The sequence below is a fragment of the Agilicoccus flavus genome, from assembly GCF_014857905.1.
Lineage (GTDB): Bacteria > Actinomycetota > Actinomycetes > Actinomycetales > Dermatophilaceae > Agilicoccus > Agilicoccus flavus.
In genome coordinates this window covers 737621-792221 of record NZ_JACYXE010000001.1, presented here as the reverse complement: position 1 = coordinate 792221, position 54601 = coordinate 737621, and the positions used below count along the sequence as shown (strand labels likewise).

The 54601-nt window shown below is 72.1% G+C and carries 55 protein-coding genes and 3 pseudogenes (2 of these 58 cut by a window edge); 41 read left to right on the top strand and 17 right to left on the bottom strand.

The window, feature by feature from the left end; all coding sequences use genetic code 11:
* Nucleotides 1-762, bottom strand: the 5' portion of a protein-coding gene (locus ICW24_RS03610; protein ID WP_226344310.1) for a PI-PLC domain-containing protein. 105 nt of this gene lie to the left of the window's left edge; only the first 762 of its 867 coding nucleotides appear in the window; it begins with the start codon at nt 760-762; the stop codon falls past the left edge of the window.
* Between the two features lie 325 nt (nt 763-1087).
* On the opposite strand from ICW24_RS03610, the gene ICW24_RS03605 reads away from it, so the two are divergent.
* From ICW24_RS03605 to ICW24_RS03590, 4 genes and pseudogenes are all read left to right on the top strand, one after another.
* Complete coding sequence (locus ICW24_RS03605; RefSeq protein ID WP_226344309.1) at nt 1088-2503, top strand: sugar porter family MFS transporter; 1416 nt, start codon at nt 1088-1090, stop codon at nt 2501-2503.
* Between the two features lie 20 nt (nt 2504-2523).
* Nucleotides 2524-3873, top strand: a pseudogene (locus tag ICW24_RS03600) (ABC transporter substrate-binding protein).
* Nucleotides 3874-3884: 11 nt separating this feature from the next.
* Nucleotides 3885-5297 carry a purine-cytosine permease family protein gene (locus ICW24_RS03595; protein WP_226344308.1) on the top strand — a complete coding sequence of 471 codons (1413 nt, stop codon included), beginning with the start codon at nt 3885-3887 and terminating at the stop codon, nt 5295-5297.
* Between the two features lie 30 nt (nt 5298-5327).
* Nucleotides 5328-5660, top strand: a complete 333-nt coding sequence (locus ICW24_RS03590) for a hypothetical protein (protein WP_226344307.1) — start codon at nt 5328-5330, stop codon at nt 5658-5660.
* A 282-nt stretch (nt 5661-5942) separates the two neighbouring features.
* Here ICW24_RS03590 and ICW24_RS03585 read toward each other — a convergent pair whose 3' ends face one another.
* Entirely contained in the window at nt 5943-6920 is a 978-nt protein-coding gene (locus tag ICW24_RS03585; RefSeq protein ID WP_226344306.1) for a sugar-binding transcriptional regulator, read from the bottom strand.
* A 148-nt stretch (nt 6921-7068) separates the two neighbouring features.
* Between ICW24_RS03585 and ICW24_RS03580 the strand changes: the two genes are divergently transcribed.
* The 7 genes and pseudogenes from ICW24_RS03580 to ICW24_RS03550 all read left to right on the top strand — a co-directional run bounded on the left by ICW24_RS03580 (nt 7069) and on the right by ICW24_RS03550 (nt 13635).
* On the top strand, nt 7069-8469 hold the full coding sequence (locus ICW24_RS03580; RefSeq protein WP_226344305.1) for a sugar ABC transporter ATP-binding protein: 1401 nt from the start codon (nt 7069-7071) through the stop codon (nt 8467-8469).
* Between the two features lie 97 nt (nt 8470-8566).
* A complete protein-coding gene (locus ICW24_RS03575) occupies nt 8567-9868 on the top strand; it encodes an ISL3 family transposase (protein WP_226344304.1) in 1302 nt (433 codons plus the stop codon).
* Between the two features lie 16 nt (nt 9869-9884).
* On the top strand, nt 9885-10115 hold the full coding sequence (locus ICW24_RS03570; RefSeq protein WP_226344303.1) for a hypothetical protein: 231 nt from the start codon (nt 9885-9887) through the stop codon (nt 10113-10115).
* Nucleotides 10112-10477, top strand: a pseudogene (locus ICW24_RS19595) (ABC transporter permease subunit); the annotation flags it as partial. The gene ICW24_RS03570 and the pseudogene ICW24_RS19595, both read left to right, overlap by 4 nt.
* Nucleotides 10478-10511: 34 nt before the next feature.
* The gene (locus tag ICW24_RS03560; RefSeq protein WP_226344302.1) at nt 10512-11924 is read left to right on the top strand and encodes a xylulokinase; all 1413 of its coding nucleotides are present in this window, start codon (nt 10512-10514) and stop codon (nt 11922-11924) included.
* The gene (locus ICW24_RS03555) at nt 11921-12955 is read left to right on the top strand and encodes a zinc-dependent alcohol dehydrogenase (RefSeq protein ID WP_226344301.1); all 1035 of its coding nucleotides are present in this window, start codon (nt 11921-11923) and stop codon (nt 12953-12955) included. Before ICW24_RS03560 ends, ICW24_RS03555 begins: the two co-directional genes overlap by 4 nt.
* Nucleotides 12952-13635 (top strand): class II aldolase/adducin family protein, encoded by a 684-nt coding sequence (locus tag ICW24_RS03550; protein WP_226344300.1) that lies wholly within the window; start codon nt 12952-12954, stop codon nt 13633-13635. Before ICW24_RS03555 ends, ICW24_RS03550 begins: the two co-directional genes overlap by 4 nt.
* Before the next feature lie 70 nt (nt 13636-13705).
* Here ICW24_RS03550 and ICW24_RS03545 read toward each other — a convergent pair whose 3' ends face one another.
* Nucleotides 13706-14263, bottom strand: coding sequence for a DUF4396 domain-containing protein (locus ICW24_RS03545; RefSeq protein ID WP_226344299.1), 558 nt, complete (start codon nt 14261-14263; stop codon nt 13706-13708).
* A 133-nt stretch (nt 14264-14396) separates the two neighbouring features.
* On the opposite strand from ICW24_RS03545, the gene ICW24_RS03540 reads away from it, so the two are divergent.
* Both ICW24_RS03540 and fmdA read left to right on the top strand, forming a co-directional pair.
* On the top strand, nt 14397-14684 hold the full coding sequence (locus tag ICW24_RS03540; protein WP_226344298.1) for an FmdB family zinc ribbon protein: 288 nt from the start codon (nt 14397-14399) through the stop codon (nt 14682-14684).
* Nucleotides 14685-14706: 22 nt separating this feature from the next.
* Nucleotides 14707-15960: a formamidase gene (gene fmdA / locus ICW24_RS03535; protein ID WP_226344297.1), complete on the top strand. Its 1254-nt coding sequence runs from the start codon at nt 14707-14709 to the stop codon at nt 15958-15960.
* A gap of 161 nt (nt 15961-16121) precedes the next feature.
* Here the strand turns inward: fmdA and ICW24_RS03530 are convergent, their stop codons facing one another.
* Nucleotides 16122-17144, bottom strand: a complete 1023-nt coding sequence (locus ICW24_RS03530; RefSeq protein ID WP_226344296.1) for a hypothetical protein — start codon at nt 17142-17144, stop codon at nt 16122-16124.
* A 257-nt stretch (nt 17145-17401) separates the two neighbouring features.
* Between ICW24_RS03530 and ICW24_RS03525 the strand changes: the two genes are divergently transcribed.
* Genes ICW24_RS03525 through ICW24_RS03515 form a run of 3 tightly spaced genes read left to right on the top strand, consistent with a single transcriptional unit; the run spans nt 17402 to nt 19787 of the window.
* Nucleotides 17402-18304 carry an ABC transporter ATP-binding protein gene (locus ICW24_RS03525; RefSeq protein ID WP_226344295.1) on the top strand — a complete coding sequence of 301 codons (903 nt, stop codon included), beginning with the start codon at nt 17402-17404 and terminating at the stop codon, nt 18302-18304.
* On the top strand, nt 18301-19032 hold the full coding sequence (locus ICW24_RS03520) for an ABC transporter permease (RefSeq protein ID WP_226344294.1): 732 nt from the start codon (nt 18301-18303) through the stop codon (nt 19030-19032). Before ICW24_RS03525 ends, ICW24_RS03520 begins: the two co-directional genes overlap by 4 nt.
* 2 nt (nt 19033-19034) lie before the next feature.
* Entirely contained in the window at nt 19035-19787 is a 753-nt protein-coding gene (locus tag ICW24_RS03515; RefSeq protein WP_226344293.1) for an ABC transporter permease, read from the top strand.
* Nucleotides 19788-19805: 18 nt separating this feature from the next.
* Here ICW24_RS03515 and ICW24_RS03510 read toward each other — a convergent pair whose 3' ends face one another.
* Together ICW24_RS03510 and ICW24_RS03505 are read right to left on the bottom strand one after the other, a co-directional pair.
* Nucleotides 19806-20591, bottom strand: coding sequence for a cytochrome c oxidase assembly protein (locus ICW24_RS03510; protein ID WP_226344292.1), 786 nt, complete (start codon nt 20589-20591; stop codon nt 19806-19808).
* The gene (locus tag ICW24_RS03505) at nt 20578-21051 is read right to left on the bottom strand and encodes a DUF2243 domain-containing protein (RefSeq protein ID WP_226344291.1); all 474 of its coding nucleotides are present in this window, start codon (nt 21049-21051) and stop codon (nt 20578-20580) included. Before ICW24_RS03505 ends, ICW24_RS03510 begins: the two co-directional genes overlap by 14 nt.
* 237 nt (nt 21052-21288) lie before the next feature.
* Here ICW24_RS03505 and ICW24_RS03500 point away from each other — a divergent pair, with 237 nt between their 5' ends.
* From ICW24_RS03500 to ICW24_RS03470, 7 genes are all read left to right on the top strand, one after another.
* The gene (locus ICW24_RS03500; protein ID WP_226344290.1) at nt 21289-23016 is read left to right on the top strand and encodes a tannase/feruloyl esterase family alpha/beta hydrolase; all 1728 of its coding nucleotides are present in this window, start codon (nt 21289-21291) and stop codon (nt 23014-23016) included.
* 529 nt (nt 23017-23545) lie between these two features.
* Nucleotides 23546-26656 (top strand): DEAD/DEAH box helicase, encoded by a 3111-nt coding sequence (locus ICW24_RS03495; protein WP_372360478.1) that lies wholly within the window; start codon nt 23546-23548, stop codon nt 26654-26656.
* A gap of 302 nt (nt 26657-26958) precedes the next feature.
* The gene (locus ICW24_RS03490) at nt 26959-27684 is read left to right on the top strand and encodes a DUF5058 family protein (protein WP_226344288.1); all 726 of its coding nucleotides are present in this window, start codon (nt 26959-26961) and stop codon (nt 27682-27684) included.
* A gap of 13 nt (nt 27685-27697) precedes the next feature.
* Entirely contained in the window at nt 27698-28444 is a 747-nt protein-coding gene (locus ICW24_RS03485; protein ID WP_226344287.1) for a hypothetical protein, read from the top strand.
* A gap of 32 nt (nt 28445-28476) precedes the next feature.
* Nucleotides 28477-29697 (top strand): amidohydrolase, encoded by a 1221-nt coding sequence (locus ICW24_RS03480; RefSeq protein ID WP_226344286.1) that lies wholly within the window; start codon nt 28477-28479, stop codon nt 29695-29697.
* A 56-nt stretch (nt 29698-29753) separates the two neighbouring features.
* On the top strand, nt 29754-29951 hold the full coding sequence (locus ICW24_RS03475) for a PNPOx family protein (RefSeq protein WP_226344285.1): 198 nt from the start codon (nt 29754-29756) through the stop codon (nt 29949-29951).
* Between the two features lie 31 nt (nt 29952-29982).
* Entirely contained in the window at nt 29983-30534 is a 552-nt protein-coding gene (locus ICW24_RS03470) for an MmcQ/YjbR family DNA-binding protein (RefSeq protein WP_226344284.1), read from the top strand.
* A gap of 131 nt (nt 30535-30665) precedes the next feature.
* Here the strand turns inward: ICW24_RS03470 and ICW24_RS03465 are convergent, their stop codons facing one another.
* Together ICW24_RS03465 and ICW24_RS03460 are read right to left on the bottom strand one after the other, a co-directional pair.
* Nucleotides 30666-31397, bottom strand: a complete 732-nt coding sequence (locus tag ICW24_RS03465; RefSeq protein WP_226344283.1) for a thermonuclease family protein — start codon at nt 31395-31397, stop codon at nt 30666-30668.
* A gap of 101 nt (nt 31398-31498) precedes the next feature.
* Entirely contained in the window at nt 31499-32917 is a 1419-nt protein-coding gene (locus ICW24_RS03460) for a GDSL-type esterase/lipase family protein (protein WP_226344282.1), read from the bottom strand.
* Nucleotides 32918-33186: 269 nt separating this feature from the next.
* Here ICW24_RS03460 and ICW24_RS03455 point away from each other — a divergent pair, with 269 nt between their 5' ends.
* The gene (locus ICW24_RS03455) at nt 33187-33477 is read left to right on the top strand and encodes a helix-turn-helix domain-containing protein (RefSeq protein WP_226344281.1); all 291 of its coding nucleotides are present in this window, start codon (nt 33187-33189) and stop codon (nt 33475-33477) included.
* 151 nt (nt 33478-33628) lie between these two features.
* Here the strand turns inward: ICW24_RS03455 and ICW24_RS03450 are convergent, their stop codons facing one another.
* Genes ICW24_RS03450 through ICW24_RS03440 form a run of 3 tightly spaced genes read right to left on the bottom strand, consistent with a single transcriptional unit; the run spans nt 33629 to nt 35734 of the window.
* Nucleotides 33629-34225 (bottom strand): ClpP family protease, encoded by a 597-nt coding sequence (locus tag ICW24_RS03450; protein WP_226344280.1) that lies wholly within the window; start codon nt 34223-34225, stop codon nt 33629-33631.
* Nucleotides 34222-34830, bottom strand: coding sequence for a ClpP family protease (locus ICW24_RS03445; protein WP_226344279.1), 609 nt, complete (start codon nt 34828-34830; stop codon nt 34222-34224). The genes ICW24_RS03450 and ICW24_RS03445 overlap by 4 nt, the downstream gene beginning before the upstream one ends.
* On the bottom strand, nt 34823-35734 hold the full coding sequence (locus ICW24_RS03440) for an EamA family transporter (RefSeq protein ID WP_226344278.1): 912 nt from the start codon (nt 35732-35734) through the stop codon (nt 34823-34825). Before ICW24_RS03440 ends, ICW24_RS03445 begins: the two co-directional genes overlap by 8 nt.
* A 71-nt stretch (nt 35735-35805) precedes the next feature.
* Between ICW24_RS03440 and ICW24_RS03435 the strand changes: the two genes are divergently transcribed.
* Nucleotides 35806-36654, top strand: a complete 849-nt coding sequence (locus ICW24_RS03435) for a LysR family transcriptional regulator (protein ID WP_226344277.1) — start codon at nt 35806-35808, stop codon at nt 36652-36654.
* A gap of 31 nt (nt 36655-36685) precedes the next feature.
* On the opposite strand, the gene ICW24_RS03430 is transcribed toward ICW24_RS03435, so the two are convergent.
* Nucleotides 36686-37522 (bottom strand): MerR family transcriptional regulator, encoded by an 837-nt coding sequence (locus ICW24_RS03430; RefSeq protein WP_226344350.1) that lies wholly within the window; start codon nt 37520-37522, stop codon nt 36686-36688.
* A 145-nt stretch (nt 37523-37667) separates the two neighbouring features.
* On the opposite strand from ICW24_RS03430, the gene ICW24_RS03425 reads away from it, so the two are divergent.
* From ICW24_RS03425 to ICW24_RS03415, 3 genes are read left to right on the top strand one after another with little or no spacing between them, the layout of a single operon-like run.
* A complete protein-coding gene (locus ICW24_RS03425) occupies nt 37668-38489 on the top strand; it encodes a helix-turn-helix domain-containing protein (protein ID WP_226344276.1) in 822 nt (273 codons plus the stop codon).
* Between the two features lie 10 nt (nt 38490-38499).
* Nucleotides 38500-38994, top strand: a complete 495-nt coding sequence (locus tag ICW24_RS19885) for a VOC family protein (RefSeq protein ID WP_372360476.1) — start codon at nt 38500-38502, stop codon at nt 38992-38994.
* Nucleotides 38930-39490: a cyclodeaminase/cyclohydrolase family protein gene (locus ICW24_RS03415; RefSeq protein WP_226344275.1), complete on the top strand. Its 561-nt coding sequence runs from the start codon at nt 38930-38932 to the stop codon at nt 39488-39490. The genes ICW24_RS19885 and ICW24_RS03415 overlap by 65 nt, the downstream gene beginning before the upstream one ends.
* Before the next feature lie 244 nt (nt 39491-39734).
* Here ICW24_RS03415 and ICW24_RS03410 read toward each other — a convergent pair whose 3' ends face one another.
* The gene (locus ICW24_RS03410; protein WP_264176057.1) at nt 39735-40094 is read right to left on the bottom strand and encodes a type II toxin-antitoxin system VapC family toxin; all 360 of its coding nucleotides are present in this window, start codon (nt 40092-40094) and stop codon (nt 39735-39737) included.
* A gap of 64 nt (nt 40095-40158) precedes the next feature.
* Between ICW24_RS03410 and ICW24_RS03405 the strand changes: the two genes are divergently transcribed.
* The 4 genes from ICW24_RS03405 (at nt 40159) to ICW24_RS03390 (ending at nt 42190) form a co-directional block, all read left to right on the top strand.
* Nucleotides 40159-40950 carry a MerR family transcriptional regulator gene (locus tag ICW24_RS03405; protein ID WP_226344273.1) on the top strand — a complete coding sequence of 264 codons (792 nt, stop codon included), beginning with the start codon at nt 40159-40161 and terminating at the stop codon, nt 40948-40950.
* Nucleotides 40951-41124: 174 nt separating this feature from the next.
* Nucleotides 41125-41316, top strand: coding sequence for a hypothetical protein (locus tag ICW24_RS03400; RefSeq protein ID WP_226344272.1), 192 nt, complete (start codon nt 41125-41127; stop codon nt 41314-41316).
* Nucleotides 41317-41365: 49 nt separating this feature from the next.
* Nucleotides 41366-41698, top strand: a complete 333-nt coding sequence (locus tag ICW24_RS03395) for an ArsR/SmtB family transcription factor (RefSeq protein WP_226344271.1) — start codon at nt 41366-41368, stop codon at nt 41696-41698.
* A 3-nt stretch (nt 41699-41701) separates the two neighbouring features.
* Nucleotides 41702-42190 carry an SRPBCC family protein gene (locus tag ICW24_RS03390; protein ID WP_226344270.1) on the top strand — a complete coding sequence of 163 codons (489 nt, stop codon included), beginning with the start codon at nt 41702-41704 and terminating at the stop codon, nt 42188-42190.
* An 84-nt stretch (nt 42191-42274) separates the two neighbouring features.
* Here the strand turns inward: ICW24_RS03390 and ICW24_RS03385 are convergent, their stop codons facing one another.
* A complete protein-coding gene (locus ICW24_RS03385) occupies nt 42275-42511 on the bottom strand; it encodes a hypothetical protein (protein ID WP_226344269.1) in 237 nt (78 codons plus the stop codon).
* A gap of 372 nt (nt 42512-42883) precedes the next feature.
* Between ICW24_RS03385 and ICW24_RS19880 the strand changes: the two are divergent.
* From ICW24_RS19880 to ICW24_RS03365, 5 genes and pseudogenes are all read left to right on the top strand, one after another.
* Nucleotides 42884-43408, top strand: a pseudogene (locus tag ICW24_RS19880) (LacI family DNA-binding transcriptional regulator); the annotation flags it as partial.
* Nucleotides 43409-43476: 68 nt separating this feature from the next.
* Nucleotides 43477-43908, top strand: a complete 432-nt coding sequence (locus tag ICW24_RS19875; RefSeq protein WP_372360481.1) for a substrate-binding domain-containing protein — start codon at nt 43477-43479, stop codon at nt 43906-43908.
* Complete coding sequence (locus ICW24_RS19870; RefSeq protein WP_226344268.1) at nt 43842-44096, top strand: 3-keto-5-aminohexanoate cleavage protein; 255 nt, start codon at nt 43842-43844, stop codon at nt 44094-44096. Before ICW24_RS19875 ends, ICW24_RS19870 begins: the two co-directional genes overlap by 67 nt.
* 214 nt (nt 44097-44310) lie before the next feature.
* Complete coding sequence (locus tag ICW24_RS03370) at nt 44311-44964, top strand: endonuclease (protein ID WP_226344267.1); 654 nt, start codon at nt 44311-44313, stop codon at nt 44962-44964.
* 118 nt (nt 44965-45082) lie between these two features.
* Nucleotides 45083-45484, top strand: a complete 402-nt coding sequence (locus ICW24_RS03365) for an STAS domain-containing protein (RefSeq protein WP_226344266.1) — start codon at nt 45083-45085, stop codon at nt 45482-45484.
* A gap of 25 nt (nt 45485-45509) precedes the next feature.
* On the opposite strand, the gene ICW24_RS03360 is transcribed toward ICW24_RS03365, so the two are convergent.
* On the bottom strand, nt 45510-47918 hold the full coding sequence (locus ICW24_RS03360) for a glycoside hydrolase family 3 protein (protein WP_226344265.1): 2409 nt from the start codon (nt 47916-47918) through the stop codon (nt 45510-45512).
* 215 nt (nt 47919-48133) lie between these two features.
* On the opposite strand from ICW24_RS03360, the gene ICW24_RS03355 reads away from it, so the two are divergent.
* Entirely contained in the window at nt 48134-49771 is a 1638-nt protein-coding gene (locus tag ICW24_RS03355; protein ID WP_226344264.1) for a carboxylesterase/lipase family protein, read from the top strand.
* A gap of 49 nt (nt 49772-49820) precedes the next feature.
* A complete protein-coding gene (locus ICW24_RS03350) occupies nt 49821-50450 on the top strand; it encodes an ASCH domain-containing protein (RefSeq protein WP_226344349.1) in 630 nt (209 codons plus the stop codon).
* Between the two features lie 162 nt (nt 50451-50612).
* On the opposite strand, the gene fdhA is transcribed toward ICW24_RS03350, so the two are convergent.
* Together fdhA and ICW24_RS03340 are read right to left on the bottom strand one after the other, a co-directional pair.
* Nucleotides 50613-51824 carry a formaldehyde dehydrogenase, glutathione-independent gene (gene fdhA / locus ICW24_RS03345; protein WP_226344263.1) on the bottom strand — a complete coding sequence of 404 codons (1212 nt, stop codon included), beginning with the start codon at nt 51822-51824 and terminating at the stop codon, nt 50613-50615.
* Nucleotides 51825-52051: 227 nt separating this feature from the next.
* Complete coding sequence (locus ICW24_RS03340; protein ID WP_226344262.1) at nt 52052-53056, bottom strand: SDR family NAD(P)-dependent oxidoreductase; 1005 nt, start codon at nt 53054-53056, stop codon at nt 52052-52054.
* Between the two features lie 154 nt (nt 53057-53210).
* On the opposite strand from ICW24_RS03340, the gene ICW24_RS03335 reads away from it, so the two are divergent.
* Nucleotides 53211-54401 (top strand): zinc-dependent alcohol dehydrogenase, encoded by a 1191-nt coding sequence (locus ICW24_RS03335; protein WP_226344261.1) that lies wholly within the window; start codon nt 53211-53213, stop codon nt 54399-54401.
* A gap of 56 nt (nt 54402-54457) precedes the next feature.
* Nucleotides 54458-54601, top strand: the start of a protein-coding gene (locus ICW24_RS03330) for an SDR family oxidoreductase (RefSeq protein WP_226344260.1). Its footprint extends 729 nt past the window's final position; 144 of the gene's 873 nt are visible here — the first part of the coding sequence; it begins with the start codon at nt 54458-54460; its stop codon lies off the right edge, out of view.

Below are 54601 nucleotides of genomic sequence, written 5' to 3'. Positions count from 1 at the left end.
CCACACGTTCGCGCGCGGGGTGCCGGGAGGGTCGGGGGTGGCCCAGAACCGCACCTCGTAGCCCTGCAGGTGGGCGAGCAGGACGGTGCGGCGCAGCCGACGACGCTCCGCGGTGGGCATCGGGCCCACACCCGCCCAGGCGAACTGCTTCGTCCAGTTGTCGCTGATCACGGTCATGAGTTCGGGATCGATGCCGCTCGCGAGGTCGGTCATGCGGCCGTCGTAGGCGGACCAGCGGGTGGTCGCGCTCTCCATCGCGGGCAGGTCCCGATTGCCCGAGATGACGACCTCGACGGCGCGGTCCCGGCGCCGGCCGTTCGTCCACGACGTGACGACGTCGGGATACTCGGCGAGCGCCGCCTCGATGGTCGGCCACGCCTCCTTCTCCGACTTGACGTCGATGTAGAGGCGGAACCGCTCCTTGCTTCCGCGGTACACCCTGCCCTTGTTCTTCCGCACGACCGCTCGCAGCGGCTCCAGGTAGGTGTCCCGCAGGGAGCGGGCGGGGTCGGGGGCGTCGTGCCCGATGAGGAGCCGGCCGTCGACGAGCCACACGTCGGCCTCGACGCTGGTGAAGCCGTGCGACAGGGCGTCGAGCAGTGGGCGATCGTGCTCGTAGTCGTTGTGGGCGTGGGCCCGGCCCAGCGGCTGGACTTTGTCCCGGCCGGGGGGCGACACCGCGGACGAGGAGGGGGCGAGAAACAGGGGGAGGGCGATCAACGCCGTGACGAACGCAACGAGAAGCCGGGCATATCCGCGCATGCCTGAATCGTGTTGTGCCGGCGAGCGATCCGCTCGTCGAGCGGGCGAACATCGGGCGAACGCCGGGGGGTCGGGACGCCTCGTTCTCGGCCGACCGGATGAGTCGGTGCGGCGGCGGACGAGGACGCCGGGCGCCTCGCTCGTCCTGCCTCGCGGTGGCCCGGCGGAGGCGGCAGTGCGGGGTCGGACCCGAGGTGCCGGCCCGGGCCCTGGTGACTTCGTTACCGTTTCGTGTCGAGATCCTCGCCCTCCCGCTAGCGTCGGCCGTCCTAGCGTCCCACCCACGGTGGCTCCGCCATGACGACCGATCAGAGCGAGATTCCCCATGACTCAGACAGCTTCGCCTCCGGAGCGGTTCTACGCCGCCCGAGTGATCCAGCTCGCGACCGTCGCCGCCCTCGGCGGCTTCCTCTTCGGGTTCGACACGGCGGTCATCAACGGCGCCGTGACACCGATGCGCGAGGACTTCGGAATGAGCGCGGGCCTCACCGGGTTCGTCGTCTCGTCGGCGCTGCTCGGGTGCATGCTCGGCGCCTACCTGGCGGGCCGGTTGGCCGACCGCATCGGGCGCATCAAGGTCATGGTGTTCGCGGCCGTGCTCTTCACGATCAGCGCCGTCGGCTCCGGCCTCGCGTTCGGCCCGTGGGACATGATCGTGTGGCGCGTCGTGGGCGGTGTCGGGGTCGGCGCCGCGTCGGTCATCGCCCCCGCCTACATCGCCGAGATCTCACCGGCCTCGATCCGGGGACGGATGGGCTCGCTGCAGCAGCTCGCGATCGTCACGGGCATCTTCCTCGCCCTGCTGTCGGACTACGCGCTCGCCGCGGCCGCCGGCGGGGCCGCCAACGACCTCTGGTTCGGCCTGGCTGCCTGGCGCTGGATGTTCATCGCCGAGGTCCTCCCGGCGATCGCCTACGGCGTGCTGTCGTTGACGATCCCCGAGTCACCCCGCTACCTCGTGGCCAAGGGCGAGACCGAGACGGCGCGCGCGGTCCTCGGGAAGGTGCTCGTCGACGGCGTCAACGACCGCATCGCCGAGATCGCGCGGACGGTGCGCCGCGAGGCGCGCACGTCGTTCGCGGACCTGAAGAAGCCGAGCGGGGGGCTGCTGCCGATCGTCTGGATCGGGATCGCCTTGTCGGTCTTCCAGCAGTTCGTCGGGATCAACGTCATCTTCTACTACTCCGCGACGCTGTGGCAGTCCGTGGGCTTCACCGAGGAGGACGCGCTCACGCAGACGGTGATCACCAGCGTGACCAACATCGTCGTGACCCTCGTCGCCATCGCCCTCATCGACAAGATCGGGCGCCGCAAGCTCCTGATCACGGGGTCCGCCGGCATGTTCGTCAGCCTGGGGGCCATGGCGTGGATCTTCAGCCAGGCCCCGCTCGTCACCAACGCCGACGGCTCGACGTCGCCCGCGCTCAGCGACACGGGCGGAATGGTGGCCCTGGTCGCCGCCAACGCGTTCGTCGTCTTCTTCGGGATGTCCTGGGGCCCCGGCGTCTGGGTGTTGCTCGGAGAGATGTTCAACAACCGCATCCGGTCGACGGCCCTCGGCCTCGCCGCCGCGGCCCAATGGCTCGCGAACTTCGCGATCTCCACCACCTTCCCGAAGATGGCCGAGGTGGGCCTCTGGTTCGCCTACGGCTTCTACACCGTCGCAGCGCTCGCCTCGCTCCTGTTCGTGTTGAAGTTCGTGCCGGAGACGAACGGGCGGCAACTCGAGGACATGGACTGAGTCGTAGACGAGAAGACCTGATGATCGGACGGTCGCGATTCGTCTCCGTCGGGGCGGTGGCCGGCCTGCTCGCCCTCGCCGCTTGCGGCACCGGTGGTCCCGCGGACGACACCGGCCGGCGGCTGACCATCGCGGTGGTCGACAACGGCGACCTGGACCGCCTGCGCGAGGTCAGCACGGCGTTCACCGACGCCCATCCGGGAGTGACCCTGGAGTGGGTGCGCGAGGGCGAGAACGAGCTCCGGGAAACCGTCTCGACGGACGTGGGGACGAGCGGCGGGCGCTTCGACGTCGTGACGATCGGCACCTACGAGGCCGAGGTGTGGTCGGGGCGGAAGCTGTTGACTCCGTTGACGGGGATGCCCGAGGGGTTCTCGCCCGACGCCTTCATCCCCACGGTGCGGGAGGCGCTCTCGCACGAGGCTCAGATGCTCGCCGCGCCGTTCTACGCGGAGTCGTCCTTCACGATGTACCGCACGGACCTCTTCGAGAAGGCCGGCCTCACCATGCCGGAGCGGCCCACGTGGGAGTTCATCAACGGTGCCGCCGCGACCCTCGGCAAACCCGGGGACGTCGACGGGATCTGCCTGCGCGGAAAGCCCGGCTAGGGAGAGAACATGGCCTTCGTCACGGCGATGGCGCACTACGGCGCCCGCTGGTTCGACGAGAATTGGATCGCCCAGTTGAACAGCCCCGAGTGGAAGGCCGCGACGGGAAACAACCTGTCGCTCGCGACGCTCGCGCCGGCGGATGTCGCGTCCAACGGATACCGGGAGAATCTCGCTCTCTTCCAGCAGGGGAAGTGCGCGATCTGGGTCGACGCCACCTCCGCGGCGCCGTTCGTCACCGACCCCGAACGATCTTCCGTCGCCGACGAGGTGGGCTTCGCGTTCGCGCCCGGGACGGGCCGGGGAAAGCCGAGCAACTGGCTCTGGTCATGGGCGTTGGCGGTGCCCGAGAGCGCCGGGAACAAAGGGCTCGCAAAGGAGTTCGTGGCCTGGGCCACCTCCACCCGGTATCGCGATCTCGTGGCCTCCAGGTACGGCTGGGCGAACGTCCCGCCCGGCGCGCGAACCGATCTGTACGACGAACCGCGGTACCGGCAGGCGGCCCCGTTCGCGGGGCTCGTCAAAGAGTCGATCGAGACGGCGGACGTGACGGAGCCGACGACGAAGCCCGTTCCCTACGAGGGGATCCAGTACGTCGCCGTGCCCGCCTTCCGCAGCATCGGCACGGCGGTGGGGCAACAACTGACGCAGGCCATCCGGGGTGAGATCACCCACGAGAAGGCCATCGAGAACTCCCAGTGGGTCTCCGACCGCGTCATCGAGCAGACCCGACTGCTCGCCGACCGAACAGAAGGCAAGTGAGGGAGCCGACCGTGGCCAGGACAACGGACGAGATCGACCGGGAGATCGCGGAGACCGACCCCGAACTGCTCCCGGTGGGCGACCACGAGCGGCACGGGCCGGGCCACTTCGCGGGGCTCTACGCCGCAGAACACGTCGCCGGTACCGAGTTCGTGTTCGGGGCGACCTTCGTGATCCTCGGCGCGGGGATCTACGACATCCTCATCGGGCTGCTCATCGGGAACACGCTGGCGGTGCTCAGCTTCTGGCTCATCACCACTCCCATCGCCCGGCAGGCGCGCGTCAGCCTCTACCGCTACCTGCACCTCATCGGCGGGGACGCCGTCTCCCGGCTCTACAACGCGGCGAACGCGCTCATCTTCGCGGTCATCTCCGCCGCGATGATCACCGTGTCGGCCACCGCGGTCCGCCGCGTCGTGGGTTTCCCGGCCCAGACCGAGGCCTATCCCACCCACGTGGGCTTCATCATCATGGTGGTGCTGTTCAGCCTCGTCGCCGTTCTCGTGGCGGCGTTCGGCTTCAACGCCCTGGCCGAGTTCGCGACGATCTGCGGCCCGTGGCTCATGGTCATGTTCACCGTCGGCGGCATGGTCCTGCTGCCCGCGGTCGCCGAGTCCGTCACCGGTTACACGACCGTGGGCAGCTGGCAGGAGTTCGTCGACATCGCCGGCGCGACGGTCTTCACCGGGGTCACCCCCGATGGAGAGCCCGGTATCGGGGTGTGGGAGGTCGCCGGTTTCGCCTGGGCGGCCAACACGTTCTCCCACTTCGGTCTCATCGACATGGCGATGCTGCGCTACGCGAAGAAGAACTGGTACGGGCTCATGACGAGCACGGGAATGATGTTCGGCCACTACGTCGCCTGGATCTCCGCCGGATTCATGGGGGCCGCCACGGCCGCCATCACGTTGACGAGCATCACCGTTCTCGTGCCGCGCGACGTGGCCTGGTACGCCCTGAGCTGGGCCGGGTACGTCACGGTCATCGTCGGCGGGTGGACGACCGCGAACGCCAATCTCTATCGCGCCGGGCTGGCGGCACAGGGCGTCTTCCTGCGGTTCTCCCGGTCGAGGGTCACGATGCTCGTGGGTGTCGCCGTCATCGTCGCCGCGTGCTTCCCGTTCGTCTACCGCAACTTCCTGCCTCTCGTGACGTACGCGGGGGTGGTCCTGGTCCCGATCGGCGGCATCGTCTTCGCCGAGCACCACCTCTTCCCGCGGCTCGGGCTGACGACGTTCTGGTCCCGTTTCAAGGGCGTCCGCAACACCCCGGCGATCCTCACCTGGGCGATCTCCCTCGCCTTCGCGGGCGGTGTCATCGCCCTCGGCGTCATTCCCTACTACTTCGTGTTCGTGCCGGTATGGGCCGTTTCCATCGGCCTCTACATCCTTCTCGCCAAGCGGTCCGGCGCGGCGGACAAGTAGCCGGAAGAAGAGGCCGACGAGAAGCTCTTCATGGAGCGCGCGCAGGTGTTCAAGGAGCGTGAGGCCCGCACGGCGCCGCATTCCGAGACCAAGGACACGAGCCTGCTCTCACGCGTGCTGCGGGCGGTCTGGATCGTCACCCTCGTCGTCATCGTCGTGGACGCGGGCATCGTGCTGTTCTCCAGCCCCGACATCTTCGCCTACCTCACCCAGCGCGAGACGTTCTACGCCATCGCCACCTGGGGCACCGTCATCTACTTCGCCGCCGCCTACTGGGAACTGCGCCGTGGCAAGGCGCACGCCGCCGCGGAACACGCCGACCCCGACGCGCGCTCGAGGAAGGCGGAACCCGCCACGACGTGACATGGGGGGCGCCTACTCCAGGCTGAGACTGCTGCGCGCCCGCTGGAGGTCCGTTACGCAGATCCGAGCTCAGGGTCGACGCGGTCTGCGCCGAGGGACACTCGGTCGAACATCATGCGCTCGAGGGCCGCGGCGACGGGTCGATGACGGCGTTGCTGAGGCGGCGCAAGGTGCCGTCCACACGCACGTCGATCGGCCCGGCGCGACTCGCAGGGGACGCGGTAGGAACAACGCACGGCCCATCGGTAGCCGGCCATTGGGGTATCGCGTCAACTTGCGGCCTCAGCGCACCAGCAGGGCCTGCGCGACGCTCGTGTCGGTCACCAGGGACGTGACGAGGTTGGCGTGCAACGCGGCCCTGATCGAGTCGGTCTTTTTGGGTCCCCCGGCGATGAGAAGTCGCTCCGGGACGGCTCGAAGTTGCGGCAGGCTCACCCCGAGGACGTGATCGTCGAAGTCGGGGATGTGGCGACCGGTCCGGTCGAAGAGGATTCCGGCGATGTCGGCCTGAACTCCCCGCGCGAGCATCCGGTCCCGTTGGCCCTGAGGCAGGCCGTCGAAGAACCTCGAATCCGGGGGATCCCACGAACCGACGGCGATGAGGGCGATCGTCACTCGGTCAAAGGCGTCGAAGGCGGCGGCGATCGCGGGGTCGGCCTTGAGGGCGCGCGCCGCCTCTGCGGTGGCCACCGTCAGGGGCGCGTAGATGAGCTGAACCCTCCCGTCCGTGCTGCTGACGAGGCGTCGCACCAGCTCGACAGGGTTGTCGCTGAGGTTGCCGCTCATGCCGGTGAGTTGGACGATCTCGCGGGGAGTGAGCCGTCCGGTGCGTCGAGTCGTGGCGTCGATCGTGCGCCCTGAGCTCAGACCCAGCACATCGCCCGTCCCGACGATGTCGTCCAGCAGTCGCGCACCGGCAGCGCCCAAGGCGTCCCGAACGGTCTGCGGCTCGGAGTCGCGCGGCGTCACGACGATCGCGCGGCGCAGGCCGAACGACCGGCGGAGGCGCAGTGAGAGATCGGCGTCCACGGACTCGGGAACCCGGATGTCGATCGTGACGATCCCGGTCCGGAGGGCCATCTCGAGCACGCGGCTCACCTTGAACCGCGACAGACCGAACTCCTCGGCGATCTCGACGCGGGATCGACCGTCGACGTAATGCCGGCGAGCGACGGCCGCCATCTGCATGAGGTCGTCCAGCGCGAGGGTCTCGAGCGCGTCCGGACCGGTGGCGCGCTCCCCGCCCTGCGTCGCGCTCATCCGTGCAGCATAGGCGTTGACCGGTGCTCGGATGGTGACTAGAGTCACACGCCTGCACACATGTGCAGGTGAAGTGCGACATCACGCACATCTGTAGATGGTGTCGCATCTCGGAGTGAGCCCGTCATCGACGACGAAGGAGCCGCTCGTGGGCCCTGGTACTGCCTCGGCGGACGCGACGACCGACATCCTGGAGTGTCAGGACCTGCACAAGTCGTTCGGTGGCGTCCCGGTCCTCAAGGGGGTGACGCTGCGACTGCAGGCCGGCACGGTCACTGCCCTGGCCGGCGAGAACGGCGCCGGGAAGTCGACCCTGATGAAGATCGCCTCGGGTCAGTACCGGGCCGACGAAGGGCAGGTCCTCGTCGAGGGCACCCCGCTGAGCGCCGGCAACATGCAGGTGGCCCACCGGCTCGGCGTCGCGATCGTGCCTCAGGAGCTCGCCTCCATCGACGACATGACCGTCTACGAGAACCTCTTCGTCGGCAAGGAGCTACGGCGGGCCGGTCTGCTCGATCGCCGCGCGATGATCCGCCGGGCCGAGGAGGCCCTCGCGGAGTTCGACGTGAAGATTCCGCCGGACGTCCGGATGGGTTCGCTGTCGGTCGGCAAGCGCCAGATCGTCGAGATCGTCAAGGCGTCTCAGACCGGCGCGCGCATCCTCCTGCTCGACGAGCCGACCTCGGCCATCTCCGAGCGAGAGGTGGAGGGCCTCTATCACGTCGTGCGGCGGCTGCGCGCCCAAGGCGTGGCCATGGTGTACACGACCCACAAGATGGAGGAGATCCGAGCCCTGGCCGACCGGGTCGTCGTGCTCCGCGACGGGAACCTCGTCCTCGACCAGGCGATGACCGAGACCAGCGACGACGACATCGTCACCGCGATGATCGGCCGCGAGCTCGGCACGCTCTTCCCCGAAGCGGGAACTCCCGGTGACGACACCGTCCTCACCGTCAGGGGCCTGCAGGTCGTGGGGGCTTCGGGCCCCGTCGACCTCAGCGTGCGCCGCGGCGAGATCCTCGGGTTGGCGGGTCTGGTCGGGGCGGGTCGCTCCGAACTTCTCGAGGCCGTCTTCGGGGTGCGGCCCTCGACCGCGGGACACATCGAAGTGAGCGGACGCGACGTCCCCCGGGGAAAACCCGCCCGTGCCATCGCGTCGGGGATGGCGTTCGTCCCCGAGGACCGCAAGCACGCCGGGGCGGTCCTCGGCATGACGATCCTCGACAACGCGTCCCTGCCGAGACTCCGCGCGTTCAGCGTGGGCGGATGGTTGCGGGGTCGTCGGCGGATCGACCAGATCGCCGCCGCAATGACATCTGTCCGACTCCGTAGTCGTGGGCTCACCCAAGAGGTGGGCACGCTCTCCGGCGGTAATCAGCAGAAGGTGGTGTTGGCCCGCTGGCTCACCGGCAAGGTCGACGTGCTGCTGCTCGACGAGCCGACCCGGGGTGTCGACGTCGGGGCACGTTCGGAGATCTATCGGATCATCGCCGACCTGGCCGCGGACGGAATGGGGCTCTTCCCAGATGAGGGTGTAGGTCGGGGTTGAGCCCGTTCGGTTGGGGCGGGGGCGCGTCGGTCCCCGGGCAGGTGTCGAGGTCTCCCAAGATGGAAGTTCTCACGCTCACCATCTGGAAGACCTCGACATGCGCGACGCTACCTTCACCGACCCCGACCTGACCACGTTCACCGGCCTGGACGGCCTTGGTCTGCACGTCGTCGCTCAGCGCCTGGACCCGGACAAGGCCGTGCTGGCCTGCCGTGTCGTCGCTGACGACCGCTGGTGTCGACGCTGCGGATGTGAGGGCCGCGTCCGTGACAGTGCCGTGCGCGAGTTGGCCCACGCGCCGCTGGGGTGGCGACCGACGGTCCTGCACGTGCGGCTGCGCCGCTACCGCTGCACCGGGTGCGGGCACGTGTGGCGTCAAGACCTCTCCTGCGCGGCGGCGCCGCGGTGCAAGCTCACCAGGACCGCGCTGGCGTGGGCGTTGGAAGGACTCGTCGTCGCTCACCTGTCCATGACCCGTATCGCCGACGCCCTCGGGGTCGCGTGGGACACCGCGAACACCGCCGTGCTGGAGGAGGGCCGCAGGGTCCTGATCAGCGACAACACCCGATTCGACGGCGTCAAGGTCCTCGGCGTGGACGAGCACGTGTGGCGTCACACCCGCAAGGGTGACAAGTACGTCACCGTCATCATCGACCTCACTCCCGTCCGTGAGGGCACCGGCACGGCGCGACTGTTGGACATGATCGAGGGACGGTCCAAGGCCGCCTTCAAGACCTGGCTCGCCAGCCGCGACCAGACCTGGCGGGACGGCATCGAGGTCGTGGCCATGGACGGCTTCACCGGTTTCAAGACCGCCGCCGTCGAAGAGATCCCGCAGGCGGTGACGGTGATGGACCCCTTCCACGTGGTTCACCTGGGCGCCGACGCCTTGGATGAGTGCCGACGGCGGATCCAGCAGGACATCTTCGGCCGGCGCGGACGCGCCGCTGACCCCTTGTACCAGGCTCGCCGCACCCTGCACACCGGCGCTGACCTGCTCACCGAACGACAGAAGATCCGCTTGGACGGGTTGTTCGCTGACGAGCGCCACGCCGCGGTCGAGGTCACGTGGGGCGCCTACCAGCAGATGATCAACGCCTACCGTGACCCCGACCGCGCCGCCGGGAAGGCCACCATGACCGCCCTGGTCGAGGCCACCGCCACCGGCGTCCCCGCCAGCCTGCCCGAAGTCGCCCGCCTGGGTCGGACCCTGCGCAAACGCGCCGAAGATGTGCTCGCGTTCTTCGACCGGCCCGGCACGTCCAACGGCCCCACCGAGGCGATCAACGGACGCCTCGAACACCTACGCGGCATCGCCCTCGGGTTCCGTAACCTCACCCACTACATCGCCCGAAGCCTCCTCGAGGCCGGCGGGTTCAAACAGCACCTACACCCTTAATTGGGAAGAGCCCGGAATGGCCGTCGTCATGGCCTCCTCCGACATGCCGGAGATCCTCGGGTTGTCGCATCGAGCTCTCGTCATGCGGGGCGGCCGCGTCGTGGGCGAGCTGGACCGCGACGAATTGTCCCGCCCCGATGTGCAGGCCACGATCTTCCACCTGGCAGCGGGTCTGGGCGCCGGCACCGACGACCGCGCCCCCGACCAGTCACCCACCGATCCCGATCCGGAGGATTCCCTCAGATGAAGCTCGCTCGCCCTGGGCAGCCCGCCACGGCCGGCCCGTCCGTCGTGGAGTCCCCGACGACCGGTGAGGCGGTCAACCGGTTCAGTCGGGAGTGGTTCCTCGCCATCGCGTTGCGCTACTCGATGCTGATCGTCGTCCTGCTCGTGATCGCCTACTTCAGCTACCGCAGCGCGCGCTTCTCGACGCCGGACAACATGGTGACGATCCTCATCGCCGCCGCCCCGTTCGCGCTCATCGCTCTGGGGCAGACCCTCGTCATCCTCACCGGAGGGATCGACCTCTCGGTCGGCAGCGTCATCGCGGTGTCGGCCATGAGCGCCGCAGCCGTCGCCAAGGCCAACCCCGGGCAGATCTGGATGACCGTCCTCACGGCCATGGCCGTCGGTCTGATCGCCGGTGCGATCAACGGACGCCCGGGAGTGGGGCCCCGCCGTCGACGCGGCGGTGCGATCGGCCGTCGAGGCCCTGGGCCTGGACGCCCCGGACGCCGTTCGACGGATCACGCACGTCGCGATCTCCCACCAGCGCGAGACGTTCGTCTGCCTGGACGAGGACGCCGAGCCGCTCGGCCCGGCCATCCTGTGGCTCGACGGCAGGGCCGGTGACCAGATCCGTCGATACGGCACCGACCGTGTCGAGCGCCTGTGCGGCAAGCCCGCCGACATCACACCCGCGCTCTACAAGATCGCGTGGCTGTCGGAACATCGCCCCGATCTCATGGCTTCCACCCGGCACCTCGTCGACACCCATGCCTACCTCGCCCACCGGCTCACCGGCCGATGGGTGACGTCGACGAGCTCGGCCGATCCTCTGGCCCTTCTCGACATCGCCGCGGGGGCGTACAGCCCCGAGCTGCTCTCGATCGCGGGGCTGAGCGAGAGCCAATTGCCCGAGCTGCACACCGCCGGCACAGACCTCGGCGCCATCTCGGACGATGTCTGCGCAGCCTGGGGGCTTCCCGCGGGCGTGCGTCTCGTGGCGGGCCTCGGGGACGGCCAGGCGGCCGGCCTGGGCGCGGCCGTCACCACGCCCGGGCAGGGCTACCTCAATCTCGGCACGGCGGTACTCATCGGCACGGAGCGGCAGGGCTACCAGCCGTCGCGGGCCTACCGCTCCCTGTGGTCGGTGACGCCCGGACAGACCACGCTCGAGACGTTCCTGTCCTCGGGCACCTACCTGCCCACCTGGTTCCGCGAGCAGTTCGGGCGCCGCAAGCTGGCGGGCGCCCCCGACCCCGTCCTCGAGGACGCCGCCGGGGCCGTCCCCATCGGCAGCGACGGACTGATGACGCTGCCCTACTGGAACTCGGCGCAGACACCGCACTGGGACGCGCAGGCCCGAGGTGCCGTCGTCGGCTGGCGCGGATCGCACACCAAGGCCCACACCTACCGATCGCTCCTCGAGGGAGTCGCCTTCGAACTGCGGGCGCAGCTCGACGGACTCCAGGAGCAGACCGGTACCCCCATCGACGCACTGCACACGATGGGCGGAGGCAGCCGCAGCGCGTTGTGGACCCGCATCGTCGCCGACGTCCTCGACCGCCCGTTGCGCATCTGTGCGGAGGCCGAGATCAGCGCGTTGGGCGCGGCCATGGTCGCGCACGTCAGCGCCGGCACCCACCCGGATGTGCGAGCGGCGGCCGATGCCATGGCCTCGGTCAGCGGGATGGTCTCGCCGGACCCGGAGCGGGTCGCGCAGTACGAACCGCTGCGGGCTATCTACGCCGAGCTCTATCCCACCCTGCGCGAGACGCTCCACCGCCTCGACTCGCTCGGGACGAGTACACCCCCGATGACAGGAGAAGCATGAAGGCTGCGATGTTCTACGGACCCGGCGATCTGCGGATCGAGGACGTGCCACACCGTGACCCCGGCCCCGGTGAGCTGCTCGTCGACGTGCGAGCGGCCGCCACCTGCGGAACGGACCTGAAGTCCTACCGGCGCGGTCACCCGAAGCTCTTCCCGACCCTCCCCGCCCGCTTCGGCCACGAGTTCTCCGGAGTCGTCACGGCGTGCGGTGACGGTGTGTCGGACTTCGAGGTCGGTCAGCGGGTGGTCGCCGCCAACACTGCACCGTGCGGGCATTGCTGGGCCTGCACGATCAACCGCCCGAGCCTCTGCGAGAACCTCGAGTTCCTCAACGGGGCGTTCGCCGAAGAGGTCGTCGTTGCCGCGAGCATCGTCGCTCGCAACACCTACGCGATCCCCGATTCGCTCTCGTTCGAGGCGGCCGCCCCGCTCGAACCGCTCGCCACCGTGGTGCACGGCATGGAGGAGAGCGGAATCGCCCTCGGCGACACGGTGGTCGTCCACGGATGCGGCCCCATCGGGCAGATGTTCGTGCGCCTGGCCACGTTGCGTGGCGCCTCGGTCGTCGCCGTGGACAGCGCCGGCGGACGGCTGGAGCGGGCCAAGGCGGCGGGGGCCGTCGAGGTCGTGGACCTCACCGGTCTCTCCGGCGACGACGTCGACGCGGCGATCGTGCGGCAGACCCCCGGAGGCCGCGGGGCGGACGTCGGGATCGAGGCCGTCGGGCTGCCGCAGGTCTGGGAGCAGACCGTACGGACCCTCCGCCCCGGGGGCACTGCCGTCCTCTTCGGGGGTACGCCACGCGGGGCGGGATTCACCGTCGACTCGTGCGACATGCACTACGAGGAGTACACGCTCAAGGGGGTGTTCCATCACACGCCCAAGCACGTGAAGATCGCGGTCGACCTGCTCGTCAGCGGACGCTCCGACGGGGAATCGCTCGTCACCGAGAGCCGTCCCCTCGATCAGCTCGTGCCCAGCTTGGAGGACATGGCCGCCGGCCGAGGCTCCAAGTACATCCTCGTTCCGTGACGTCCACCCAGGAGACGAACATGTTGCTGGCAGTCGAAAGAGAAGCCGTCGCTGCGGCCTGCAAGCGTCTGCGCCGAGAGGGGCTCGTCGTCGGTACCGCGGGCAACGTGTCCGTTCGCGTCGACGATCTGGTCGCGATCTCTCCCAGCGGTGTCGACTACGACGACCTGAGCGCCGCCGACGTCGGCGTGCATGATCTCGACGGTGTCGCGGTCGAGGCAGCCCTGGCGCCGAGCAGCGAACTGCCCCTCCATCTGGCCATCTACCGAGGAACGTCACACCGCGCCATCGTGCACACACACGCGCCGGCCTCCACGGCCCTGTCGACGGTGGTGGACGTCATCCCGCCGGCGCACTACTACACGGCGATGTTCGGGGGACCCATCCGGGTGGCGCCATACGCGACCTTCGGTTCGCAGGCCTTGGCCGCGAACGTCGTCGCAGCCTTGGCCGATCGGTCAGCGGCCCTGATGGGCAACCACGGAGCCGTGCTCGTCGGGGCCGATCTCGCGAAGGTCCTCGATCAGACCGCCTACCTGGAGTACCTCTGCCAGATCCAACTCCTCGCCGGTCCCTATCCGTCGACGCAGCGGGTCTTGGATGACGCGGAGATCGCGCGCGTCGCAGAGGGGTTGGCCGGATACGGCCAGACCTCCACGTCGACGCGGCCCGAGGGGTGAGGCGCGCGACGGGCGGTTGAGGGTGACGGTCCGGGTCCGAGCCGTCGACGGAACAGCGCCCGCCCCCCTCTCACAACAGACTGCCCACGGCGGCGGCGAACCCGCCGAGCAGGAAGCCGGCGATGCCGAACGCGAGCGGGCGGTTGTCCATCGGCGCGCCGTGGCCGAGGGCGCCGTGGGTGATGGCGTGGCCCTTCCCGCGGCGCAGGAGGTAGCGGTTGACGGGCAGGGCCGCGAAGAACGCCACGAGCAGCGCGATCGCCATCGAGACCCAGAACAGCGGGTTCGTCAGGCCGGCGTCCATCGCGCCGGGCACGAGCAGCATGACGGCGTTGTCCACCACCTCCATGGTGGCGATCGACAGCGTGTCGGCGGCCAGGACGAGGGAGAGGGCCGAGCCGAGGGCGATGCCGCCCCGCACCAGGGGGAGCGCCGACAGGGAGTAGCCGAAGACGAAGGCCAGGCCGATCGCGAGGGCGGTCGTCGGGAGGGTCGCCCAGCCGAGCGCAGTGCCCACCATGAGCCCGACGATCTCGCCGATCGCGCATCCCGTCAGGCAGTGCAGCGTCGCGCCGACCGCCATCCCGGACATGTCGTGGTGGTCGTGTTCTGCGTGTGTGATACCCATGGGGGGTATAAGGACGCGAGGTGGCACGGCATTCCGGGCGGCGGGTTTCAGGGGTTGCCGCCCCCCGGTCGCCACGGCAGGATCAGGCGCATCGCCACGGGCCCTCTACCTCTCGCGGCGACGGAGGCGAACGATGCCCACCTACCTCTTCCGGTGCGCGACCTGCGGGGACACCGAACGCGTCTTCCCCATGGCGAGTGTCCCCGCCACCCTCGACTGCCCCGCGTGCGGCGCCTCCGCGCGCCGCCGCCCGACCGGCGCGGTCCTCGGAGTGGGGACGAGCCCCGCGATGCGCCTCCTCGACGCGACAGCCCGCTCCGCCTCCGAGCCGGCGGTCGTCCCCTCCGTCCCCGCCGCCGGCGGTCGACGCGTCCGGCCGGTGACGACGAACCCCCTGCACCGCCGCCTGCCCCGCCCGTAGTCCGTCCACGAAGGAGCCCGCCGTGCCCGAACTCGTGTTCCCCCTCGACTCGACCAAGCCGTTCACCGAGCAGGTGCTCGTGGGCCACAACCGTTGGCACCCCGAGATCCCCGCGCAGGTGCACGTCAAGCCGGGGGACGAGTTCCGCGTCCACTGCCGGGAGTGGTTCGACGGCGCGATCCGCAACGACGACTCCGCCGACGACATCCGCGACGCCCCGCTCGACGCCGTCCACCGCCTCTCCGGCCCCATCGCCGTCGAGGGCGCGAAGCCCGGCGACCTGCTCGTCGTCGACATCCTCGACCTCGGGCCGATCCCGCAGGAGGACTCCGGCCCGCTCGCCGGGCAGGGCTGGGGCTACACCGGCATCTTCCCGACGAAGAACGGGGGAGGCTTCCTCACCGAGCAGTTCCCCGACGCCTACAAGGCCGTGTGGGACTTCTCCGGGCAGAGGGCGACGAGCCGGCACGTGCCGCACGTGTCGTTCACCGGCATCACCCACCCCGGGCTCATGGGCACCGCCCCGAGCGCCGAGCTGCTCGGTCGATGGAACACCCGCGAGGCCGCCCTCATCGCGACCGACCCGGAGCGCGTGCCGCCCCTGGCTCTGCCGCCGCTGCGCAAGGACGCGATCCTCGGCTCGTTGGCGGAGGCGGAGTACGACCGCGTCGCCTCCGAGGCCGCCCGCACCGCCCCGCCGCGCGAGAACGGCGGCAACCAGGACATCAAGAACCTCACCCGGGGCACGCGCGTGTTCTATCCCGTGTTCGTCGACGGCGCGAACCTGTCCGTCGGCGACCTGCACTTCTCCCAAGGCGACGGCGAGATCACGTTCTGCGGGGCCATCGAGATGGGCGGCTTCATCGACCTGCGCGTCGACCTCATCAAGGACGGGATGAGCACGTACGGCGTCGGGGAGAACGCGATCTTCATGCCCGGCAACACCGACCCGCAGTACAGCGAGTTCCTCGCGTTCTCGGGCACCTCGGTGACGCTCGAGGGGGAGCAGCGCTACCTCGACTCGCACCTCGCCTACCAGCGGGCCTGCCTGCACGCCATCGACTACCTCACGGCGTTCGGCTACTCCCCGGAGCAGGCGTACCTGCTGCTCGGGGCCGCGCCGATCGAGGGGCGGCTGTCGGGCGTCGTCGACATCCCCAACGCGTGCGCCACCGTGTACCTGCCGACCGCGATGTTCGAGTTCGACGTCCGGCCGGGGCCGGGTGGGCCGACGAGGATCGACCCCGGGCAGGGGGCGCCGCACTCGGCGTTCTGACCGCCCGGCGGCTCCGGCGCGCGCCGCCCCGCACCGCATCGCCGATCCGGTGGCCGATCAGCACCCGTCGGCCCGTCGGGAGGAGTCGTCCGCGGCGTCGAAGAACCATTTGGGCCGGGTCGACCACCCCGCCGAGGCGACCCTCAGGACACATGCGCTGGTCAGCGCGTTGTCGTCCGCGGGCGGTCCGGATCGACCCGGCCCAAATGGTTCATGAAGTCGGGTGGCCGCCAACCGGCGATCTCTCGCGCGCAATCCCTGAGCCACTCGACGTCGCCGGTGGCCATGTCGAACGTGCACGGCGCGATGACCCAGCCGCGGGTCATCGACCCCAGGGTCCGGCGGCACCCCTTGAGGAAGTCGCTCCTGGTTCCGTGGAACTCATACCCGTCGGCCTCGAACGCGATGCCGCGACCCACATCGGCGAGGTCGAACCGCATGGATCCCCCGCCCGGGGGCGTGAACTGCAGATCGAGGCTCAACTCCTCGACCCCGGTCAGGACTGCGCGTAGCGCTGACTCGAAGGGGTTCTCCGCCAGCGCGTTCGCCATGCGGGCCACCGAGCGCGCCTGGGCGACGTTGCGCCCGCGGTAGACGTCGGCCGCCTCCCGCAGCTCGATCGGGCCGACGTCGCCGGCGCGCAGCGCCGAATCCGCGACGGCCAGCGCCTCGCGCACCGGGAGCGCTGCCGCGCAGTCGAGTACGGTCCGCAGCGGGGAAGTGACTCCGTCGCGACGTTCGTCGTCGCTGAGATCCCGCCGGTGGATGGTCGCGAGCGCGGTCCGGTCGTGCCGGACGTGACGGAACGCAGGGACGGCCACCTCGACGCGCTCCGGCTCGCGCAGGATCGGCCAGTCATGTCGGCGTGCGGCGCTGCGCAGAGCGAGCGCCGCGTCGAGGCCGCCGGCGATGGCGGCGTCGCGACGCAGCGACAACAGATGGCCGCGCGGCGGTTCCTCGTCCCACCTGGCCCACGACCTGCCGCCGGCCGTTCCGACCACGCGCGCCCGCATGACCTCGGGGTCCGCGTAGACGCCGCCCCCGACGGCGACGACGACCCCGTCCGCGACGGCCCGGCGCAGCGTGCCGCGAGAGGAGGCGGCCACGAGGTCGGCGGCGTGGGCCACACCGTCGCCGGCGGCGAGCGCACGGGCGAGGTCGGCGAGGCGGTTGCGGTGGGTCACGGCACCAACATGCGACAACCGGCGGATGGGTCCCGGCGGTTGCACACAGGCGCGGGGCATCCGAGCCCGGTCGAACCGTGCCTGTGGACAGAGCCGTCCCGATCGGGAGCCCGTCGCCGCTCGGACTGCGACCGGCTCCGACGGGCGGGGGAGTTCCTCGGCCGTCGTCCCACAAGGCTCATGAGTCCCGCAGGACCACACCGGATTCCGACCAGAGGACGACGACACCCCCTGGCCCGCCGCGCGAGGGTCGAGGCATGGACATCGTCACGACTCACGACCTCCACAAGCGGTACGGCTCGCGCGCCGTCGTGGACGGCCTGGAGCTACGCGTCCCCGAAGGATGCGTCTACGGGTTCCTCGGACCCAACGGCTCGGGCAAGTCCACGACGATGAAGATGCTCCTGTCGCTCGTACGGCCCACGAGCGGCGAGGTGCACGTTCTCGGCCGGCCGATGACCCCCTCGACCCGGCGTGGGCTGCTCGCGCACATCGGCTCGCTCATCGAGTCGCCGCCCGGGTACGGCCACCTCACGGGCGCCGAGAACATGCGGATCGTGCGTCGGTCGCTCGGGCTGAGGGCCGACCAGGTCGACCGGGCGGTCCGCACGGTTCGCCTGCAGGACCAGCTCGGCAAGCGCGTCCGCGACTACTCGCTCGGCATGAAGCAGCGCCTCGGCATCGCGATGGCGCTCGCGCGGGAGCCGAGGCTGCTCATCCTCGACGAGCCGACCAACGGGCTGGACCCCGCCGGCATCGAGGAGATCCGCGCGCTCCTGCACCACCTCGCCGAGGACGGGGTGACCGTCATGGTCTCGAGCCACCTGCTCGGCGAGATCGACAAGACCGCGACCGTGCTCGGCATTCTCTCGTCGGGTCGTCTGATCTTCCAGGGCACCCGGGACGAACTCCTCGCCGCCTCGACCCCCGACGTGCTCATCGAGACGCCGGATCCGCAGACCGGCCTCGAGGCGTTGCGTCACCGCATGCCGGTCGACCTCGAGGACGGGGTGCTGCGGTTGCCCGGCGTCGACGCCGAGGGCACCGCCGCCGCCGTCGCCGAACTCGTCGGCGCGGGAGCCCCCGTCTACGGCGTCCGCCGGGACGAGCAGTCCCTCGAAGACGTCTTCATGGACCTCACGAGCGGAGGTCGGCTGTGACCGCGCGCGCCGTCCGCAACGAATTCGCCAAGCTGCGTCATCTGCACGTCGGTGCGCTCGCGGGGTTGCTCGTACTCGGTGTCGTCGGGCTGACGTCGGTCGGCGTCGCCGCCGGCGGCGTCGACGACCTGTCGTGGGCGACGCTCCTCGCGTCGGCCTCCCTGGCCGTGCCCCTGGCGTCACCGCTGCTCATCGCGGTGCTCGCCAGCCGCAGCGTCGACGTCGAGCACCAGGACGGCGGCTGGTTGCCCGCCGCCACGGCGGGGACGGGCCGCGGCGGTCTGTGCCGGGCGAAGCTGGTCGCGACCGGCGCCGTCCTCGCCGCTGCCACGCTCGCCGCGAGCCTCGCCATCGCCGGGGTCGGACTGCTGGGCGCCGGCGCGCCGGCGCCCGTCGGGCTCTGGGCCGGATACACGGCCTCGGTGCTCGTCATCGACCTGGCGCTGCTCGCGCTGCACGTCCTCCTCGCGGCTCGGGTCGAGAACCAGCTCGTCGGCCTCGGGGTCGGGATCGTCGGCACCGTGTTCGGCGCCATCGCGATCGGGTTCCCGGCGTGGCTCGGGCACCTGACGCCGTGGGGTTACTACGCGCTCGCCGCCGCGGCCGACTACCGCGGCGGACAGGTCGTCACGCTGACCCCCGCGTACGCGAGCGTCGCCGCGCTCGGCGTCGTCACGGCCGCGGCGTTCTGGTTCGTCACCCACCGACTCGATCGACAGGAGGCCTGATCATGGACACCCTCATGGCCGAGATCCACAAGCTCAAGCGCTCGCAGAGCTGGGGCGTCGTCATCGTCCTGCCGCTGGTCGTCGTGGCCGCCGGCACCCTCACCAGCATCCTCTTGGGGCGACCGCTATCGGGGGGTTGGGACACCCTGTGGCAGCGGACCGTCGTCTTCCACGGGCTGGCCCCCCTCGCCCTGGGCGTCGCCGTCCTCGCGTCCCTGACCTGGCGGTCGGAGCACCGGGGTGGCAACTGGAACGCCCTCATGGCAGGTCCGACGTCGTCGGGGCGGATCGTGGTCGCGAAGACCCTCGTCGTCGCCCTGCTCGCCGCGGCGATGCAGGTCGTCCTGGTCGTGGCCGTCGTGCTCGTCGGGAAGCTCGCCTTCGCCCTGCCCGGGTGGCCGCCCACGTCGTACCTCACGGTGAGCGGTCTCGTCGCGCTCGCCGGGCTGCCGCTCGCGGCGCTGCAGTCGGCGCTGTCCATGGTCCTGCGCTCGTTCGCGGCGCCGGTCGCGCTCGCGCTCGTCGGCGCCGGCGCGGGTCTGGTCCTGCTCGTCGCGGGGGTCGACGGCGCGATCTTCGTGCTGCCGCACGCCCTCGCCGCCCGCGCCACGCAGGTCGGTAGCGGCGTCTTCGGCGACGCCGGCGTCCTCGGTGCCGGCCCGATCGGGACCGTCCTCCTTGCGACGGCCCTGCTCACCGCCGTCGTCCTCGCGAGCGCCACCCGAACCCTGGACCGCCGCGACGTGCGGGCGTGAGGGCTGCCGGGCGACGCGCTACGCCGGGTGAGCGGCCGGCGCGGAAGCCCGGGTGGGCGCGGTGCGCCGGTACCAGTCGAGGCAGAACAGCACGAGGAGCGCGACGTCGATGTAGTCGCCGCCGTAGTACATGAGCTGCGCCCCGGCCTGCGCCTGCGCCTCCGGGACGCCGGTCGGGGGATGGGCGTAGAGGTGCTTGGCGAGGATCGCGTGCAGCGTGAGGAAGGCGAGCAGGACGAGCGCGCGCGTGCGGTGCCCGACCGGGTGGGGGTCCGGGTCCACCCGCAGCACCGACGCCGTGAAGAGCCACCCGGCGGCGAGCACGTGCGCGTGGACGAGCAGGTGGAGCCCTGGGTCGTGGTGCATCGCGGCGTAGAGCCCGGTCCCGTAGAGCAGCCACAGGCCGCCGGCGTCGAGGGTCCCGGCGACCGCGGGATGGGTGAGGACGCGGATCGGGCGGCTCGCGAGGAACCGGGACAACCGGCGGGCGCGGGCGGCCGGCAGCGCCCGCAGGGCGAGGGTCACGGGCGCCGCGAGCACGAGCAGGATCGGCGCGAGCATGCCCAACAGCAGGTGGGCCCACATGTGCGCGACGAAGCCGCCCACCGCGGCGACCGGAGCGACGGCCACCGCGGCGACGCCGACACCCGCCTCGGCGCACGCTGTTCGCCAGGCGGGCCACGGGCGCCCCCGACGCCGGGACACCGCGATCGCGGCCAGGTAACCGGCGAGCAGCACCAGGAGGGCGCCGCCGAGGACGGGTCCGGTCAGGTCGACGGGAGCGCCGGCGTCATGCGGGTGCATGGGCTCCGCGCTCGTCGCGGCGGCGCCACCACCACGCGCCTCCGCCGAGGAGGAGAAGAGCGACGACGAGCCAGACGGCGTCGTAGACGAACAGGTCCGGCACGTAGCGGATCTGGTGGATCCGGAAGGCCTTGTGGTTGATCGTGCCGTCGAAGAGCTGGAACCCGCCCGCCCCCATGAGGACGGCTCCCCACCAGGGCGCGATCGAGCGACCGCCGCGGCGCCGCACGTCGGCGAGCAGGAAGAGACCGCCGACCGTGGCGAACCAGCCGAAGGCGTGGAAGAACCCGTCGGAGACCAGGCCGACCGTCGGCGTGGACAGGTCGTAGAAGTGGTGCCAGTGCAGGAGCTGGTGGAAGACGCTCTCGTCGACGAAGGCGGCCACGCCGATCCCGAAGAGGACCCCCGACGTGAGCAGCCGGCGCCGGAGTCCGTGTCGGGATCCGGGCGGGGAGGCCATGGCTCAACCGTAGGCGCGGAGGTGGGGGCGCGGGGCAGACTTCGGTCCCAGTGCTCGTCGGGACCTGCGACGGCGGAGGGGCCGAACCCCTTTCCGTCGCAGAGGATGTGGTCGGTGAGGGGAGGTGGACTTGCACGGCAACGGCGGGCGTGGACAGAAGGCGTCCGTTCCCCGGGGCGGTCGAGTCCGACGGGCCCTACAGTGACTCCATCCATCACCGGAGCGCTGGAGGCGACGATGCCCCGACCGATTCTGCGAGTCCTGTCCGCCGCGGTCTGCGCCGCCCTCGCCGGGACGACGGCGACCGCCACCGCGACCGGCGCGGAGCGGGCCGCGGCGCCGACCGGATCCGATGCGGCGTCCACGCCCGTCTCCCGCTGCGAGACCCTGCGGGGCGTGACGGTTCCGGCCGCGCGTATCGGCCTGCGCACCCGCGGGGCCACGATCACGTCGGTGGCGGAGCTGACGACGCCCGCCACCGGCAACTACTGCCAGGTGACGGGCGAGATCCACCCGGTCGATCGGTCGTCGTCGCCGATCCGTTTCCAGGTCAACCTGCCGGCTCGATGGAACCGTCGGTCGCTGCTCCTCGGGGGTGGCGGCGCGAACGGCACGGTCGTCACCGGGCTGGGCCAAGTACCGGCCGGTCCGTCTGCCGGGCCGACGCCGCTCGCGCAGGGGTACGTCACGTACGGCAGCGACTCCGGGCACCAGGCCGGGCCCGCGACGAGCCGCGACGGGCGGTTCGCCCTCAACGACGAGGCGCTGCGCAACTTCTCCGGCGACGCGCTGAAGAAGACCCACGACGTCGCCATGCGCCTCGTCGCGCAGCGGTACGACCGCGCGCCCCGGTACCGGTATGTCGCCGGTGGGTCGACCGGCGGCCGCGAGGCGCTGCTGGCCGCGAGCCGGTGGCCGCGCGACTTCGACGGCGCGCTCGTGCTCTACCCGGCGTGGAACGCGGTGGCGCTCAACCTCGAGTTCGGCCGGATGACGCGGCAGCTCGCCAAGCCCGGGGCGTACCCGAGCCCGGCGAAGCGGACGGCGCTCTTCGCCGCGGCCGTGCAGACGTGTGACGGCCTGGACGGTGTGCGCGACGGGGTCATCTCGAACCAGAAGCGCTGCGACCAGGTCTTCGACCCGGCGCGGGCTCGGGTCGGCCGGACCCCGCTGCGGTGTGCCGGCGGCAAGGACGCCGGACCGAACTGCCTCTCGGACGAGCAGATCCGCTCGTTCCGCACCCTCGACGCACCGTCGCGGCTGCCCTACCGTCTCGCGAACGGCGAGCGCGGCTACCCGGGGTTCACGACGTGGGGCACCGACTTCGGCCGGGTCTTCGCCCACCCGCTGCAGACGACGGTCGTCTCGCTGAGTCTCGGTCTCGTGCAGCCGGCCTCACCGATGCCGCCGGTGTTGCCGGCGGGCAGCCCGCCGTACGGCTCGACGTTCTGGGACGAGTGGGTGCGCTTCGCCGTCACCCGCGACCCCGGGTTCGATGCGCTGTCGCTCGACCCGGCCCACCCCGGGCGGTGGCGCTCGCGGATCGTCGAGTTGAGCCGCCTCCAGGAGGTCGACCCGCGCGGCCTGCGCACGTTCGCGCGGCGCGGCGGCAAGGTCCTCATGGCCCACGGCGTCCACGACGCCCTCGTGAGCAACCGCGCGACGCGGCAGCTCATGGGCCGGCTCGAGGCCGACCTCGGGCCGCGTCTCACGCGCCGGGCGGTGCGGTATTACGAGATCCCCGGCTACGGCCACGCCGTGAGCACGGTCTTCAACGCCGAATGGGACTCACTCCCGGCGCTGACCCGGTGGGTCGAGCGGGGACGCACCCCGGGCGCGCAGGTCGTCACCGACCGCGTCGGCGTGCCCACCGGCCGCACCCGACCGCTGTGCGAGTACCCGACCTGGCCGCGGTACGTGCGCGGCGACGTCGATTCCGCGCGCAGCTTCCGGTGCGTGCGCTGAGATCCGAGGTCTCCGCCGACCTGTCGGCGGTCCAAGAACCATTTCGGCCGGGTCGATCCGATCGGCCCTTCGCCTGCAACGCTCTGACCTGCGGTTTCTCGAAAGCCGGGTCTCTGGGAGCGCATCGACCCGGCCCGAATGGTTCTTCGACCTATGCACCCTCCGGGTGCACGCCCCAAGGGTGGCCCGGGACGCTGATGTACGGTCTGCGGGAAGGGGTGTGGACTCCTGAGCCAGGGCGTGACAGCCCGCCGCAACCAGGTCTGAACATCGATCGCGTCGACGACGACTCCGCCGTTCGCCCGCATCTCCGCCGACGGAGCGGGAGGCGCCCACGACGTCGTGGCCCTGATCGGCGAGGCAATCCGCCACCGGCCGACCCATCGCGTAGGTGGCCCCGAGGACGACGACGCGCAGGGACTTTCTTGATCACCATTTCGTCCGATCGGTCGGTCGACGCTCCACGCCCGTTGGATCCGGAGTGCGCTCCCACACGCCCCGCGGTTGACGCTCGCCGGCGCCGGGCCGCATGGTGAGAGGCGTGACCAGCGACGACGCACTCGCCGAGGGGTTGCACGAGTCCGTGGTCACGACGGCGCTCCTGCGCCGGCTGGCGCTTCGCCCCGATCTGTCCGCGAGCATCGAGCGCGTCGACCCCGCCGACCAGGCCGACGTGCTGGCCAGCCACCTCGGCCGGACACTGCTCCGCAGTCTGCGTACGCCCGGGGACGCCGACGAGGCGGGTCGGCTCGCGCTCGTGCGGCAGGTGCTCGCACTCCTCGACGCCGAGGACGACACGCCGGAAGAGGGCGTGCGGCGCCTCCTCGCCCTGACCCGGCCGGCCGCCCCCGGCCTGCCGCCCGCCTACCCGGCGGGCGTCCGCCCGAGCACTCCGCTCGCCCACGTCGCCCTGCTGACGAACGCCCACGGCGATCCGAGCCTCGGCAGCGAGATCAAAGCCGAGCTCGACACGTGCGACCGCGTCGACCTCATCTGCGCGTTCGTCAAGTGGCACGGCATGCGCACGTTGGAGGCGCAGCTCGGCCGGCTCCGCGAGCGCGGCGCACCGTTCCGGGTCATCACGACGACCTACCTCGGCAGCACGGACATCAAGGCCCTCGACCGGCTCGCCCGCGACTTCGGCGCCGACATCCGGGTGCAGTACGACCCCCGCCGCACCCGCCTGCACGCCAAGGGCTGGCGGTTCCACCGCGCCACGGGCTTCGACACCGCCTACGTCGGCTCTTCCAACCTCACGGTCAGCGCGCTCCTCGACGGCGCGGAGTGGAACGTCCGGCTCTCCGCCCAGGCGACGCCGACGCTGCTCGAGAAGTTCGCCGCCACCTTCGAGACCTACTGGCACTCCGACGAATACGCGCCGTACGACCCGGACGACGACGCCGACCGCGAGCGCCTCGAACGCGCCCTGCACGCCGCGAAGGGCAGCGGCACCCCGACGAGCCTGCTCGTCTCCGGGCTCGACGTGCGCCCCTACCCGCACCAGCAGCAGATCCTCGAGGCGCTCGACGCCGAACGCACCCTGCACGACCGGCACCGCAACCTCGTCGTCGCCGCGACCGGCACGGGCAAGACCGTCATCGCCGCGCTCGACTACCGGCGGCTGTGCGCGGGTCGGGAGCGGCCGAGCCTGCTCTTCGTCGCCCATCGGCAGGAGATCCTCGACCAGTCACTGCGCACGTACCGGGAGGTGCTCGCCGACGGCACGTTCGGGGAGCTCCTCGTCGGCGGGCATGTGCCGAGCCAGTGGCGGCACGTCTTCGCGAGCGTGCAGTCGCTCGCGACCCGCGTCGACGACATCCCGGCCGACGCCTTCGACGTGGTCGTCGTCGACGAGTTCCACCGCGCGGAGGCGCCGACCTACCGGCGGCTGCTCGAGCACCTGCAGCCGCGCGAGCTGTTCGGGCTCACCGCCACCCCGGAACGCACCGACGGGACCGACGTCCGCGGCTTCTTCAACGGCCGCACCGCCGCCGAGCTGCGCGTCTGGGACGCGATCGGGGCCGACCTGCTCAGCCCGTTCCACTACTTCGGGATCGCCGACGGGACCGACCTGTCGGCCGTCGAGTGGCGCGCCGGCCGCTACGCCGACGCCGCCCTCGAGCGCCTTTACACCGGCAACGACGCCCGCGCCCGGCTCGTCCTGCGCCAGCTCGAGGACAAGATCACCGACCCGGGGCGGATGCGGGCGCTCGGGTTCTGCGCCGGGGTCGCGCACGCCGAGTACATGGCGCGGGTCGTCGCCGGGGCGGGCATCCCGGCGGTCGCGGTGACCGGGCAGACGCCGACGGCGGATCGCATCGGGGCCGTCGCCGACCTGCGCGCCGGCCGGATCGCCGCGATCTTCACCGCCGACCTCTTCAACGAGGGCGTCGACATCCCCGAGGTCGACACCGTGCTCTTCCTGCGCCCCACGGAGAGCCCGACCCTCTTCCTCCAGCAGCTCGGCCGCGGGCTGCGGCTCGCCGAGGGCAAAGCCGTGCTCACCGCGCTCGACTTCGTGGGCCACCACCGGGCGGAGTTCCGCGCCGACCTGCGCTTCCGGGCCCTGACCGGCGCGTCCCGCAAGGACCTGCAGCGCGACATCGAGCACGGGTTCCCGTTCCTGCCGTCGGGCTGCCAGATCGTCCTCGACCGCGTCGTGCAGGAGGAGGTGCTGCGCAACGTGCGCGACCACCTCGCGCTGCGGTGGAAGCACCTCGTCGGGGAGCTGCGCGCGCACCCGACCGACGACCTGCGCACCTTCCTCGACGACACCGGCGTCGAGCTCGCCCAGGTGCTGCGGCCCGACAAGTCGTTCACGACCCTGCGCCGCGACGCCGGGCTGCTCGCGGACGAGGCCTCGCCGCTCGAGGCGAAGCTCGCGCGCCGGGTGCGCGCCCTCGCGCACGTCGACGACCCCGATCGTGCCCGTGCCTACGCCGACCTGCTCACCCTCGGCGTCCGCTACCGCGACCTCGGCGCGTTGGAGCAGCGGCTCGCGCGGATGCTGTTCTTCGCGCTGTGGCCGGACGGGGGCGGATTCGACTCCTACGAGGCGGGTTTCGACGCCCTGGCGGGGGAGGCGGAGACGCGGGACGAGCTGCGGCAGGTCGTCGACCTCGCCTTCGATGCGACCCGGCACGTGACGACGGCCCTGCCGGCCGCGGTGCCCACCTCGCTGCACGTGCACGCCCGCTACACCCGCGAGGAGATCCTCGCCGGCCTCGACTGGGGCTCCCTCGCCCGGAAGCCGGCGCACTTCCAGTCGGGCGTCCTCCACACGAGCATCGACGGCCGGCCCGTCGACGCGTTCCTCATCACCCTGCGCAAGTCCGAGGCGCACTACTCCCCGACGACGCTCTACCGCGACTACCCGCTCAGCCCCACGCTGTTCCACTGGGAGTCGCAGTCGACAACCTCGCTCGACTCGCCGACCGGCCGCCGCTACCTCGACGGCTCGAGCACGATCCTCCTCTTCGTCCGTCAGGAGCGGACCGGCGAGTTCGGCACCGAGCCCTACACCTTCCTCGGGCCGGCCCATTACGTGAGCCACACCGGCGAGCGGCCCATCGCCATCACGTGGCGGCTCGACCACGCGATGCCGGCCGACCTGTACGCCGACGCGGCCGTCGCCCTCTGAGACGCCCGAGCGCCTCGACCGGCCGCCGGGGCGCGGAGCCGGAAGGTGAGGGTGGCCGTGACGACGTGCGCCGCTGCTCTCGCAGAACGGCCGCATCAGGAGGGGCTTGACGACGAGCAGCGAGTTCGATTGACTCGCCGGATCAACGGCGGAGTCGGCGAAAGAGGCCGATCCCGGCCGTTCGTCGACCCGGCCGACGCACCAGTCCTGGTGCAGTTCCGTTCACGGACAGGACACCGCCGGGGTCCGCCACCCGCACAGGCGGTTCCTACCAGAGCCGTTTCCGGTCGAGGAGTCTCTGCGTGAGAGACGTCGCCAGTTACGCCAATTCCCCCTTCCTCTGGGCCTGCGCGCTCGGGGTGTTCGCTGTCATCGTCCTGCAATCGCTCATCTACATGCGGGCCGCGGCGGATGCGGGACCCGACCTCGACTTCAGCCGGGAGGATCTCCGTCGGTCGCTGCGGGCGGGCGGCGTGGCCGCGATCGGCCCCTCGCTGGCGGTCGTCATCGTCGCGATCGCGCTGCTCACGCTCTTGGGCACCCCCGCGGTCCTGGTGCGGATCGGACTCGTCGGGTCGGCCGCCACCGAGACCTCGTCGGCGACCCTCGTCGCGACGACGATGGGGGCCCAGCTCGGCGGACCGACGTGGACGCCGGAGGTGTTCACGGCCGCGTTCTTCGCGATGGGCGCCTCCGGCGGGATGTGGATGGTGTCGGCCCTCGTCCTCACGCCGATCCTCAAGCGCGGCGACGCCCACCTGCGCCACGCGAACCCGGCCCTCATGGCGATCGTCCCGTCCGCGGCGCTGCTCGGCGCCTTCGCCTCCCTCGGGGTCGCGGAACTGCCGAAGTCGAACGTGCACGTCGTCACCGTCGTGGCGTCCGCAGCGGTCATGGCGGTGTGTCTCTGGCTCGCCCGTCGGCTCGACGCCGCGTGGTTGCGAGAGTGGGGCCTCGGCATCGCGATCCTCCTCGCGCTCGGGCTCGCCTACGTCGCCCACCACCACACCGGCCTCGGCCCGGCCTGAGAGGGGCACGAACGTGACCACCGACACCGACTCCGGGGCCGCCGACGCCGCGTACGCGCGCTACGACGCCACCACGTCTCGCTGGGGACGTCTGACGATGCTCGCCGCCCTGCTCCTGTCGTGGCTGGGCCCCCTCTACCTCGTCCTCTTCACCGATCTCGTCGTGAGCTGGGGGCAGCTCCTCACGGCGTTCGCGGCGGTCGCCGCGGTGTTCGGCGTCATCTGGGTCGTCGAGGTCGTCACCTACTACCCGGTGCTCGGTCCGGCCGCGACGTATCAGGCCTTCATGATCGGGAACATCGCCAACAAGCTGCTCCCCTCGGCGATCGTCGCCCAGTCCGCGATCGGGGCCAAGCCGGGCACTCGTCGCGCCGAGCTCGCCGCCGTCATGGCGATCTGCGGAGCCGCGATCGTGCACATCGCCTCGCTGCTCGTCTTCGTCGGATTGCTCGGCACCTTCCTGGTCAGCCTCATGCCGGATTCGGTCACCCAGGTCGCGCGCCTCTACATCTTCCCCGCGATCATCGGAGCGGTGGTCGTGCAGCTGGGCGCGTACGTGCGCTCGACGAAGATCCTCGTCATCGCCCTCGTCGTCGCAGCGGTCGTCCAGCTGCTGCTCGTCCCGGTGCTGGGCAAGATGTTCGGCAACTTCGCGACCGCGGTCGTCGTCATCGCCACCGTCGCGGCCGCGTGGATGCTGCGCGACCGCAACCGCCGTTACGGCGACGAGGCGGTGGGTAGCGGAGACCTCGAGAGCTGATCCGTCCGACGCATCGACGAGAGGTGTTCCCCATGACCGTGGACCTGCCCGACGACCTGCTGAGCTCGCTGCACGACCTGTACACGCACCTGCACGCCCACCCCGAGCTCTCGATGCAGGAGCAGGAGACGGCTGTGCTCATCGAAGAGCGGATGCGCGGCCTCGGGTACGACGTGTTCCGCTGCGGGGGGACCGGGGTCGTCGCGACGCTCGCCAACGGCGACGGGCCCGTCGTCGGCTTCCGCGCCGACACCGACGGGCTGCCCGTGGCGGAGGACACCGGCCTCGAGTACTCCTCCACGGCCCGGGGCACGCTTCCCGACGGCACGGACGTGCCCGTCATGCACGCGTGCGGTCACGACACCCACATCACCGCGGCGATCGGCGCGGCCACCCTCCTCGCGGAGCGCCGGGACGCGTGGGCGGGCACCGTCGTCTTCCTCTTCCAGCCCGGCGAGGAGACGGCGGCCGGGGCGGCGGCGATGGTCGCCGACGGGCTCTGGGACCGCGCGCCGCGGCCCGAGGTCGTGTACGGCCAGCACGTCTGGCCCGGCCTCACCGGCACGATCGACATCACGACGGGCCCGGCGATGTCGTTCTCGGACTCGTTCCTCGTCACGGTCCGCGGCCGCGGCGGGCACGGCTCCCGGCCCGAGGACACCATCGACCCGGTGCTGCTCGCGTGCCACATGGTCGTGCGGTTGCAGAGTCTGATCAGCCGCGAGGTGCCGCCCCAGCAGGCGGCCGTCATCACGGTCGCGACGTTCCACGCCGGCCTGAAGGAGAACATCATCCCGGCGAGCGCGCAGTTCACGATCAACATGCGCAACCTCGACGCCGACGTGCGCGACAAGCTCCTGCGGCGGCTGCGGGAGGTCCTCGACGCGGAGGCCGCGGGCTCGGGGGCGCCGGCGCCCGACGTCGCGGACCTCTCCTCGTTCCCCCGGCTCGTCAACGATCCCGACGAGACGGGACGCGTCGTGGGTGTGTTGCGCGGCGTCCTCGGCAAGGACGCGGTCCGCGAGGCGCCGGCGGTGCTGGGCAGTGAGGACTTCGGGGCGCTGCCCGACGCCATCGGCGTGCCCGGGGTCTACTGGTTCTTCGGCGGGATGCCGGCGGAGCTCGTCGACTCCGGCGAGCCGGTGCCGACCAACCACTCGCCGCACTTCGCGCCCGTCATGGAGCCGACCCTGAGCACCGGGGTCCGCGCCGCGTACGAGGCGATCATGGCGCGCGTGGGCACGGGGTCCTGACGTCCGCGGCGTCGAGGCCTCGTAGCGGCGGCGGGCTCGTGGCTAGCGTGTGGTCCATGAGCGCGAACGACTTCCCTCTCGGCACCTCCGAGGCGGCGGCCGCGGACGTCCGGCGCCGGCTCGACTCGGACGTCATCGGCTGGTTCACGACCGTCCGTGCGGACGGTCGGCCGCACGCGGTTCCGGTGTGGTTCCTCTGGCGAGGCGACCGGGCGATCATCATGAGCGAGTCGGGCACCGTCGATGCCCCTTGACCGGTGACCGAGCGGCCAGGATCGTGGGGTCATGCCCAGGGCGAGCGCGCAGGACGTCGACCGGATCGCCGGCTCCCTGCCCGGGGCGGAGCTCGGGATCTCGTGGGGCGACCGGCCCACGTGGAAGGTCGCCGGCAAGGGATTCCTCGTCTACCGCGCACCCCATCGCACCGCGGTGGACCCGACGACCGGCGAACCGTTCGAGGACCTGCTCGTCGTCATCACCCCCGATCACGAGGCCAAGGCGGTCCTCGTGCAGGGCGACGGCCCGTTCTTCGACATCGACCACTTCCGCGGCCACACCGGCGTGCTCGTCCGGCTCTCCCGGCTCGGCGAGATCAGCCGCGCCGAGCTCACCGAGATCATCACCGAGGCGTGGGCCCACCGCGCCCCCCGCGCCGCGGTCCGCGCACACCTCGGCGAGGAACCCGACCCGCTCGAGGGCCTGGGAGCCCCGGCTCGCCGAGCCCTGCAGAACGCGGGGCTGACCACCCGGTCAGCCCTCGACGCGGCCTCCGACGCCGACCTGCTCGCCCTGCACGGGTTCGGGCCGAAGGGGCTGCGCATCGTCCGGGGCCGGTGATCTCGGCCGCCGGTCGTGACGTGGCGCGCCGCGCGGGGACTGCTCCATGACGTTGCCGCCGGTCATCGTGATCAGCGCCGCGTACCCGCGTGTCGATGGTCTGGCCACGCGTCGGGCTCACACCGTGGACCTCACACCTCGGACGCGCGCCAGCCCGCCTTGCGCGCCTGCAGCTCCGTGCAGAAGTAGCGCTCGCCCTTGCGCGGGTTGATGACCGTGGCGCCGTAGTACGTGGCGCCGGGCACGTGATAGATCTTCTCGCCCCGTGTGCTGATGTTGCCCTTGATCGCGCACCGGCCGCGCACGGCGATCACGCGGGTGAGGCCGCGGCAGCCTCGCCACAGGCCGGCCCTCGCCTTGATGGCGCGGGCCTCGGCGCGTCGGTGGGCGGCCTGGCCCTGGTAGGCCTGGCCGTACGTGAACTCCCACCCGTGCCCTCCGGCGATGAGCAGCGGCGCGACGCTGCGACCGTCGCGCAGGACGACGTGGCGCAGCAGCCGCTGGTAGCGGTCGCGGTTCGGCTGGGTGTGGTCGGCGACCAGACGCACGGACCGGCGCTGCACGAGGGCGGCCATGGCCCGGGTCGCCTCGCGGGCGTGGCACTCGCCGATCTCGGGGGTGTCGAGGCCGATGACACGGACCTTCTCGGTGCGCCGGCCCACCCGCACGTGCAGGGTGTCGCCGTCGACGACCCTCGTCACGGGCGTGAGGGCCGCCGCGCTCACGGTGGTCGGCGCCGCGGCCGCCACCGAGGCGCTCGCCGCCGGACGCGTCGCGGCCGACGCCGCGTCCGTCACGGGCGGGGCGCCGGCCAATGCCGGTAGGAAGGCCAGGACCGCACCGGTCCGGATCGCACGCTTCATCGCACTCCACCTCATTCTTCGCAAAAAGCCTGAGTGGCAGTGTGATTCATCGCAGGGCCCGTAGCTCCGCGGACGTAGGTCACCGATCGGTCACGACGTCCCTACCGGGTCCGCGCCTTGCGGACGAGGTGCGTGAGCTCGTCGAGGTCGACGGCGTTCGCCATCTCGATGAAGCCGGCGCGGCCGGGGTGCAGCTTGTCGCCCGGCCCCCCGGTGGAGGAGTTCGTCGCGAACTCGGGCTTGAGCCGCGAGGGGTCGCGCGGGTCCTCGACGGCCTTCGCGAAGTCGGCGACGTCGTCGAAGGTCCCGCTGTGCCGGATGAAGTCGTTGACGGCACGCCGCTTGGCGTCCGTCGCCGCGGTGCCGTAGCCACCCTCCGCGCCGCCGGAGGGCGTGATCGTCGCCCCGACGACCGGCAGGCCGTGGGCGTGCAGCGTGTTCACCGTCCGCTTCATCCCGGCGATGACGGACTCGGCCGTCGCGTTGCCGCCGCCCAGGTCGTTGATGCCCTCGAGGAGGATGACGGCGCGCACGCCCGGCTGCGAGATGACGTCGCGGTCGAGACGGTCGAAGAGCGGCGGGCCGTCGCACGGGGTGCACTCGCCGGGCGGGCGGCCGACGTCGGTGACCATGTTGCCGCCGATGCCCTGGTTGACGACGGACAGGGTCGGGCCACCGCGGGCCCGCAGGCGGCGTTCGAGCTGGTCGGGCCACCGGTCGTCGCCGTTGACGCTCGAGAAGAAGCCGTCGGTGATCGAGTCGCCGAGGGCGACGACCGTGCCCGCGTGCCGGCTTCGGACGTCGAGCCCGGCCACGTAGAACCACGACGTCGTCGACGCCCCGAATGAGGCGCCGGAGGCCTCTCGGGTGCGATCCCCGGAGCCCGGCTCCGAGACGTAGGACGTGGCGAACGAGGTCGCGTGCCACGTCATCGGCCCGCTCGCGCCCTTGACCGACAGGCTCACCGCCACGTGGTCGTCGCCGCGGCCGCGGACCCGGAACGAGACGGGGTCACTCGCGACCACCTCGCCGGGGGCGACCGTCACGCTGCGTCGCCCGCCGAACGTCACCTGCGTGCGCGTCCGGGGGTCGATGCTCGAGCCGCTGTGCTGATCGGCGAGGGAGACGGCGTCGAACGTGACGGGCCGGGTGCCGAAGGCGTTGCTGAGGCGCAGTCGCCACTCGTCACCGTCGAGCGTCGGCCGCACGATCATGCGCAGCGTCTGGTCGCGCGCCTGATCGCCCGGGAGCGCTGGGATGCGGGTGAGGCCCTTGGCGTCGGTGGCCCCGGGCTGCCCCACCGCATAGCCGACGGGGTAGACCCCCTGCGGCGCCGTCGCCCACGCCGCGACCCAGCGGGCCCGACCGTCGGCATCGGTCTGTGCCGCCACGGGCGAGGCTCCACCCACGTCCCGGGCGACGTCCGCCCTGGCGGGGGCCGTCGGGGCCGCGACCGCGGCGGGCCCCAACAGGAGGGGGGCGATGACGAACGACGAGATGACCGTCAGGGACCGACGCATGGGCTTCCTCGACCTTCACGTAGGGCGAATTCACACGGACGACAACCGGATCGAGCTGGGCGTCATCCTGCCCCCGTCGAGGTCGGTCGGCAAGGGTCGGGCCGCGGCCCCGGGGGTTGGTGCCGGCGTCCTGGTGCGGCATCAGAAGAGCCGACCGCCTGGTCAGGACCGCCGCGACCCGACCGACAGCGGGCGACGGCCCGATCGGGGTCGAGCCGACGAGCGCCCTCCCGGTCGTGGGCGGCGGAGGTCGCGCCTACCGTGGAGCCATGAGCAACGTCGTACGTCTGCCGGTGCGCCCCGCGGCGGAGCCCCTGTGGCGCGTGGCGGTCGGGGACGTCGTGCGCGAGGAGCGACTCGATCGCGGCGAACGCCTCGCGGACGTCGCCGGGCGCGCCGGGGTCGCGCCCCAGTACCTCTCGGAGATCGAGCGGGGCCGCAAGGATCCGTCCTCCGAGGTGTTGGGCGCCGTGGCCGGTGCCCTGGACCTCACGGTGGGCGAGGTCGCACACCGGGCGGCGTCCCTGCTGCGGCGGGGCGCGGTCTGCCTGGCCGCCTGAGCGCCCCGGGAGAGTGCTGAACGATCCGGTCGGCTCGCCCAGCGCCGATCCGGCTGCGTCGTCGACGTCGCCCGCTACGCCGTCCTCCCTCCGCCCGGCCGGATCGACACACCGGCCCGCTCGCTCATCGACGGCCGTGGTCAGCGCCCTCCTAGGGGGTGGGGCGCCGGCGCACGATGTCGTCCACCACCCCGTAGTCCAGCGCCCGGTCGGCCGTGAGGACCAGGTCGCGCTCGGTGTCCTCCCGGATCTGCCGACGTGAGCGACCGGTGTGCACGGCGAGGATCTCCTCGAGCATCGTGCGGACTCGTTCGACCTCGTCGGCCTCGAGGATGAGGTCGGGGATCGCGCCGCGTCCCTCGGCCGCGGGGGCGTGGATGACGACGCGCCCGTGGGGCAGGATCGCGCGGTGCCCGGACGCGCCCCCGGCGAGCAGGACCGCCGCGGTGGAGGCGGCCTCGCCGACGCACGTGGTGTGGACCTCGCAGCGCACGTACTGCATGGCGTCGTAGATCGCGAGCATCGCCGGGATCGAGCCGCCCGGGGAGTTGATGTACAGCTGGATCGGTTGGTCGACGCTCTCGGACTCCAGGTGGATGAGCTGCGCGATGACGGCGTTGGCGACGCCGTCGTCGATGGCGGTGCCCAGGTAGACGACGCGGTCGGCGAGCAGCCGGGAGTACACGTCGACGGTGCGCTCGCCCCGATCGGTCCGGGTCGTGACGTAGGGAATGGTGTAGCCGCTCATCGGTCTGCTCCCTTGGTGCCGGTGCCGGGCAGGATGTCGTCGAGGCCGGTGACGAGGTGGTCGACGAAGCCGTAGTCGAGGGCTCCGCGCGCGTCGAACCAGCGGTCCCGGCGCGAGTCGCGCTCCACGGTCGCCAGGTCCTGACCGGTGTCCTCGGCGACGAGGGACAGGACCGTGTCCCGGGTGTGACGCAGGTCGTCGGCCTGGATCGCGATGTCCATCGCCGTGCCGCCGATCCCGGCGGAACCCTGGTGCAGCAGGACCTTGGAGTGCGGCATCGCGAAGCGTCGACCGCGGGTCCCCGACGACAGCAGGAACTGGCCGGCGCTGTAGGCCATGCCGAGGTTCACGGTCACCACGTCGCAGGGGACGGCGCGCATGCAGTCGCGGATGGCGAGCATGCCGGGCACCGACCCCCCGGGGGAGTTGATGAGCAGTCGGACGTCGGCGGTGGGGTCGGCCAGTGCGAGCAGGATCAGGCCGGTGCACAGCCGATTGGCGTTCCAGTCCTCCAGCGGCTCGCCCAGCAGCAGCACGCGCCGCTCGAACAGCCGCCGGTACATGTCGTCGTCGAGGGTTCGTCCCGCGGGGGCAGCGTCACTCATGCCCCCGAGCATGGGCGCGCGCGACCCGGCCACAGCTCGCACGCTGCCCTGAGCAGCGCGAACCGCCCCGGGACCGCACGACGACCGCGTTCGACGCGACGATCGAGGCCGTCGCGACCACCTCGACCGGGCCGACCGACTCGCCGAGGAGGACGACCCCGGCGACGCAGGCCAGCACCGGGTACAGCCCGAGGAGCGACGCGTACAGCGACGCGTCGAGCCGGCGCAGGGAGAACGTGTCGAGCGCGTAGGGCACGGCCGACGTGAGCACGCCGACGACGATCGCCAGGCCGACGACGCCCGGCGTGACGAGTGAGGAGTCCAGGCGCGGCAGCGCGACGGGCGCGATGAGCACCACCGACGTCAGCGCGGCCAGCGCCGATCCCGTGAACCCCGGCAGGCTGCGTCCGACCGCCCGGTTGGCGTAGATGTAGGCCGCCCACGACGCGGCGGCCCACAGGGCCAGCGCGACGCCGAGCCAGTCGGTCGTCGCGGTGGGCCGGGCGAGCGCGACGACGCCCAGCGCGGTCACGGCGCTGCACACCGCGGTGCGCCGGGTCCGGTGCCCGAGGACCGCGACCGCGATGGGGCCGACGAACTCCAGGGTCACCGCGGTGCCGAGCCCGATCCGGTCGATCGCGGCGTAGATCGCGAGGTTCATCGACGTGAGCACGACGCCGAAGACCGCGGCGAGGAACAGCTGGCGCGGCGTCGGGCGCACCGGGCGGCGGAGGGCGAGCCCCCCGTGCACGACGAGGAGGACGAGTTGGCGCGCGAGGGTGACGCCCGCCGGTCCGAGGAGGGGGAAGAGCGTCACCGCCAGTGCCGCGCCGACGTACTGGCTCGCGCCGCCGGCCACGAGGGCCGTGATCCCGGCGCGTCGGGAGGTCGAGTCGTCGTTCATGGCTCCCAGTGCAGCCGCCGACCTCGGCCGCATCGAAATGCGCGCAGGCCGCCCTGCCATACGCAGGAGGTATGGCGGAACCGGCGGAGGTGGAGGTGCGGCACCTGCGCGCGTTCCTCGCCCTCGTCGAGGAGGAGACGTTCACCGACGCCGCGATCGCGCTGGGCACGACGCAGGCCACCGTCAGCCGGACGGTCCAGCAGCTGGAGCGGGCGCTCGGGTACCGGCTCGTCGATCGCACCAACCGGGGCGCCACCCCCACGGCGGCGGGTCGCGAGTTCGCCGGGCGCGCCGCCGACCTGGTCGCCCGGTGGGAAGGCCTCTTGCGATCGCCGACCCCGCAACGCCTCACGGTCGGTAGCCCCTGGGCCGGTTTCGGGGCGCGGACGTCTGCCGTCTACCGGGCCTGGGGCGACCGGCAGACGGGCTGCGAGCTCGCCGTCGTCCAGATGGCGTCAGCGACCGGTGGCGTGGCCGAGCGTCGCGCCGACGTCGGGGTGCTGCGCGGGCGTCCGCCGCAGGGCCTCGAGCACGCCGTCGTCGGCACCGAGCGGCGTGCCTGCGCCGTCGCCCGGCACCACCCGTTGGGACGGCGGCGCGTCGTCAGCCTCTCCGACGTCGCGGAGCACGCCGTGGCGGGCAACCGCCGCACGGGCACGACCGACGAGTCCCTCTTCGACCGACCGGTCAGAACGGTCGACACCTTCGACACCGACCATTGGCTCGACACGATCGAAGGTGGCGGCTGTGTCGGCATCACCGCCGAGGCCACCGCGGACCACTACGCCCGGTCCTCCGTGCGTTTCGTGCCCATCCGCGACGCCCCGGACCTCGAGGTGAGACTCGCCTGGCGGGCCGGCGACGCCCACCCCCTCACCGGTCTCCTCGTCGAGATCGTCCGGGCCGCGTACGCCGCGTAGGCCGCCGACTCTGCGTGCTCGGACGGATGCCTCAGAGCGTGACCGTCAGCTCCATGGCGACGGGGACACCGTCCGGGCCGAGCACGCCGACCTGACGGACCTCCCGGTCCTCGACGCCGAGGTCCTCCACGGCCTCCATGAACGCGACGACACCGGGGAGCGCGGCGCCCGACTCGGCCACGTCGTCGCCCACGTCGCACCTCGCGAACATTTCCTCCCGCTCGTCCAGCACCCCGTTCACGACCCGGTTCCCGCCGAGGTCCGTGAGGTCGGCGAGGGCGTCGCCGGGGTCGGGGATGGGCCAGCACAGCAGGATCTGCTCGGGGCCCACACCCGCCGCGCCGAGGGTCGACCAGAACGGGCCCGTCGGCGTGAGGCCGCGCTGCGCGAGGGCGCGGTAGAGCTCGCCGAAGGAGTCGTCGGCGGTGTCGTTCGCCTCGGCCACGCCTGCGCCGTCGTCGCTGCCGAGCCGGTCGAGGTCGAGGGTCATCGCCACCCCCGCCCAGGCCTGGCGCGCCGCGCGCCGGCGTTGCGCGGGGGCGCCGTTCTCGTAGGCGGGCAGGAACGTCTCGGCGACGCGCATCGCCCGGTCCTGCCGCTCGCGGTCGGCGGCGACCCGGGCCCGGAAGTCGGCGACGATGCGGTCGGACTCGTCGGGCCGATCGACGGCCTCGCGCACCTGCGCCAGCGGCATCCCCATGTCCCGCAGCAGCTTGATCGTCGCGGCGCGGCGGACCTGACCCGCGCCGTAGCGCCGATACCCCGTCGTCGGATCCACGTCGCGCGGCGCGAGCAGGCCCTTCTCGTCGTAGAACCGCAGCGCCTTCGCGCTCAGGCCCGACAGCGCGGCGAACTCCCCGATGGTCATCACGTGCGACTCCTTCATCTCGGCGGTCGCGCCGATTCTCGTCGCCGGCGGCCCCGCTGATCCCACGCTGTGGCTTCCGCCAAGGGGAAGGTCAAGCGTCGGCCGACCCACCCCTCGGACCACCGGTCTGTGCGAGCCTTCGACCATGGACCGCGCGACGGCCCCCACCGGGACGGGTGCGGGCGCCTACGCCCCGGTGCGGCCGCCGCCGCCGCTGACCCCGGTGGCGGTGTGCCGCTGGGACGCGACGATGGGCACCGTCGACCTCATGCTGCCCGACGGGTGCGTGGAACTCATGTGGCTCGAGGGTCGAGGGCTGCTCGTCTGCGGCCCGGAGACGCACGCCTGGGCCGCGCCCCGCGCCGCGCCGATCGAGGTGAGCGGAGTGCGTCTGCGGCCGGGCGCGGCGCGTGCCGTCCTGCGCCTGCCCGTGTCGGAGCTGCGCGACCGGCGCGTCGACCTCGCGGCGCTCCTCCCGGCCGCGGTCGTGGGCCGCGCGGAGGACCGGGTCCGCCGGGCCGCCCCGACCGAACGGTCGGCGGTGCTTCTCGACCTCGTCGCGCATCTCCTCGCCGAGGCGGGCGTCGACGACGTCGCGCCCCAGGCGGCCCGGCGGCTCATCGCGGGCAGCGACGGCATCGCCGAACTCGCGGACGCGCTCGGGCTGTCGACGCGGCAGCTGCACCGGCGCTGCCTGGCGGAGTTCGGCTACGGCCCCGCGACGCTTCGAGGGATCCTGCGCCTGCAGCGGGCTCTCGCCCTGCACCGGGCCGACCGCTCCCGGTCGATCGCGCTGATCGCCGCCTGCGCGGGCTACGCCGACCAGGCGCACCTCGGTCGCGAGGCCCGGCGCCTGTCGGGTCGCACGGCCCGCGAGCTCTTCGCGTCGCCGGCGGTGGGCTGGCACGGCGACGGGTCGGTGATCGACGTCCGATCCGTTCAAGACCGCGCGGTGGCGCGGGCCTAGCGTCGTGGCCATGACGAACGACACGGAGATCAACGACACCGCGATCAGCCTGGCCATGGTCACCGTCGACTGCGACGACGCCCACGCGATGGCGCAGTTCTGGTCCCGCCTGCTCGGCGGGGAGATCACGCACGACGAGGGCGACTACGCGATGGTCGAGGCCGGCGGCGTGCGCCTCGGCTTCGGGCGCGACGACAACTACAGCCGACCCGCGTGGCCCGACCACGGCGCCAAGCAGTTCCACCTCGACCTCAGCGTGCAGGACCTCGACGCCGCCACAGACCGGGGATCGAGCTGGGCGCGACCCTGGCGCAGCCGCAGCCGGCCGAGGCGGCCGGAAAGTGGGTCGTCCTCCTCGACCCCGCCGGTCATCCCTTCTGCTTCGCGATCTGGGGCTGAGCAGCCGCCCGCGCCGGGCCCCGCCGTGGCAGGGTCGGGACATGGCAGCGATCTTCGAGTCCTCGGTCGACGAGCTGCTGGCCCGCACCGAGGCGAGAACCCCTGAGGTGGGGGCCGGGCCGCACGTCGCCCTGGCGGCGGCGTCGGCGGCCGCGGTCGCGACGATGTGCGCGCGGTTCGCCGGGTGGGACGAGGCGCGGGTCGGCGAGCTCGTCGCCGCGCGCGAGCGACTGCGGGAGCTCGCCGACGCCGACGGCCCCGCCTTTGCCCCGCTCGTGCAGGCGTGGCAGCTCCCGAAGGACGACCCCGAGCGGGACGAGCGGGTCACTCAGGCCGCGCGGACCGCCTGCGCCGTACCCCTGGAGGTCTGCCGGGTGGGCACCGCCGTCGCGCGGGTCGCGGCCGAGCTGCACGGCTCCGTCAAACCCGACCTCGTCGGCGACGCAGCGACCGCGCTGCGCCTCGCCGACGCGGCCGTGGCCTCGGCCGCCGACGTCGTCCGGCTCGACGCTTCTCCCGACCGCGCCCCCGACCTCGTCGAGGCGGCGCGGGCCCTGGCCGAGCGCACCCACGCCTACGCCGAGGCGCTGCGCGACCTCTGATCCGCCCGGGGTGTCTCGACGATGGGCCCGCCGGGGAGGTCGCCGGATTCGTCACGCAGTTTCGACGATGCGGGAGCGGGCGGTCTCGCACCACCTGGGCAACACCCCAGGTCAGCGACCTGGCGCGACGCGTGGGGTCGTTCCTCCATCGTCGAAACTGCGTCACGCTCCCCGACAACACGTTCCAGCGGGGACCGACGCCGCTGCCCTGACGTCGATCGGGTGGCGGGATCCCTGCGCGGGGTCACCAGTGGGTGGCGAGCCCGTCGAGGGCGTGCAGAGCCGGGTCCGCGGTGATGACGCTCAACCCCTCGAGGATCCCCTGAGCCGCGATCAACCGGTCGAACGGATCCTGGTGGCCGCACGTCAGTCCCCCGGCGAGGAGCGCGTGCGATGAGGTGATGAGCAGTTCCCGCGCCCGCAGACGTTCGAGGTTGCGTGCGTAGCCGGCGATGAGCCCGTCGGCCCGGCCGAGCTTGCCCAGGCGGTTCTTCGTGGCGATCTCCCAGGCCGACGCGGCGCTGACCAGCAGGTCGTTGTCGCGGTCGGAGACCGCTGCGTGCGCGTCGGCGCTCAGGCGGGCGGGCTCGGTCCAGGCCCACAACAAGGCGTGGGTGCCAGGCTGTGGGTCTTGACCCTGACACCGTGTGAGGCGGGAGAACGGTGCCATGTTGATCGGAGACTTCGCCCGACTCGGGCAGGTGTCGGTGCGGATGTTGCGCCACTACGACGCGACCGGGCTGCTGCGGCCGGTGCACGTCGACGAGTGGACCGGCTACCGCTCCTACGACCCCGAGCAGCTCCCCGCCCTCAACCGGATCATCGCGTTGCGCGATCTCGGCTTCTCGCTCGACCAGATCGGCGGCCTCGTCGCCGACGGGCCGTCGTCGGAGGAGCTACGCGGGATGTACCGGCTGCGCCGATCGCAGATCGAGGACGAGATGCGCGCCGCCCGCACCCGGCTGGCGACGATCGAGTCACGTCTGCGAATGATCGAGAAGGAGAACACCATGCCCACCGACTACGTGCTCAAGACCGTTCCCGCCGTCCGCCTCGCCGCCCTCCGGGCCACCCTGGATCCCGACTCTGTCGGCGAGCACGTCGGCCCCATGTTCCGGCGGGTCGAGGAAGCGCTGTCGCCCACCGGGGCGAACCTCCGCGTCCCGATGGCCACGTACGACTTCACCGACACGGGCATGAACGTCGTCGTCGGGTTCGCCCACGACGGCGAGCCCCCGGCCGGTCTCGAGGTCGTCGACCTGCCGGTGACGACCGCGGTCTGCGGTGTCCACGTCGGCCCGATGACGACGATCGGGGAGTCGTGGCAGCAGCTGCACCGGTGGATCGTCGACGGCGAGCACGACTTCGCCGGGCCGTGTCGCGAGCTGTACGTGCGGTCCGAGTCGGAGGATCAGGCGGACTGGGTGACCGAGCTCCAGCAGCCCGTCACCACCGCCTGACCGTTCGGTCGGCGCTCACCTCGGAGGCCGCAGGTGGGCGCCGACCACGTCACCTCTCCGCGGCGTCCAGTACGGTCGACCAACTTCGTGCCTCGATCGACTTCAGGTCGGACGTCCGACTGCCGATCAAGGGGGTACAGGCCGCGCTGGGGAGAGGGGCATCGAGCCAGGGGGATGACGGACATGGAGCGCATCGACACCGACACCTTCCTCATCACCACCAGCCCGAGCGGGCGGCGGTACCTGGTGCATCGCCGGGACCGGCCGAGCTACCGCGCTCGCTGGGACGTCTGCAACGCCGCCGGTGGGTGGTACGGCACATTCGCCACGCTGCCGGGCGCTCGCAAGTGGGCGATGCGGCACTGATCGACGACGGCCCTTGCCACATACAACCAAGCGGTTGTATGTTGTGGGTGTGACCGAGGAGGACGAGGACCGGGCGGACGCCTGGTTCCACGCGCTCTCGGACCGCACCCGCCGCGACATCCTGCGACGCGTGCTGGCCGGCGAGCATTCGGTCTCGGCGTTGGCGGCGGAGTACGACATGAGCTTCGCCGCCGTCCAGAAGCACGTCGCCGTGCTGGAGCGGGCAGGCCTGCTCGTCAAGCGGCGCCGGGGCCGGGAGGCCCTGGCGAGCGGCGACGTGGACTCCGTGCGATCCGTCCGCGAGATGCTCACCGACCTGGAGGGTGTCTGGCGCGGTCGCGTCGCCCGCATCGACGACCTGCTTCGCGAGGACAAGGACTGAGCCATGCCCGTCACCGACACCCACCACGACCTGGAGAGCCGCACCGTCACCATCGAGGCCGAGTTCGCGGCCCCGCCGGAACGCGTCTGGCAGGTGTACGCCGACCCGCGCCAGCTCGAGCGCATCTGGGGTCCGCCGACCCACCCGGCGACGGTCGTCGACCACGACCTCACCCCCGGCGGCCGCGTCACCTATTACATGACCGGACCGGAGGGCGAGAAGTACTACGGCTACTGGCGGGTCCTCGAGGTCGACGAGCCGCGCTCCTTCTCCTTCGAGGACGGCTTCGCGAAGGACGAGCAGTTCGCCCCGAACCCGGACCTGCCCGTGTCGACGACGCAGACGCGACTGGAGGCGACCGAGGCCGGCACGCGTGCTACGTTCGTCTCCACCTACGACTCCGCCGAGGCCCTGCAGCAGGTGCTCGACATGGGTGTCATGGAGGGGGCGAGTTCGGCCATCAACCAGATCGACGCGCTCGTGGCGGCCTGATCCTCCGCGCCCACCTCGACACGTCACCGGCCGACACGACACAGCATCCGCGCGGACCTCGCCCACGTCGGGCCGCGGTGATCCTCACCGCCGCCCGACGCGGACGATGTCCCGCCCGTGGTGGACGAGCTCGTGGATCGTGTGCTGCCCCAGCCACGTGAGGGAGCGTTCCCGCGGTTCCGGGTAGTTGTAGACGAGGGTGAGCTCCCAGTCGTCGTCCCCCAGGAGGCGCCATCGATCGCCCGAGTCGCCCCGCCGCGGCGACCACCTCCGCGGCGGCCGTGGTGAGGTCGAGGTCGTCGTATTCGCCCCAGTCGGCACGCGCGTCGCGTGCCATCGGAGGAACCGGGCCGGAACCGTGCGCTCGAACCCCGAGCAGCCGCTCCCGTTGCACGATGAGCACGTCACGCACGTGGCCGCCGTACTGCGTGGCAGACCAACCGTGCGTCGGTCGGTGCCGGGGATCCGCTGTCCACAGAGAGTCGGCGACCGCGCTCGCCTCCGTCACGAGCCGAGCGGCGATCGAGCCGCGAGGCACCGAGTCGTAGACGAAACCGCAACCGTCGCAAGGAGGTGTCATGTCCCATGGTCCATCGGCCTGTCTCCTCCCTCCACTTAACGTTGCTCAACGACGTTCGGCCTCACTAGCGTCACCTCCCAACCGCACCGGCGGCCAGGAAGCAGGTGTCGACGATGATGCGAACGGACGGGCAGGGCGCGCGCTCGGCGCGGGTCACCGCGGCCGACGTCGCCCGGGCTGCCCGCGTCTCGACGGCGACGGTCTCCCACGTCCTCAACGGCCGCTCCGGGGTGTCGGAACCGGTGCGCGCCCGCATCCTCGACATCGCCGCGGAGCTGGGTCACCCGGCGGTCACGGCCGCCAGTGGTCGCCCGCGGACCCGGGTGGTCGGCCTCATCCTCACCGACCTGGCGAACCCCTTCTACACCGAGCTGGGTGCCGGGATCATCGACGCGGCCCGGACCGCGGGTTACGAGGTCTTCGTCGCCCACACCCAGGAGGATCCCGGCACCCTGCGTGGCGTCGTCGAGGCGATGATCGCCCGGCAGGTCGACGGGGTCGTCGTCACCGTGCTCCATCCCGACGACGGCGACGTGGTCCGCTCCCTGCGCAGCGCCCACCTCCCCTTCGTGCAACTCTCCCGGCGCATCCCCGCGCTGGGCGCCGATTTCGTTGGCATCGACGACGCGGCGGCCGGCGAACAGCTCATGGGCCACGTCCTCGACCACGGGTACCGGGACGTCGCTGTGCCCTCGACGGACGGGGCATCGGCCTGCCCCACGGCCGGCTCGTCTACTCCTACCTCGACGAGGACGGGGGCCACCGCGCCGTCGAGGCGATCCTCGCGGCGGGAGCTCCCCCGGAGGCCATCGTCTGCGGCAGCGACGTCATCGCGGCCGGCGTCCTCGGCGCACTGCGGGCCCACGGCCTCGACACCCCCGGCGACGTCGCCGCCACCGGGTTCGACGGGATGTTCCCCGACACCTCCCTGCTGGGGAGCCTCACGACGATCTGCCAACCCCGCGCGGCGATGTCCGCCGCCGCCCTGGCGCGACTCGTCGCGCGGATCGCCGGCGTCGGCGGCCCCTGCGCGGACGACATCCACCCCCACCGCCGGCGCGTCCGGACCAGTTGCGGCTGCGCTGCGCCGGCGTCGGCTATCCGGGTGAGTTCCACATGGTCGGCATGTCCCTCATGATGGGCGGCAACGTGCGGGTCGGCCTCGAGGACAACATGCGCGTGCGCCGCCGCGAGAACGCCGACTCCAACGCGGTGCTCGTCGACAAGGCCGTCGCCATGGCCGCGCTGTTCGACCGAGAGCCGGCCACGCCCGCCGAGGCGCGGGAGCGACTCGGCCTCAAGGGGGCCGACCAGGTGGCGTTCTGACCGCTGGGTCCGACCGCGGGCGGCGACACGCGCATCGTCCGGCTCACCCAGGAACCGACGCCGGCCGGCCGCGAGGCCACGCAGCGCGACGTCGGACGTGAGAGGTCGCGCCCCCGCTCGGCTCGGCCTTGCCCACGTCTCATACGGGTCGACGAGGGCCGAGGTGCGGTCGCCCGGCAGGGATGGGCCGCGTCCCGCTGGGTAGCGGGCGGCCATGACATCACGCGACCTCGCCCGGCGCCTGCTCGACCGGCACGGCGCCACGTTCGCCGCGGACGCGGGGATCACGTTGCGGGACAAGCCGGCTCCGCTGTGGCAGCTGCTCGTGCTCAGTCTGCTGCTGTCGACCCGGATCTCCTCCGACATCGCCGTCGCGACCGCGCGGGAGCTCTGGTCGGCGGGGTGCCGGACGCCGGCCCGTCTGCGGACGAGCACCTGGCAGCAGCGGGTCGACGCGCTGGGCCGGGGCGGGTACCGGCGCTACGACGGGAGCACCGCGACCCGCCTCGACGCGGCCGCCGAGCTGCTCGAGGCGAGGTGGCGGGGCGACCTGCGCGTCCTGCGCGACGAGGCCGACGCCGACCCGGCGCGCATCGCGAAGGCACTGCAGGAGTTCGACGGCATCGGCCCGGCGGGGGCGGCCATCTTCCTGCGTGAGGTCCAGGCCGTGTGGCCGGGCGTCCGGCCGTTCGCCGACGACCTCGTACGGGAGGGCGCGGAGCGGGCCGGCCTGCCCACCGACCCCGACGAGCTCGCCGGACTCGTCGGACTCGCCGGCGGCGATGATCTTGCCGGTCTCGCCGCCGCTCTCGTGCGGGTGGCACGCCGACCCGAGCTGCTCACCGAGGACCGACCCGCACCGGGCTGAGCTGCGGTGCGGGCCAGGGACGAACGTCACTCGACGTCGCCCGTCGCGCGCGGTTGGATGAGGTGTGGTCCGGCGCTGAGAAGCTGCGCTCTCGGGTCACAGACCCTCGGGACCGATCGTGGACGCCTCCTTGCACTTCGCCGCCCACCCCTGCGCCGCCCGGCTCCGGATCGAGGGGGAGGTGAACGCGGCGAGCCGTGAACAGCTCGAATGGGCCCTGCTCGATCTGGAGCAACTCGGCTGCGCCACGCTTCGGCTCGACCTCGGCGGGGTGACCCGCATCGAACCGGAGTGCCTGCGCCTCCTCGACGCCACCCGCGCGCGGGCCGTCGCGCGCGGGGTCGACGTCCGGTTGACGGCGGTGTCTCCGTCGTTCGCGTCGCTCGCCGCCGGCCGCGGCCACCACGAACTGGCCGCACTGGCCGACCGGTGCCGGGCGGTGCCGCGACCGGACGCGGCCCGGCGCGCCGATCACGCGTCGCCCGGCGCCGTCGTCGACGAGCGGCCGGCGACCGGATGACGCGGATGGCCACCGGCCCCGTCGTTCAACGGCGGTGGCGGATCGGACCCCTCCAGTCCATCCCGAAACCGAACCGGTAGGCGTGGCCGGCGGAGTCGCGGTACGGGGTCATGTCCTCGCCCACGTCCTCCAGCTGCGCCTCGACGGCGTCCATGTTCTTCGGGCTCGCGATGGGCAGCCGTCCCTTCGGCTCGTGCCGCCCGAGGGCGACGTCGAGGAGCGCGCTGTCGTCGACGGAGTAGCCGACGAGGATCGCGTCGACCTTCCGCTCGAACTCGGCGGGGATGAAGCTCGACTTCGCCTTGACGGCCGCGACGATCGGAATGTTCCGGCCCGTCGCCTTCTCGATCTTCCGCACGGCGGCGGTCGCCCGCTCCAGGGAGACGAGGTCGCGTTCGTTGCCGATCTTCGACGTCCTGCCGAAGTAGGAGCGGTTTTCCCGCGTCCCGTCGTCGGCGATGTCACCGGCGATCGACGTGCGCCGCACGTGCTTCCCGTTCGCCGTGTACGGCCGCCACTGCAGCGACAGCGGGTAGAACGTGCCGTCCTTGTTCATGCCGGCGCCGGTGAAGTTGTTGCCGTTGTCGGGGGACCGCATGCCCATGAGCACCATGTCGACGCCGCGCAGGTCGGGCATCTGGTAACCGACGACCTTGCCCGCCTTGTCCTTCACGGGGGTGTCCGTGAGCACGCGCCCGACGTGCTTCTTCGCCTCCGCCACGTCGAGGGTCGGGCCGACGACGTCGGTCGTCGACTGCGAGAAGACACTCGGGAAGCCGTGCCCGATCGAGCTCGGGATGTAGACGGTCTTGTTCCGGTAGGCGCCGGCGCGCGTCGGGCGGATGGTGCGCCTCGCGTTCTTCAGCATGACGACCGAGTCGCGCTGGATCGCCTGCCCGCGCGCGACCTTGTCGGCGCTGGCGACGACCCTCGTCGAGGCGGCGAGGTCGAGGTACGGGTGGTCGAAGAGCCCGGGGGCGAACAGCATCCGCAGGATGCGCTCCCCGGAGCGCCGGAACCGCGCGTCGGCCGAGACCCCCACCTTGCCGGCCGCATGGTCCTTCGCCCACATCGCGTGGGCGGCGAGGACGGGGGCGGTCTTGTTGTTGCCGCCGAACATGTCGAGGCCGGCCCTCAGCACCGCGTAGTGCCGCTCTTCGACCGTCGCCTTCTCCTGACCCCACGCCATCCCGAAGGGCGAGTTCGGGTCCTTGTAGCCCGTCGTCACGCCCCAGTCGGTACAGATGACGCCGTCGAATCCCGCCTTCCGCGCGATGTCGATCTTCACCGGGTCGTAGGCCGACCCGACCCGGTTGCCGGTGAGCGGCGAACCGTCCTTGGCGATGGCGATCGAATAGGAGCTCATCATCGCGAGCGAGTCCATCGCGGCGGAGAACGGCTCGAGATGTTCGGCGAAGTTCCCGCCCGGGTAGACGGCGTACTTCCCGGCGTTGAGGTGGGCCTCGCGGCCGCCCTCGCCCGCGCCGTCGCCGGGGAAGTGCTTGATCATCGTGCTGATCGACTCAGGGCCCCACCCGGTGGGGCGGCCCTTGGCGTCGTACGTGTTCTGCGACCCCTCCACGTACGCCTTCGCCATCCTCGACGCGAGGGCGGAGTTCTCGCCGAAGGTGCCGTCGACGCGCAACCAGCGGGGCTCGGTGGCGAGGTCGATCTGCGGCCCGAGGGCCGTCGTGATGCCCATCGCGCGGTACTCCGCCGACGAGGCCTTCGCGAAGTCGAGCATCGCCTTCCGCGAGAACGTCGCCGCGAGCCCGATGTTCGACGGCCACCGCGAGATGTCGGCGCCCTCGGCGTTGTAGGCGTTGTCGCCGCCCGCGGTCGAGCGCGGGTCGGAGGAGATGTTGACCGGCACGTACGGCAGCCCCGCCCGGGTCTGCGCCTCCGCGAACGCCTGGGCCTGGTTCGTCCACGTGACGTTGGCCCTCACGTCGTTCGCCCCGGCGTTGAGCACGTTGCGCAGGTGGTCCTGGCGCAGGTACGTGCGCTGGGCGTCGGTGAGGCCGGCGGCGAAATCCCGTTCGTGCGAGCTGAAGAGCATGAGCCCGGCGATCTGGGGGATGGTCAGCTCCTGCGCCAGCGCCTTCGCGCGGACGTCGACGCCGTTGCGCCAGTCCTCCCAGGCGTCGAGCCGGCCGTTGGCGTTCATGTCCTTGAACGCGTACTCGGCGCCGCCGGTACGCACGCGCAGCAGCGTGACGGCCCCGGACGGGACGTAGCTCAGCGTGGCCCCGCCACGCGGGTTGGTGACGACGCGGAAGGTCGTCTTCCCGTCGGTGACGGTCCGCTCGACGGGGCTCGGCAGCGCGGTGTCCGCCGCTGCGGGCCGGGCGGCCGCGAGGTCGGCCGGGAGCAGCGTGCCGGCGGTGGCGATCAGTCCCACGACAGCGGTGGCGAGGGTGCGGCGTGCACGCATGGCGAGTCCCTTTCGGCAGGAGGTGAGGGTCACCCTGCCACCGGCCGCCCCGCCGTGGCGGGTTGCGGTGCGGGCGATGTGGCCCCGGCCGCGCCGGGCGAGGAGGCGCCCGGCCGTCAGGCGCGCGGGCTGCGGGCCCGGATCCGATCCCGTTGTGCGGGGCGGGGGTTCGTGCAAGGCTGCCGCATCGTCCTCGTCCGAGAAGGAGGTCGGCAATGGTGCCGATCACGTCGTCTCTCGCCCGCCGCCTGGTGGCCGGTGTCGCCGGTGCCGCCCTGATGCTCGGGGGTGCGCTCGTCGCCGCCCCGGCCTCGAGCGCCCGGCCCGCGACCGCCCCGGCCGACGAGGTGCGGCCACCGGGCCGCACGTCGTCGCCCGTCGTGCGCACCGAGTCCGGCCGGGTGCGCGGCGCGACGACCGACGGTGTCGACGCCTTCTCGGGCATCCGGTACGCCGCGCCGCCCGTCGGCGCCCGACGCTGGCGCCCACCGGCGCCCGTCACCCCCTGGCGGGGCGTCGCGGACGCCACCCGGCACGGCGATCGCTGCGCCGCGCTCGCCGGCGGCAACGGCCCGCGCAGCGAGTCCGAGGACTGCCTCTTCGTCAACGTCCGGCGCCCCGCCGGGCTCTCCGCCGGCGACCGACGGCCCGTCTACGTCTTCATCCACGGGGGCGGGCTCCTCGACGGGAGCTCGAACCAGGCCGACGGCGCCGCGATCACCCGCAGCACCGGCGCCGTCACCGTGAGCATCAACTACCGGCTCGGCGCGCTCGGCTTCCTCGCGACGCCCGGGCTGACGGCGGCCCAGGGCGAGTCCGGCAACTACGGCCTCCAGGACCAGCAGGCCGCGCTGCGCTGGGTGAAGCGCAACATCGCCCGCTTCGGCGGCGACCCCGACCAGGTGACCATCGGGGGCGAGTCCGCCGGCGGGTGGTCGGTGTGCACCCACCTCGTCGCCCCCGGCTCTCGCGGACTGTTCGCCGGAGCGATGATCCAGAGCGGCTCCTGCCCCAGCGCGACGCAGAGTACGGCGCAGGCCACCGGCACCGCTTTCGCCGCGCGGATGGGCTGCAGCGGCGCCGACGTGCTCGCGTGCCTGCGTCGCAAGCCGGCCGGCGCTCTCATCGACGGCTGGAACGGGACCCTGCCCGCGCCGGTGCGGGGGACGCGGTTCCTGCCGGAGGACCCCGCGCGGGCCGTGTCCGCGGGCCGCTTCGCGCGGGTCCCCGTGGTGATCGGTGCGACCCGCGACGAGGGCCGCACGTTCGCCGCCGGCACCATCGGTCAATCGCGGGAGCAGTACGTCGCGTGGGTCCGGGAGACCTTCGGTGCCCGGGCCGACGGGGTCCTCGCGCGGTATCCCTGGCCGAGCGACGCCGACCGCTTCACCCCGGCCTACCTCGTCGGCGCGATCATGACCGACTCCGGCCTCGTGGGCGGGATCGGCGGATGCGTCAATCGCGCTCTCACGAAGGACTTTGCGCGGTGGACGCCCACGTGGGCGTACGAGTTCGCCCACCGCACCGGGCCCGGGCTGACCCCGTCGCCCGCGGGGTACGTGTGGGGCGCCGGCCACGCGACCGAGCTCGCCTACCTCTTCCCGAGCTTCGACAACGGCACGCCGATCGCGCCGACCTTCGACGCCGGGGAACGGGCTCTCGCGGCCCGCATGAAGCTCGCGTGGGGCGCCTTCACGCTCACCGGGAAACCCAACGTCCCCGGTCAGGGCTGGTGGCCGCGCTACGACCGGACCGCACGGGTGCTGTCGCTGCGCAGCGGCGACCGGACCCGGGTCATCTCGGACGCCCGGCTCGCGGCCCAGCACCACTGCGAGTTCTGGGGCGGGAGCTGACCCGCGCCCGGGGGCCCTGCCCATCGCCGACGGGGAGGATGGGCCGGTGATGATCTCGCAGGCCGTCGCAGACGGCATCCGGACGGGCCGTATCTCGATGCAGTACCGCCGGTGGGATGCGCCGCGGGTCAAGGTCGGTCGCACGCAGTTGACGCCGGCGGGGCTCGTCGAGTTCGTCTCGGTGACCCGCGTCCCGGACGTGGAGGCGCTGACCGATCGCCAGGCGCGCGCCGCGGGGATGCCCGACGCCGCGGCGCTGCGGCGGGCCCTCGCGCCGCGGGAGCGTCCGCCCGGTCCGCGGGGAAGCCGCGGCGGGGCGCACGTCTACCGGGTGCGGGTGCGCTGGGTGGGCGAGGACCCGCGGATCGCGCTGCGCGAGCGCATCCCCGACGAGGCCGAGATGGCGGAGCTCGTGGCTGCGGTCGACCGCCTCGACGCTCGCGCGACCGGCCCGTGGACGCGGCGGATCCTCGAGTGGATCCGCCGGCATCCACGGGTCGTGTCGACGCAGCTCGCCGCCGAACTCGGCCGCGACGTGCTGCCCATGAAGGTCGACATCCGCAAGCTCAAGGCGCTCGGGCTGACGATCAGCCACGACGTGGGTTACGAACTGTCCCCCCGCGGCGTCGCATATCTTGAGCGCGACAGAGGGTTCGAGCGGCGAGCGGAGGTGAGCTAGCGAGCCGCAGTGAGCGCGACAGAGGGTTCGAGCGGCGAGCGGAGGTGAGCTAGCGAGCCGCAGTGAGCGCGACAGAGGGTTCGAGCGGCGAGCGGAGGTGAGCTAGCGAGCCGCAGTGAGCGCGACAGAAAGAACCGCCCGACGCGAGTCCTGACCCTACGGTCAGCGGACCATGCCGTGCGGGTCGATGACGTACTTCTTCGCGGCGCCACCGTCGAACTCCTGGTACCCGCGCGGCGCCTCGTCGAGCGAGATCGTCACGGCCCCGACGGCGTCGGCGATGTGCGCCTTGTCGGCGAGGATGAGGTTCATGAGCTTCCGGTTGTACGTCTTGACCGGGCACTGACCCGTCGTGAAGCTGTGCGACTTGGCCCAGCCGAGGCCGAGGTCGACGCCGAGGCGGCCCTTCTTCGCGGCGTCGTCGACGGCGCCCGGGTCGCCGGTCACGTACAGGCCCGGGATGCCGAGCCCGGCGCCCGCCCGGGCGATGGTCATGACGTCGTTGAGTACCGTCGCGGGTGCCTCGGCGGCGTCCTTGCCGTGGCCGCGCGCCTCGAACCCGACGGCGTCGACCGCCGCGTCGACCTCCGGCTCGCCGAGGATCTGTTCGAGCAGGTCGGGAAGGGCGTCGCCCGAGGACAGGTCCACGGTCTCGCAGCCGAAACTGCGCGCCTGCGCGAGCCGCTCGGCGTTCATGTCGCCGACGACGACGGCCGCGGCGCCGAGGAGCTGGGCCGAGTACGCCGCCGCGAGGCCGACGGGGCCCGCGCCCGCGACGTACACGGTCGACCCCGTCGTCACGCCGGCGGTGTAGGCGCCGTGGTATCCGGTCGGGAAGATGTCCGAGAGCATCGTCAGGTCGAGGATCTTGGCCAGCGCCTGGTCGCGGTCGGGGAACTTCAGCAGGTTGAAGTCGGCGTACGGGACCATGACGTAGTCGGCCTGGCCGCCGATCCAGCCGCCCATGTCGACGTAGCCGTAGGCGGCGCCGGGGCGGGCGGGGTTGACGTTGAGGCAGATCCCGGTCTTGCCCTCGTTGCACATGCGGCACCGCCCGCACGCGATGTTGAAGGGCACCGAACAGATGTCGCCCTCCTTGACGAAGAGGACGTCGTCGCCGGCCTCGACGACCTCGCCGGTGATCTCGTGGCCGAGGGTCTGTCCGATCGGCGCGGTCGTGCGTCCGCGCACCATGTGCTGGTCGGATCCGCAGATGTTCGTCGTCACGAGCTTGAGGATCACCGCGTGCGGCGCGGCCTTCTTGATGCCGAAGTGGTCGGCCACCTCGCCCGGGATCTCGAGCGTGGGGTAGTCCATCGACTCCACGGCGACCTCGCCGGGACCCTTGTAGACGACGACGCGATTGCTGCTCATGGTGGTCTCCTCATCGAGTCCGACAGACGCGGGTGGCCCCGATCCGAGGCCGACCCGCGGGGTTCTCGAACGTAGTCCAGGGCGTGGCACGCGGCAACGGGAACGACGCCTGGTCGCCGTGGGCCGACGCCCGTGTCTCCCCGTGGCCGGGTAGGCCCGAGACGGCGCGAGACGTCGTCATCGAGGTGCCACGGGCACCGGCGTCCGGCCGTGATGCGACCGACCGGTCAGGAGCGCCGCGACGAGCGCAACTCGTTGAACCGCCGCGACGCCCGGGTCCCGAGGGCTGTGAGCTTCTCGACGAGGGGGGAGTCGAGACGCGCGCGGGCGGTGTGGCCGTCGACGGTCCCGGTGGACGTCGGATCGGGCGGGGCGCTGGGCAGGAGGCGGGCGGCGACGCCGAGCAGGGAACCGGTCAGCCCGGGCGCGACGCCCGCGACCCGCATCCCGACCTGCGCGAGCGGCGACAGCACGACCTGCCCGCGGCCGGCGAGCACCCCCTCGGCGATGGCCGAGGCGGCGCGCTCCGCGTCGATCGCGACCCCGGGCAGGGAGGCCCCGGGCGCGAACCACGCGTACTCCGCGGCCTGGTCGCCGGTGAACTCGGCCGCGACGTGCGAGCCGGTGCGCATGAGGCCGGGGATGATCGTCGTCGCCGTGACCCCGGTGCCGGTCAGCTCGGCCCGCAGCCCCTCGCTGAAGCCGACCGCCCCGAACTTGGCGGTCGAGTAGGGCAGCAGGTGCGGCACGGACACCGTGCCCCCGACCGAGGTGACGATCCCGATGCGCCCGCGCCGACGCTCCCGCATGCCGGGGAGCACGGCGAGCGCGAGGTTGATCGGGCCCCACAGCATGATCCCGATGGCCTGCTCGTAGTGCTCCCGCGTCATCGACTCCGCCGGGCCCACCTGGATGACCCCGGCCACGTGGACCGCGACGTCGATCGGCCCGACCTCCGTGCCCGCCCGGCGGACGACCTCCGCGAGACGCTCGTCGTCCGTGACGTCGACGGCGTAGGTGGTCAGCTCGTGACCCCACCCCGCCATCTGCTCCCGGGCCTGCGCGAGGGACTCCTCCGAGCGGGAGAGCCCGACGACCCGGCAGCCCCGCTCGGCGAGCTCGCGGGCCACGAGCAGCCCGAGGCCGCGGGAGGCGCCGGCGACGAGGGCGACCGGGCGTGCCGGGAGGGCGCCGGGGCGGGCGAGCAGAGCGGTGATCGAGGGTCGCGACATGTCCGGTTCGTACCCCTCCCGGCCGCGGCTACACCACCCGGGGGCCAGGTGTGCGGCCCGCGACGAGGGGTAGGGGACAGGCGAGGCGGGCCCGCCCGCCACTCCGACTGCAGACCCATGGCCGGAGCCACCACGTCGAGGGAGTCTCCCGCCAATGAAGGCACTCACCTGGCAGGGCACGGATCACGTCGAGGTCATCGACGTCCCGGACCCGAGCATCCACGCCCCCACCGACGCGATCGTCCGCGTCACGTCCACCGCCATCTGCGGGTCCGACCTGCACCTGTACCACGTGCTCGGCCCCTACCTCGATCGCGGTGACGTCCTCGGGCACGAGTTCATGGGCATCGTCGAGGAGGTCGGGCCCGACACGGGCGACCTGCGCGTCGGCGACCGCGTCGTCGTCCCCTTCAACATCTCGTGCGGGCACTGCTGGATGTGCACGCACGGGCTGCAGAGTCAGTGCGAGACCACGCAGGTGACCGAGCAGGACAAGGGGGCGTCGCTCTTCGGCTACACGCGCCTGTACGGCTCGGTCCCCGGCGGCCAGGCGGAGTACGTGCGCGTCCCCCAGGCGCAGTACGGCCCCGTGAAGGTGCCCCACGAGGGGGTCGACGAGCGGTACCTCTACCTCTCCGACATCCTGCCGACCGCGTGGCAGGCCGTGCGCTACGCCGACGTCGACCCCGGCGACACCGTCGCGGTCTTCGGCCTCGGACCGGTCGGTCAGCTCGCGACGCGGATCGCGCGGCACCTCGGGGCGGAGCGCGTCATCGGCGTCGATCTCGTCGACGAGCGCCTCGCCGCGGCGCGGGCGCACGGCGTGGAGACGATCGACCTGCGGCAGACGCCCGACGCCGCGGAGGCGATCCGCGAGATGACGCACGGCCGCGGCGCCGACGGCGTCGTCGAGGCCGTGGGCATGGAGGCGCACGGGGGCCCGATCAACGCCGCGGCCGGGTTCGCCGTGGCCGCGACCGGCAAGCTGCCCGGCCCGATCGCGCGCAAGGCCACCGAGACGTTCGGCATCGACCGGCTCGCGGCGCTGCACGCGTCGCTGCTCGCCGCCCGCCGCGGCGGCACCGTCTCGATCTCCGGCGTGTACGGCGGGGCCGCCGACCCCCTCCCGATGATGGACATGTTCGACCGCCAGCTCACGATCCGGATGGGTCAGGCCAACGTCCGGCGCTGGACCGACGAGCTGCTCGCCCTGCTCGTCGAGTCGGACGTGTTCGACGTCGAGACGCTCGCGACGCACCGCCTGCCCCTGGCGGACGCGGCCCGGGCCTACAAGACGTTCCAGAAGAAGGAGGACGGCTGCCTCAAGGTCGTCCTGACCCCCTGACGGCGGCCCGACCTCGCCGGATCCCTGCTCCGACCCCTCGAACGAAAGGCTCCACCATGGCCGACCAGAAGACGCCCGCCGATCTCTCCGACATCCCCCAGCAGAAGCAGGACTGGCCCGGCACCACGAGCAAGCTCGACCCGCCCGCCGATCACGGCGAGACGTCGTGGACCCCGCGCCGCCGCCTCGAGGGCACCCGG

What these genes read in the sequence shown, in the direction of transcription:
- ICW24_RS03605 (WP_226344309.1), top strand. Translation starts at nt 1,088, where the DNA reads ATGACTCAGACAGCTTCGCCTCCGGAGCGGTTCTACGCCGCCCGAGTG.
- ICW24_RS03590 (WP_226344307.1), top strand. Translation starts at nt 5,328, where the DNA reads ATGGAGCGCGCGCAGGTGTTCAAGGAGCGTGAGGCCCGCACGGCGCCG.
- ICW24_RS03585 (WP_226344306.1), bottom strand. Translation starts at nt 6,920, where the DNA reads ATGAGCGCGACGCAGGGCGGGGAGCGCGCCACCGGTCCGGACGCGCTC.
- ICW24_RS03575 (WP_226344304.1), top strand. Translation starts at nt 8,567, where the DNA reads ATGCGCGACGCTACCTTCACCGACCCCGACCTGACCACGTTCACCGGC.
- ICW24_RS03570 (WP_226344303.1), top strand. Translation starts at nt 9,885, where the DNA reads ATGGCCGTCGTCATGGCCTCCTCCGACATGCCGGAGATCCTCGGGTTG.
- ICW24_RS03555 (WP_226344301.1), top strand. Translation starts at nt 11,921, where the DNA reads ATGAAGGCTGCGATGTTCTACGGACCCGGCGATCTGCGGATCGAGGAC.
- ICW24_RS03545 (WP_226344299.1), bottom strand. Translation starts at nt 14,263, where the DNA reads ATGGGTATCACACACGCAGAACACGACCACCACGACATGTCCGGGATG.
- ICW24_RS03540 (WP_226344298.1), top strand. Translation starts at nt 14,397, where the DNA reads ATGCCCACCTACCTCTTCCGGTGCGCGACCTGCGGGGACACCGAACGC.
- ICW24_RS03525 (WP_226344295.1), top strand. Translation starts at nt 17,402, where the DNA reads ATGGACATCGTCACGACTCACGACCTCCACAAGCGGTACGGCTCGCGC.
- ICW24_RS03515 (WP_226344293.1), top strand. Translation starts at nt 19,035, where the DNA reads ATGGACACCCTCATGGCCGAGATCCACAAGCTCAAGCGCTCGCAGAGC.
- ICW24_RS03510 (WP_226344292.1), bottom strand. Translation starts at nt 20,591, where the DNA reads ATGCACCCGCATGACGCCGGCGCTCCCGTCGACCTGACCGGACCCGTC.
- ICW24_RS03505 (WP_226344291.1), bottom strand. Translation starts at nt 21,051, where the DNA reads ATGGCCTCCCCGCCCGGATCCCGACACGGACTCCGGCGCCGGCTGCTC.
- ICW24_RS03500 (WP_226344290.1), top strand. Translation starts at nt 21,289, where the DNA reads ATGCCCCGACCGATTCTGCGAGTCCTGTCCGCCGCGGTCTGCGCCGCC.
- ICW24_RS03495 (WP_372360478.1), top strand. Translation starts at nt 23,546, where the DNA reads ATGGTGAGAGGCGTGACCAGCGACGACGCACTCGCCGAGGGGTTGCAC.
- ICW24_RS03480 (WP_226344286.1), top strand. Translation starts at nt 28,477, where the DNA reads ATGACCGTGGACCTGCCCGACGACCTGCTGAGCTCGCTGCACGACCTG.
- ICW24_RS03475 (WP_226344285.1), top strand. Translation starts at nt 29,754, where the DNA reads ATGAGCGCGAACGACTTCCCTCTCGGCACCTCCGAGGCGGCGGCCGCG.
- ICW24_RS03470 (WP_226344284.1), top strand. Translation starts at nt 29,983, where the DNA reads ATGCCCAGGGCGAGCGCGCAGGACGTCGACCGGATCGCCGGCTCCCTG.
- ICW24_RS03465 (WP_226344283.1), bottom strand. Translation starts at nt 31,397, where the DNA reads ATGAAGCGTGCGATCCGGACCGGTGCGGTCCTGGCCTTCCTACCGGCA.
- ICW24_RS03460 (WP_226344282.1), bottom strand. Translation starts at nt 32,917, where the DNA reads ATGCGTCGGTCCCTGACGGTCATCTCGTCGTTCGTCATCGCCCCCCTC.
- ICW24_RS03455 (WP_226344281.1), top strand. Translation starts at nt 33,187, where the DNA reads ATGAGCAACGTCGTACGTCTGCCGGTGCGCCCCGCGGCGGAGCCCCTG.
- ICW24_RS03450 (WP_226344280.1), bottom strand. Translation starts at nt 34,225, where the DNA reads ATGAGCGGCTACACCATTCCCTACGTCACGACCCGGACCGATCGGGGC.
- ICW24_RS03445 (WP_226344279.1), bottom strand. Translation starts at nt 34,830, where the DNA reads ATGAGTGACGCTGCCCCCGCGGGACGAACCCTCGACGACGACATGTAC.
- ICW24_RS03440 (WP_226344278.1), bottom strand. Translation starts at nt 35,734, where the DNA reads ATGAACGACGACTCGACCTCCCGACGCGCCGGGATCACGGCCCTCGTG.
- ICW24_RS03435 (WP_226344277.1), top strand. Translation starts at nt 35,806, where the DNA reads ATGGCGGAACCGGCGGAGGTGGAGGTGCGGCACCTGCGCGCGTTCCTC.
- ICW24_RS03430 (WP_226344350.1), bottom strand. Translation starts at nt 37,522, where the DNA reads ATGACCATCGGGGAGTTCGCCGCGCTGTCGGGCCTGAGCGCGAAGGCG.
- ICW24_RS03425 (WP_226344276.1), top strand. Translation starts at nt 37,668, where the DNA reads ATGGACCGCGCGACGGCCCCCACCGGGACGGGTGCGGGCGCCTACGCC.
- ICW24_RS19885 (WP_372360476.1), top strand. Translation starts at nt 38,500, where the DNA reads ATGACGAACGACACGGAGATCAACGACACCGCGATCAGCCTGGCCATG.
- ICW24_RS03415 (WP_226344275.1), top strand. Translation starts at nt 38,930, where the DNA reads ATGGCAGCGATCTTCGAGTCCTCGGTCGACGAGCTGCTGGCCCGCACC.
- ICW24_RS03405 (WP_226344273.1), top strand. Translation starts at nt 40,159, where the DNA reads ATGTTGATCGGAGACTTCGCCCGACTCGGGCAGGTGTCGGTGCGGATG.
- ICW24_RS03400 (WP_226344272.1), top strand. Translation starts at nt 41,125, where the DNA reads ATGACGGACATGGAGCGCATCGACACCGACACCTTCCTCATCACCACC.
- ICW24_RS03390 (WP_226344270.1), top strand. Translation starts at nt 41,702, where the DNA reads ATGCCCGTCACCGACACCCACCACGACCTGGAGAGCCGCACCGTCACC.
- ICW24_RS03370 (WP_226344267.1), top strand. Translation starts at nt 44,311, where the DNA reads ATGACATCACGCGACCTCGCCCGGCGCCTGCTCGACCGGCACGGCGCC.
- ICW24_RS03360 (WP_226344265.1), bottom strand. Translation starts at nt 47,918, where the DNA reads ATGCGTGCACGCCGCACCCTCGCCACCGCTGTCGTGGGACTGATCGCC.
- ICW24_RS03355 (WP_226344264.1), top strand. Translation starts at nt 48,134, where the DNA reads ATGGTGCCGATCACGTCGTCTCTCGCCCGCCGCCTGGTGGCCGGTGTC.
- ICW24_RS03350 (WP_226344349.1), top strand. Translation starts at nt 49,821, where the DNA reads ATGATCTCGCAGGCCGTCGCAGACGGCATCCGGACGGGCCGTATCTCG.
- fdhA (WP_226344263.1), bottom strand. Translation starts at nt 51,824, where the DNA reads ATGAGCAGCAATCGCGTCGTCGTCTACAAGGGTCCCGGCGAGGTCGCC.
- ICW24_RS03340 (WP_226344262.1), bottom strand. Translation starts at nt 53,056, where the DNA reads ATGTCGCGACCCTCGATCACCGCTCTGCTCGCCCGCCCCGGCGCCCTC.
- ICW24_RS03335 (WP_226344261.1), top strand. Translation starts at nt 53,211, where the DNA reads ATGAAGGCACTCACCTGGCAGGGCACGGATCACGTCGAGGTCATCGAC.